Source organism: Neorhizobium sp. DAR64862/K0K3, from assembly GCF_050500185.1.
Lineage (GTDB): Bacteria > Pseudomonadota > Alphaproteobacteria > Rhizobiales > Rhizobiaceae > Neorhizobium > Neorhizobium soli.
In genome coordinates, this window is record NZ_CP191450.1 from 984,772 (window position 1) to 1,042,442 (window position 57,671).

Below are 57,671 nucleotides of genomic sequence, written 5' to 3' on the forward strand. Positions count from 1 at the left end.
TTCAGCCAGACGCGTGACGAGTTCGTCCGTCGAGCTGCCTGAGCGGATATATTCCTGCACCTGCTGCATCATGAACATATCCCATTCAGGGAACCAGATGGCCTTGCCGATGGCACGCGACGTCGCCATGCCTAGCTGCTGTGACGACACATTCAGATCACGCCATTTGGAAAAGCTCTCGACGATGTCGGGATCAGCCATGACTTCCTTGTAGCCAGAGCCGAGGCCGAACTCGAGCGCCCAGCGCTTGATGACGTGATACTGGCCATCGCTTGCTTTGCCGCCAAAAAACTTCAGCAGGTTCCAAACACGTTCTTCATCTACGGGTTGTGCGCCCATCAGATAGGAGGCGGTCCAGGCCATGGTGGAGCGTGTGGCACCGGGCATCAGTGAATTGCGCACCTTGCCGGCGATCTTGGAAACAGCCGGGTCGTTGGCAACCTTGTGGTTATAGTCATGGACAACCATGAAAGTGTGTCTGCCCGAAGCATAGGATGGCACGCCTTCACCTGGCAGCGTCATGATATCAGCGGTAACGAGGCCTTCCTTGTAAAGGGTCTGGTGCACTTCGAGGATTTTTCGCAATGCCGGCTCGTCGATGAAATTGCCGTCCGCGTCAAAGACCTTCGCGCCCTCCGAATACCAGCAGGCAAACATGTTCCATGACATGTTCGGCCAGTTTTGCTGCCACATGCCGTGGAACGGCGCATCGGAAATGCCGTCGGCCTTGAGTTTGCGACAGGTTTCAAGCACCGCATCCCAAGTGGCAGGCGCTTCGACTCCAGCTTTCTGAAGATGCTCCTCGTTGTACAGGAAGGTGTTGTAACCGGCATAGTACGGCAGGCCGCACAGTTCGCCCGTCGGCAGCGACAGGGATTGGACACTGACCGGGAACATGCCGGCCTTGATCTCATCCACGCCCGGAAGCTCTTCGATGCTGCGGATCCATTCGGCCGTATGCCAACGCGCGATATAGTTCTCTTCGGCATAAAGCATGTCGAGATGCTGGCCGCCGGTCAGCTTAGTTTCAGCCAGCGGATGGTAGTCACCGGAAATGAGTTCGTAAGCGACGTTCTCGTCGTATAGTTTCATGAAAGTTTTGACGTTTTCCTCGACGATCGAAGGCTGATACTGCCAGCCTGCAAAAGTCAGGGCCGTCGATGGTGCAGCAAAGGCGCGTCCGCCAAGCATGGAAGCAGCTGCGAGGCCTCCCATCCCTTTCATTACGTGGCGTCTGGACATGAGTATTCGTTCTAGCGAAGAAGTCATGCTAGTTCCCCTTAGCGATGGCTTGTTGGAGCGGTATTCCGGTTCCCTCGGAATATGCAGAAACTAAATTTTCCCGTGTCGTGTCGACTTACAGGCGTCTCAATGCGCTACAGCCATAACTATGAGCCATTTTTTCAGGCTGTCTATAGAAATTTTACTTCCAGATCATTTTATTGCATTTCTTTGCCTCAATCTCAAATTATGCGATTTTTTTGATCAGAAAATGCAAAAAATAGCCGCTGATATTTAGTCACATAGCGGCTGCACGTCTGGCTTATCTCTGGACGTCGCCAGCTGCTGCTTCAAGCGCCGTAGCTTTTCGCGTCCGGTGTCATTTCGAGCGATCGCGACACTGTAGGCGATGATATCGATCGCGATGAGGTAGGCATATCGCATGGATGATGGGCTTAGGATGTCGTCGTCTGGAGGGCTATCTACGGCCAGGACTGCATCAACGGCTGTCGCCAAGCTGGAATTGCTGGGAGCAAGCGCCACGGTCGTTGCACCGTATTCGCGTGCAACTGAGACCGCACGTTCCAAACCGCTGTTTTCTCCGGTAAGAGAGCAGCAGACAACGAGATCCTGCTTGTCGACGGTCGAGGCAAGCATGAACTGCATCTGATGATCACAGCAGGGTATAACGCGAATACCGAGGCGAAAGAAGCGGTTCTGAATCTCTTCGATCAACCATGAGGATACACCGCCACCGCCAAAAGCGTAGAGCGTCGTACAATGGCTTACCAGATCGACTACGCGACTGGCCTGAGAAAGATCAATCCCGTGGCTTACGTCATCGATGGTCTTCTGTGCACGCTTGCTGACCCGCTCAGCGACCTCTTCGATCGAGGCAGGAGGCGTCATTGGTTCGAGATAGTGAATCCCGACCCGCACGGAGCCCATGATCTTCAGCTTCAAGTCCTTCAAACCGTCACAACCGATCGTACGCGCAAAGCGCGTAATCGTGGGCGCAGAGACATTGAGCCATGTCGTCAACTCCTCGATTGGAAGTTCGACAAAGCGATGAGGTTCGGAGAGTATTGCATCGGTGATCCGACGGTTCGATTTCGACAATGCCTCACGCGTATCGACCAGCTTCGCAAGAATGTCCTGGGCTCTCGCTTTATCATTGGTGCGAGTGGCAGCGCGTGTGACGGTTATAGTGCTTGATCGTTTCAACGTCATCGGATCTCCAATTTCTGGAGAAAATCCAACCAAAGCACTGGCCTGTCAACAAACCTGCCCCATGGAACCCATGACGTAAGGTTCACCGAAAGCTTTCGCCGGCGATCGAACGCAGCTCATTTCTCCTCGAAAGCCATATCTACTCGGATAGACGCTTGATGTGGCTGAGAATAAAAAACTTGCCTCGGCGATGTATCGGGTGGAGCGATCCGGCTCATGCTGCCTCAAACTTGAGTATATCCGCGATCTTTTCGGCCATCATGATCGTCGGAAGATTGGTGTTTGCACAAGGAATGGTCGGCATGATCGAGGCATCGCAGACATAGAGGCCCTCCATGCCCCGCACCTTGCCCGATGCACCGGTGACCGCCATCCGATCGCCTTCGGCTCCCATGCGGCACGTGCCGGACGGGTGCCAGACACCGCCGACGACTTCTGAAATATAGGCTTCGAGCTCGGCACGGTTGCCGGCAAGTCGCTTCGGATCGTCGTAATTGGCGAGCATATAGGGGAAGGCCTTTTCGCGCAGATTGCCAATCGCATCGAGACCGACCGCGCCGATAGCCGTGACGGCAGCGCCAAGGCGCGACGGTTTCGAGAACAGCTTGCCTATCTCGGACATGCCGCCGGCATAGACACCGGATACGACGGAGCCGAGGCTAGGATCGGATGTCAGGCGCACCGCGCGTTCGAAGGCATCGGCGAGACGTACAAGGTCACGGCGATCCGAAAGCATGCGGAAATCGATACGCGGCGATGCATCCGGCGCCGACGGATCGAGCAGAAGCTGACCGCGCGAATAGGACTTGTTGACCCAGAAGAATACCGAGCCGAGCTGACGGCCGACCGAATGCCAGGCGGCACGTGTGACGAAATTCATATGCATGTCTCCCTCCGGGCAGCCTTCGAGGCCGGAGGAGAAGCGGTAGCCGATAGGGATATGATAGTCCGGCACGCCCTTCTGACGCGCGCCAGGTTTCAGGAACGGCACGAGGCCTGCCGAGGGATGTTCCATCAGGTTCTGGCCGATGCCGGGCAGGTCCCGCAGCACCTCTATGCCGCAATCGACCAGATGGGTAGCCGGACCGATGCCGGATCGCATCAGCATGGCGGGCGAGGCGAGCGCGCCGGCGGAGAGTACGACGCGAGCCGCACGAAGGTCTTCCCGGACACCGGCACGAAGCGCGGTGACACCGGTCGCCCTGCCCTCTTCGATCAGCAGGCGCGAGACGGTCGTTTCCGTGCGGATCTCGAGATTGGGGCGGCGGCGGACGTCCGGCGTCAGATAGGCCCAGGCAGTGCTGACGCGACGGGCCTTTTCGTCCATGTTGACCGCCATTTCGAACAGGCCCTCCTGCCACACACCGTTCTGGTCGGGCAGAAAGGAAATGCCCTTCTTTTCGCAGATCGCCAGCATGGCGCGGGTGAAGGGCGTCCACAGGACCTCCCCACGGCGACGGATCGGAAACGGACCGGTCTGGCCGTGCAGTTCGTTATCGAAATCGAGGTCGCGCTCAAGCTTCCTGAAATACGGCAGGCATTCCTCCCAGGACCAGCCGGCAACCCCCATCTCACCCCATTCGTCATAGTCGTGAGGAGCGCCGCGATTGGCGCCGATGCCGTTGATGGCCGAGCCGCCGCCCAGAACGCGAGCCTGCTCATAGCGGGCTGCCTGTGTCTCCGGTCGGTTGGAACCGCTATGTCGATAGGAGGCCTTGAGGCTCCATGTATAGCGGGGGTTGGAATAGGCTACACCCGGATAGGGATTGGCGAGATCGGGAAAGTCTTCCGGGCGCGCAGCGTCCATGCCAGCCTCCAGCAGGATGACGCGAATACCGGGATTTTCAGTCAGCCGGGATGCGAGGACACAGCCCGCAGATCCTCCTCCGACGATAATATAGTCCGCATGAATGGTGTCCGCAGTGCTCATGTCAGTCCTCGAAGCGCCGATTGGTGTCTGGAAGAAATGCGCCGGTCAGGGCGCCTTGTAGGCGATGCAGTCGACCTCGACCTTGCAGTCGACGACCATGCGCGACTCCACGCAGCAGCGTGCCGGCGGGTTGTCGCCGAAATACTGCTCGAACACGCCGTTGAAGCTCCAGAAGTCACGTGCATCGTCAACCCAAACGCCGACGCGGACGATGTCGGAAGGCTGGTATCCAGCATCCTTGACGATGGTCAGCATATTCTCGATGGCGATTTTGGCCTGTTCGACGATGCCGCTGCCAACGACTTCGCCGTCACGCATGGGAGTCTGGCCGGAAACATACAGCCAGCCGCCGGCTTCCACCGCCTTTGCAAAAGGAAGCTTGCGGCCGCCCGAACCACGGCCCTCGCCCAGTCCGTGCCTGATGATGGTCATGATATTTTCCTCTCAATGCTTCACCGTGCCTTGGCGCCGGCTACGGGCTAGTGTCAGCGGGTGATGTCGATCGTCATGGTCTTGAGATCGCACATCTCCATCAACGTGTGTCGACCGCCGGTTCTGCCGAGCCCGCTATTGGTGCCGGCAGCTCCGCCGGCCGGGATATGCGGCTCCCAGTAGCAGCTCTTCTCGTTGACGTTGACGATGCCGCAACGAAGGCTTTCCGTGTAGAAGAAAGCCCGTTTGATGGAATTGGTGAAGACTGCTGCGTTGAGACCATAGGGGCTGGAAGCCGCAAGTTCGAGCGCCTCCTCATCGGTCTCGAAGGTGAGAACCGGTGCTACGGGTCCGAAGGACTCTTCCTTGTTGAGCAGGCTGTCGCGGGTCAGGCCTGTCACGACGGTCGGCTCGAAATAGAGATTGGTCGGCATGCCCGCAGCGATCCTGCCGCCCTTCACCACATCGGCCTTTCGCGCAAAGGCGTCGTTCATGTGCTCCAGCATCTTGTCCAGAGCAGAGGCGTTGTTGACAGGCCCCATGGTCGTCGATGGGTCGAAGGGGTCGCCCATGCGCACCTTCTCGGCGGCCTTGATCAGCCCCTCGACGAAGCGGTCGTGGATTGACTTGTGCACCAGGATGCGTTCGGTCGCGGTGCAGATCTGGCCGGCATTGGCAAAGCAACCCGCGCCGACGAGTTCGGCGGCGAGATCGATATCGGCATCCGGCAGCACGATGGTCGGGCCGTTGCCCCCCATTTCGAGCAATAGCGGCTTTCCGGCACCACGGCGGGCAATGATGCCACCAGTGACGGAGCTGCCGGTGAAGCCGATCGCGTGCGTACCTGGATGAATGACAGCCTCGTCCCCCACTTCCGCACCGTCGCCGAGCACGAGGTTGATGACGCCATCGGGAAGGCCTGCCTCGATGAGGCACTCCATCAATGCGACGGCGATCAACGAGGTGGTCGGCGCCGGAATCCAGACGACCGTGTTGCCTGTCGCGACCGCCGGGCCGAGATAATAGAGGCATGGCAGGCCGAGCGGGAAATTCCACGGCGTGATGATGGCGAGTACGCCCTTCGGCTGCAGGAAGGAGAATGCTCGCTTGTTGGCATCGGCGACCGGAAAAGCGGCCGTTTCCAGCCACTTCATCTGCTCGGCAGCATTGCGGAAACCGAGCGAGGCGGCGCCCACCTCGGCTTTTGCTTCGCTGTGAAACGGCTTGCCCTGTTCGAGGCAGAGAAGACGGGCAAGCTCGTCGGTACGACGGTCGATCTCGTCGGCGATCTTCATGCAGAGCGCCGCCCGCTGGAAAACGCCCATCTTGGAGATCAGCGGACGCGCGGCATTAGCCGCTTCGACAGCACGGCCGACATCGGCGCGGGTGGAAAGCGCGAGATAGCCGAGCTCCTCGCCCGTCGAGGGACTGTCGATCTTCAGGAATTTGCCGGAACTGCCGGGCAGCCATTGCGAACCGATACGGTTGATGCCGACACGAAGCCCCGTGGACGGCTCAGCTACGATAGGCATCCCGCGCAGGTTGGGGCCGTCGAGAGAGGATTTGAACTGGACCGTCATGGGATGCTCCTTTGACCGTATTCCGATTGAATCTTGAGTATGGTTTCGCGGCTGCGCCGCACCGCTTCGACAAACAGACGTTCGCCGGCCTCGCGTGAGGCTTCCGAAGGCGTGCCTATGACGCCATTGTCCCGGATCTGTTCGAATGGCCGCCAGACGGTGACTGCCGGCCCGGCATAGAGATGCGGATCGGGCCACGAAGGTGGCGTTCCTCCTTCGGGGATCAGGTTTTCGCGCACGCTTTCGGGGATGACATGCATCATCAGCGAGGTTTCAAGCGCGCAGGCATGTCCCGTTCCGCCGGCATGATCCGGCAGGACCTCGGACGCGACGTCCGCAATCAGATCGAAATAGGAAAAACCTGCCGAAACCACGCCTTGACGGCCGAGCGTCGTGATAGCCACCTGGATCGCCGCGCGGTTGCCGCCATGCCCGTTGATGATCACCGGCAGGAAGCCATCCTCCCACAGGCAAGTGCAGAGATCGACCAAGACGGCGATGAAGGTCTGCGGGCTGAGGCTCATCGTACCGGCAAAGGCGCGATGATGCTGCGACGATCCATAAGCAAAGGGTTCGCAAACCCGGATGCCGCGCTCTCCCTCGGCCGCGGCGTTGGCGACGGCCGAGACAAGCCAGATATCAAGCCCCATCGGCAGGTGCGGGCCGTGTTGCTCCACGGCGCCGGTCGGCAAAAGCGCCACCGGCCGGTTGGTCCCTTCACCGACGAGATATGCTGCGTCCGGTGAAGTCATCCACCCGAAAGACGACGGACCTTGCGCAAAAAAATCGTACAGAGGCTGGCTCATCGCGCCGGCTCCAGCAGACGGGTTTTGGCATAGGTCATGCCGGTATCCGCCAGAAGTGCCGCCATGATGATCGCGCCCTTGTAGAGTTCGAGGCTCGACGGATCGGTACCGAAGATGCGCAGCGCCGTGGTCAGCAGACTGACGATAAGGGCACCGACCACCGTGCCCCAGACGGTGCCACGACCACCGAAAATGCTTGTGCCGCCCAGCACGGTCGCAGCGATCGCATCGAGCAGCAGCGAGGTGCCGCCGATATTCGGTGTCACCACCGGCACTCGGCTGATCATCACCACCGCCGTCAAAAAGACGAACAGGCCTGACGCGGTGTAGATCAGGATCGTGTGACGGGTCACCGGGATGCCCGCGAGTGCTGCCGCTCCAGCATCCGAACCCAGTGCATAAGTGCGCAAACCGAAGCGGGTCAGACGCATCAGGACGGCCGCGGCGATCACGATCGCGAGCGTGGCGAAGATCACATGGGGAATTCCGAAACTGCGCTCGATTCCGATGAAGCGCAGCGTCGGATCCTTCAGCATCAACACGCCCTTGGAGGCGACGGCAAGGGTTGCTCCCTGCAGCACAACCATGGCCGCCAGCGTGGTGACGAAAGGCGGAATTTTCAGCAATGAAATGACAAGGCCGTTGACGAGGCCGACTATCAGCATCGCAGCAAGACCGATCGCAAGCGAGCCCGGCAGGCCGAAACCCGCATCGATCAGGCTTGCGATCAACACGGCGCAGAAGGCCACGCCGACGCCGGCGGCCAGATCGATACCGCCAGTCAAAAGGACGATCAGCGCTCCGATCGCCAGGACTGCGATCGGCGTCGCCTGCGATACGATGTTGATCAGGCTCTGGCTGGAAACCACGCGCGGATCGACGACGGCGAAGATCGCCATAAGGGCCACAAGAAGGATCAGCGGCGAAAGGTCGAGAACCTTCTTCAAGGCGAGATTGCGGGAGGAAATCATGTCAGTTCATCCTTCTACCCAGTCGAGATATGCAGGAATGAGAGGGAGACGCAGCTCTAATCACGTTGTGGCCTCCATGGAGAACTGACCGACGGAGGGTGCCGCACTGCGTTCTGCCCGAGGCGTGCCGACGCGGCGGTGATTTTCACCGAAGGCAAGCGCCATGACGTCCTCCTCGGTGGCGCCGCGCTTCAGTTCGCCGATCGAGCGGCCCTCGCACATGACGACGATGCGATCTGCGACACCCAGAACTTCGGGTAGCTCGGACGAGACCATGATGATCGCCGCGCCCTGTTGCTTGAGTTTGGCAATCAGGTGATGCAGGTCGGACTTGGCGCCGACATCGACCCCGCGGGTTGGCTCGTCGAGGAGAATGACGCGCGGCCTGGTGGCCAGCCACTTGCCGATCACGACTTTCTGCTGGTTTCCGCCGGAGAGTTCGATCGTCATTTTGTCGGCCTGCGCCGGGCGCACGCCAAGCGATGCGATCAATTCTCGCGCCAGCCGCCCGATGCCGGCCATGGGCAGGATGCCGAACCGACTGTGCTCACGCATCCAGGCGAGCGAAAGGTTGTCGCGGATCGACATGGTGCCGACAAAACCTTCGAGATGGCGATCTTCGGGGATGTAGACGATGCCGGCGCGATTAGCGGCTTTCAGATTGCCACCGGCCTGGCGCTCGCCAAACACGTCGAGCGTACCTTCCTGGATGGTATCAAGCCCGGCAATCAGGCGCAGTACCTCGGAACGGCCGCTGCCCATCAGACCGGCCAGTGCGACGATCTCGCCGCAGCGGACGTGCAGCGAGGCGGAATGCAACAGCTTGCCATTGGAGATGTTGTTGACCTTGACCGCGACCTCGCCGATCTCGGCCTCAAGATGCGGGAAGATGTCTCCGACCTCACGTCCAACCATCATCGAGACGATCTCGGCCTCGTCCGTCTCGGCGGTCTTGCGCTCGCCAATGAACTTGCCGTCGCGCAGCACGACGACGCGGTCGCACTGGTTGAAGATCTCCTCCATCTTGTGGGAGATGTAGAGGATGCCGGCACCCCGCGCCTTCAGCCGATCGATCAGCGTATAGAGCTGATCCCTTTCACGGTTGGAAAGCGCACTTGTCGGCTCGTCCATGACCATGAACCAGGCGTCGGCCAGCACGGCGCGGGCAATTTCCACCATCTGCTGGCGACCGACCGAAAGCGTGCGCAGTTCTGCATCGACGTCGATATCAAGCGAAAGTTCCGACATGATCGCACGTGCCTCGCGTCGCATGCGGCGACGGTCGAGAAGGCCGAAAGCGGTGCGAGGTTCGCGACCGACGAACATGTTTTCGGCCACCGTCAAGTCCGGTGACAGGCTGAAATGCTGATGGATAACGCTGATACCCTTGGCATCGTTGGGAGACGCGAACGTCACGGGCTTTCCATCGACAAGCAGCCGGCCTTCGTCCGGGCGGTAGACGCCGGAGATGCACTTGACCAGCGTCGATTTGCCGGCACCGTTCTCACCGGCAAGCGCCACCACTTCGCCGGCAGTGACAGTGAAGGAAACACCGTCGAGTGCCTTGACGCCGGGGAAGATCTTGCCGATGCCGCTGAGCGTGATCGAATGCTTTTCGCCATCGGTTTCCGCCGCGACTGCCGCTGCTGCTGATCCGGCGGCTTTCGCACGGCGCCGCATTGAGCCAACGAGCCGCGTGATGGTCTCGGGCTGGCTGGTCAGCACGGCGACGACGATCAGCGCGCCGGTAATGTAGTAGATGATAATCTGCGGCACCTGCAGGAACGAAAGGCCGGTGTTGATCACACCCAGCAGCAGCGCACCGATGGCCGTGCCCCAGATGGAGCCTCTGCCACCAGAAAGTTTGGTACCGCCGATGATGGCAGCGGTGATAGCGGTGAATTCAAGGCCGGTTCCGGCGAGCGGCTGGGCCGAACCAAGACGTCCAATGGTCAGGATAGCACCGAGGCCTGCAGTGGCGCCGGCGATCAGGTAGACCGAGATGCGCACGAGTTCGACCGGCACCATAGAGACGCGTGCGGCCTCGGCATTGCCACCGATCGCGTAGATCCAGCGACCATAGACGGTGCGGCGGAGTACGAACCACCAGACACAGAGAACAATACCGGCGATCACCACCGAGACCGGCAGCAGACCGACCGTGGCACTTCCCGCATAAAGCACGGCGGGGTCGGCTATTGGCAAGCTCGATGCGCCTGACAGGCTAAGCGAAAGCCCGCGGGCGAAAGCCATTGTCGCCAGTGTGGCGATAAAGGGAGAGATGCCGGCGAAACCGATGAGCAAACCATTGAGCAGTCCGATCAGCGCACCGCTGGCAATGGCTGCGATCAGGGTCAGCGTCGCCGAACCTGTCGACGCGAAAACTATGCCTGCCGCAACACATGCGAAGGCAAGCGTGCTGCCAACGGAAATGTCGATTCCTCGGGCGATGATGACCGCAGTCATGGCGAAGGCAACAAGTGCGATCACAGCACTTTGCTGAGCGATACTGACGAAATTGCCAGCTGAAAGGAACCGAGGGTCGATCCAGCCGAAAACGGAGATCGCGACCACGAGCACGACGACCAGAACCGGTTCGTTGTGGCGCAATAGGGATATGATCCGGGAGTGTGACACGTGCGACCTCCATCAAAAGGTGTGCACCGATCGCCGCGGTAGAAGCGATGTGCAAGCAACTATGGATTGAAGTGACCGGTGCAGGTTGGGAAGCACCGGTCATTCCATGACGGCTTTACTTGCCGACAGTCATGGCCGATGCCGGCACTTTCGGGCCGAGCTGTTCGGTATAGTTCTTGGCCTCGACGGCCTGCTTTTCGGTGTTGATATAGTCGACGGTCAGGCCGGAGGACTTCAGCTTTGCGGCCGTTTCGTCGGAGGTGACGAAATAGGTCGGCATGTAGAGATCCTTGGGAAGGTCCTCACCCTTGGCGAGGCGGGCGGCGACTGCGACGTTCCAGTAGCCGACACGGTAGGCGCCGGTCATGACGTCCATCACCATCTTGCCGCTGTCGATCAGGTCCTTCATCTCGGCGTCGCCGTCATAACCGCCATAGATGAGCTCGCTACCCATCGCGGCAGCGACGGAATCGGCTGCCAGGCAAAGGCTGTCGGAAATGCAGGCAACCGCCTTCAGGTCTGGATAGGTGGTCAGCCAGGTCTGGGCGGCGTTGGTCGCCTTGGCAGCGTCCCAGCCGGTGGGTTCGACACCGACGATCTTGATGTTGGGGAATTCCTTCTGCATCGTCTCGACAAAGCCCTTTTCGCGGGTGTCGGAGACGAAATTGCCGCGCGAGCCGACGAGAAGGGCAATTTCACCCTCGCCGCCAAGCGAGGTTCCGATGGCGCGTGCCACCATGGCCATGTTGTTATAGTCGGGATAGAGCGTCGAATAGTTTGCGCCGGCCTCGACCTTGTTGCCCATGGTGATGACCGGAATGCCGGCGGCGGTTGCCTTTTCGATGGCGGGAACGACGGCGTTCTTGTCTATTGGATCGATCAGGATAGCGCTGACGCCCTGATTGATGAAGTTCTCTATGATGCCCACCTGCTTTTCCAGGCTGCCTTCGGCACTTTGCCAGGTGGATTTGACACCGTAATCGGAGGCCGCGACGTCGCCGGCTTCCTTCATCCGGACGTAGAAGGAATTCTGCAGATCGATTGCCGCAAGGCCCAAAACCTTTTCCTGTGCCATGGACGGGGTTGCCATTGCGAGCGCGACCAGCGCGACGGATGCTTTAAGAATGCTACGCATGTTTTCGTTCTCCTCTGCCATCAGCAGTTCATTGGATGGTGGCATTTCGGGCGTTTTCCGCCTCTTGTCGGTATTGACCGATCAGGTCCGCTGCCTCAGGCAGCGGTGTCGGCGATCGCGTTCCGCATCATCGCGGTGCGCATCGTCATTTGGCCTTGACGCTCCTCAGGCGCCGAGGCCGTCCACGCCGGCGCCACAAACCAGGCCGGCAATTCTTTCTCCTTTTTGCGCTTTCACAGCACCCGACATCAGCGCGGCAAGCGAGGCCGCCCCACTCAGGTCGGCGGCAATGCCGAATTCGAACCACAGGAGTTCGGCAGCACGCTGCATGTCTTCGTCTTCAATAAGAACGATGTCATCGACATGTTGGCGGGCGATCTCGTAGATGCTTTCGTCGGTACGGCCGCAGGCCATGGTGGCGACACGGGTGGTGATCTGCGGCAGGCGCACCACCTTGCCGGCAGCAAAAGAGGCATGCAGCGTCGGCGAGCCGACCGGCTCCACACCGATGATGCGGGCTTTCGGGTTTGTCGCCTTGATGATCTGCGACATGCCGGTGATCAGTCCGCCACCGCCGATCGCAACGATATAGAGATCGACATCCGGCACCTGTTCCAGCATCTCGACCGCCACAGTCCCCTGCCCCGAAACGATCGCATCGTCGGCAAATGGGTGCATGTAGAAGGCGCCGCAATCTTTGGCGAAGGCCTGTGCCGCCTCATGCGCTTCGTCCCAGACGGAGCCTGAATAGCGGACGTCGGCCCCCCATTTCCTGAGCTTCTGCTCCTTGATCGGGCTGGCATTGGTCGGCAGGAAAATCGTCGCCGACACGCCTGACTGGCGTGCCATATAGGCGGTTGCCAGTCCATGGTTACCGCCCGAGGCGGCCACGAGCCCGTTGGCGAGCTGTTCGGGCGCAAGTGTTTTCACCCGGTTGACGGCGCCCCGGATCTTGAATGAGCCGCTGATCTGGAGGCACTCAAGCTTCAGGTGGAATTCCTGCGGAAGCTCCGCCCCGGCGCAATGGGAAAGCCGCAACATGGGTGTCTTGCGGATGAAAGGCTTGATGCGCTCTGCGGCGGCTTTGATGCTCTCAACGCTCATGGCCGACCTCCTCTTCAGCCAGTGCTTCGGGATATTCGTTGGCAAGGACGAAACAGCAATTACCGGGGCGAACGCGGCCGGGGTGACGCTTGGCGAAGACTACGCCGTCGATCGGGTGGTACAGCACCAACGGCTCGCGTTGCGGCGTACGCAGGAAGTGGATCCGGCCGGCGATATCGCCCTTGTTCACCACGGTTCCCAGTTCGGTGATCGGCTCGAATACGCCATCCTCATCCGAGATGATGTAACCTTCGGCCCCCGGAACCTTGAGGACGCGCGCATTGGCACTCGCCGGGATCTCGACCTTGCCCTGCAGGACGCCGGCATGTTTGAGGACATTGCGGATGCCGCGGCGGCATATGGCCAGCGCATCCTGGCTGACGAGACCGCCGCCGGCCATTTCGCTGCCGATAACGATCAGGCCCTGAAGGTTGGCTGCGGCAGTCGAGGTGCGGGTCTCGCCGAGATTGTCGACCATCACCACCGTAGGCGCCCCAAACGCAAGCGTCGCCCTGATGTTGCGGCGATGGCCGTCAGGCGTCGGTGACGGCTCGATAATGGCGCTTGGGAGGATCATCAGCGAGGAGCCGCCGGAATGCAGGTCGAGGAAGTAGTCGGCGATAGGAAACAGGCAGTCGTTTACATAAGCAGCGATCTGGTTCGTCAGCGTTCCGTTGAAATCTCCCGGAAAACTGCGGTTGAAGTTGAGCCCGTCGACCGGGGAAGTCCGCGTTCCAGCCTCGACGGCGCGCACATTGATGGCGGGAATGGCGATGATGCGACCACGGATGTCGGCGGGATCGATCTCGCGCAACAATTCGCCAAGCGCGATCGGGCCTTCGTATTCATCGCCGTGATTGCCAGCCTCGATCAGCACCGTCGGGCCTTCTCCATTCTTGACGACGGCGAGCGGCACCTGAACCGAACCCCAGGCATCATCGTGGGGTGACTGCGGCACATTGAAATAGCCGATCTGCTTCCCGTCGCGGTCGAGATCGATTGAGGTGAAGACGCTGTTGCGCCGAGGTGTCGCCACCTTGCGAACGGCCTGACCGGCCTTCATCGCTGTCAGATTTGTCATCGCGCCCACTCGTCTTTTTTCTCGTTGAGGTGAGTGTGACAGTTTTATATATGGAGTCAAGTTTGCATATGAAACAAATGACAATATGGTCGGAACTTTAATATGGTTGCCGTGATGACAAGGATTCGACTGATGAACGAAACCGCAATCGAGGCGGGAAAACCTGCATATTCGGCCCCTGCACTGACAAAGGGGCTGGAGGTTCTGGAGCTTCTGGCGGAAGCGCGCAACCCGTTGACCATGAAGGAAATTGCCGATGGTCTCGGCCGCTCGAAGAGCGAGATTTTCCGGATGCTGGTTGCCTTGCAGGAACGGGGATACATTACCCGCGATCCGGAGACGGATGCCTATTGCCTGACCGACCGGCTGTTCAAGCTCGGCCTGCATACGCCGAGCGCGCAGGACCTGATTACGGCGGTCATGCCTGAACTTTCCAGGATTGCCCATGACACAAGACAGTCGCCGCACCTTGTCGTGATCAATCATGGCCTGACAGTCGTGACGGCGGCCGTGCCGGGAGGCGAGGACATGTCGTTTACCCTGCGGCTCGGCTATGGCCGCCTCGCCTCGGATTCGACTTCCGGCCAGGTCATGCTCGCCTTCCAGGCGCCCGACATGGCTGAGCGTATCCTCGGCGAATGCGATGCCCATGCGACGTCGCCGGTCGACAGGGCTGCGTTGTCGGCCCATCTGACGCGCATACGCGACCGGGGCTACGAATTGCGCGAAAGCCGCGATTTCGTTGGCATTACCGACATCTGCTGCCCGATCCTTGGCACAGACGGCAACGCCGTGGCCGCGGTCATCATCGCCTACGTCAATCGTCACACCCGGGAAAGTCGACATGAGCACACCGTCCACGTATTGAAGGCGGCCTGCGATCGCATATCCGCCAAGCTTTCTAACCGTGTTCGACCGCCGGGTGAGCTGTTACCCGATTGAGAGTAGACGAAGTCGGCGCCTGCGCAGTTCTTGCCGTGAGAGCGTCAGCGCAACGCCTTGCCCTCGCGATCGAACCTGTAAGTAAACCCCTCTGCCGGGGAGAGATTGATCTTGTCGCCGACTTTTACCGACGGCGCACCGGCCATGCGCACAACGAGAGAACCTGCCTCGCCGCAAAGCACATGAACGTGGCTTTCGGCGCCAAGATTTTCGGTGAGCTCGACCGAGCCCTTCCATGTCCCTACGCCCTCGACGATCCTCAGATGTTCCGGCCGGATACCAATGGTCTCAGCCCCCATCGCAGCCGCGATCCTGCCTCCGATGCGGTTCATCTTCGGAGCGCCGATAAATTCGGCGACGAACAGGTTTGCAGGACGCTCGTAGAGTTCCTGCGGAGTTCCCACCTGTTCGATCACCCCGTGATTGAGCACCACGATCCGGTCCGCCATCGTCATCGCCTCGACCTGGTCGTGGGTGACGTAGATCATCGTGCTTTCGAGCTGCTGGTGCAGCTTCATGATTTCGAGGCGCATGCTTCCGCGAAGCGCCGCGTCGAGATTGGACAGTGGCTCGTCGAAAAGAAAGGCGGTCGGATTGCGCACGATCGCGCGACCGATTGCGACGCGCTGGCGCTGGCCGCCCGAAAGCTGTGATGGGCGACGTTCGAGAAAGCGGGTGAGATCGAGAACGCGGGCCGCATCTTCAACTTTAGCCGCCGTCGAAACCTTGCTCTCGCCGACCATTTCCAGCGGAAAGGCCATGTTCTGACGTACGGTCATGTGCGGATAAAGCGCATAGGACTGGAACACCATGGCCAGACCGCGCTCGCCGCAGGGTGTCATGGTGACATCCTTGCCCTCGATGCTGATCCTGCCACCGCTGGTCTCCTCCAGTCCGGCGATCAGGCGCAGTAGCGTCGACTTTCCACTGCCCGAAGGACCGACGAAAACGACGAATTCGCCCTTGCCGATCTCCAGATCGAGAGAGGGAATGACGGTATTCTTGCCGAACGCCTTTTTGACACCGTCGAGTGTGATCTGAGCCATGGTCAATCCGTTTCCCTGTCCGTCCGGCTCAGCCCTTGACCGCGCCTGCGGTCATGGATCCGGTCAATTGTCGATAGATGAGCATGCCGAGTACCGCAGGCGGCAGCGCACCGAGGATCATCACCGCTGACGCTACGCCCCATTGCACGCCCCCGCCGCTGGCGGAAAAGAAGAACGAGGCCCCAACGGTGACGGGCACGGCATTGCGCGTCGTCAGCATCAGGCCGAACAGATATTCGTTCCAGGCGGTGATGAAGCCGAAGATGAAAGCGGTGACGACCGCCGGGCGGATCACCGGGCGCACGATACGCCTCAGGATCACAAACGCGCTGGCACGGTCCATGCGGGCGGCCTCGTCGATCTCCGTCGGCATGTCGGAAATGGCATTGACCATCATCATCAGGCTGAGCGGCAGATTGACGATGGTGAGGATCAGCCCGAGGCCAAGACGGGTATCGAGCAGCCCGACGAACTGGAACATCATGTAGAGCGGGATGGCGAAGACCACCAGCGGCACTGCGCGCAGGTTTGCCACCAGCGGCAGGAGATGGCGACGGCCGGTGCCGGTGCGCACGATGGCATAAGCTGCCGGAAGCGTCAGAAGCAGTGCCAGCAGCGAACCTATGAGTGCCGCGACAGTGCTGTTGAGAAGATAGGCGTAGATATTGAAGCGGCTGGTATCTGTCAGCACTCTGGCGTAATTGGCAAGCGTCGGCGCCTGAATGATCAGGCCGGGATTCATCGCGATTTCCCTGGCACTCTTGAAGGAGGTGATCAGCGTCACGATCACCGGAAAATTCATGGCGAAGGCGGCGACCGCGAAAACGATCCAGCGAAGCGCGTTCATGCGGCCATCCTCCTACGGTCCAGTCGGGCTTTGAGCACGGCGGCGCCATAAAGCACGACCAGCGAGGCCAGGAACATCAATACGGAGGCGGCAACCGCCTGGCCGATCTGTCCGCCCTTGAAGAAGGATTGGTAGATATAGATCGACAGCGACATGGTGGAGCCACCTGCACCTGCTCCGGTGAGCGCAAAGACATTGTCGAACACGCGAAAACCGTCGATGAAGCGGATGCCGAGCGCGATGGCGATCGTCGCCTTCATCATCGGCAGCTCGATGCGCCACAGGATCTTCCATGCAGTGGCCCGGTCCATCGCTGCAGCCTCGCGAATTTCCGCAGGTATCGAGATGTAGGCGACATGAAACAGCAAAAAGGCGAACGGCGTCCATTGCAGCACTTCGACCACGACCAGTGTCCAGAAGGCATTGTTGGCATCGAGAAAGGCGGGGCTGTTGCCGAACCAGAGCGTCAGGTAATGGGGCAGCGGCCCGGCAAATTCATGCAACACGAGGCGATACATGAGGCCGACCATCGATGGCGCCACCATCATCGGAAGCATGATGAGAGCCAGCGTCCAGCCATGACGGCTGACAATCGGTGAAAGAAATATGGCGAGTGCCAGGCCAAGCCCGCACTCGATGATGGCGGTCAATACGCCGAAGCGAAGTGAAAACCAGCAGGCAGCCCAGAATTCGGGATCGGCAAGCACCACGCCGAAGTTTCTGAAACCCACGATTTGGGGTGCCCGCATGGTCTGGAAAGTGACGTCGGACAATGCGTAGACGATGTCGACCAGGGCCGGGAAGCTCAGGAAAACGATTAGGAAAGCAACCAGAGGCGCCAGAAGAAGCCGCCCTTCGCGTTGCTGTGGAGTGCTGTGCATGATGCCGTCCGCAAAGGTTTGCCCAGGCGGCAAGACGCCTGGGCGTTGACGCTTACTTCTTGAGCAGATCGGTCATGGTCCGGGTGGCTGCAGCTAGCGCCTCATCGAGGCTTTTCTGGCCTGCCCAATAAGCGGTGAATTCCTTGGCCTGGGCTTCATAGACCGACAGCGCACCGGCAGACGTGGCCCCGTTCATGACATAGCCATAGGCGCCGGCGAACTCACCGAGCTTGACCAGATCGGGGCGGTCCGCTGCGATTTTAGCAACGACATCCGGTGCGAGAGCCGGAGAACCACCAGCCTTGGCGTAGGCAAGGGCGGCATTTTCCGATGCCAGCCACTTCAGGAAGCGAACCGCGCCTTCCTTGTGCTTGGAGCTCTTGTTGAGGCCCAGTCCAAGACCGTGGATGTGGTCCTTGCGGCCTTCGGGACCGGATGGCGGTGCGACGACGGCGGTGTCTTCCGCAACGGCGGGAGCCGTGTCCGGGTTCATCAACTCACCCGCTGCGGCATTCCATTGCAGTGCGGTGGCAACCTGACCCGAAGTCCAGGCGGCGTTGGTCTCGGGATATTCGTAGCTGAGCGAATCCTTGGGCGTAGCGCCCGCGTCATAGAGCTTCTTGTAGAGCTCGAGGCCGGTGCGGTAAGCCTCAGAATCGACTGTTACCTTTCCGGAAGAATCCGTCCAGTCCGCACCGTAGGAGCGCGGCAGGGACTGGAATACCATCATGTTGAACAGCAGGTTCTTCATCTGCAGCACGGTGCCATAACGCACCGGGCTGTCCGGATTGATTGCCTTGGTGAAATAGAGCGCCGTCGCTGCCCAGTCGTCCCAGCTCCACTGGTCGGGATCCTTGGGGGCGAGTTCCTTGCCGAGGTATTTCTTGGCGATTTCCGCATATCTGGCCTTGGCCGCGTCGTCGGCCATCAGGGCGTCGATCAGATCCTTACGGTAATACATGAAGTGCAGCGACAGGTCGGTCGGAACGCCGTATTGCTTGCCTTCGAACTGCATGGTTTCAAGAATTGGTTTGCCGAACACCTTCTCGGCGTCGGCGCCAAGATCGACCGGCTCCATGAAGGGCGCGTAGCGGCCGATCGAATAGGTTGCGATCAGGTTGATGTCGAAAGCATCGGAACCGGCAGCGAGATCCGCCTGCAGCTTGTCGTAAAAGCCATCACGGTTGAAGAACAGCAGCTCGACCTTGTCGGCATTGGCCGTACCCGGAAGCGCGTTATAGGTTTCAACCGCGGCACGCAGAGCGGTTTCTTCAGAACCGCCGGGCCAGCCGAGCACGGTTACTTCTGCCGATGCCAGGCCAGGCATTGCTACGGTGGTAAGGAAAGCCGCCACGCTGGAGGCCACGAGGCTGCGAAATATTGTCATGATGGTTCTACCCTTCCGGAGATTGTTCGGTTTTTCTTCAAGTCTTCTTATGCGTCAGTACGAGGTCTGCAATTCCGATAATGCCGGCGCTGGCGCCGAGCTTGGCTTGCCGCAGTTCGGGCATGGAGGACGGTGCAAGAGCGATGATCTCGGCCTTGACCCTGTCGATGAAGCCCGTGGCTAGGCCGATGCCTCCACCGACGACGATCCGCGCCGGATCGATCGCCAACTGAATATCGCAGCAGAGCCGTGCAAATCGGCGGGCAACGCCGTCGATAATCACGCCTGCCCATTCCTCACTGCTCGCCGCCGCGTCAAAGACTGCCCGGGGTTCGCTGGAATGGCCCAAACGTCCAGCTTCGGCCGCAATCCACGGCCCGCAGATGCGGCTTTCGAGCGGCAGGTTGCCGCCGTCAGGATCGCGCATCTGTCCGAAATGGCCGGCAATGCCGCCGAGCAGCGTTCCGTTTGAAACGATGCCGCCGCCAAGTCCGGTCGACACGGTGATGAAAACAAGATCCGAGCGATCTTCGGAAGCCTTGTATTCGCCCCAGGCCGCAGCCTGGGCATCATTGGCGGCGATCACCGGGACATCGAAGATTTCTGCGGCGCGCGCTTCGAGTGGAAAATCATCCTCGATGCGGAGCGTCGCCTTGTTCATCGCGCTCCAGCGGCCTTGCCGCACTGCGCCGGTCACAGCTATGCCAACCGCGCTATAGCGGCCTTTCCAGTCGCGGGTAGCCGCCGCAATTGAATCGAGCCAGCCTTCGGGAGAGCCGGTACGATCGGTCGGGATTGATACGGTTTCGACCACTTCACCTGCCTGCACCAGCGAGGCCATGGTCTTCGTACCACCGAGATCGATTGCAAGCACAACCGGGGCTGCAGCGGGCTCGTAAACCTCGCGCAACGCATCGCGAAACCAGGTGGTCACATGTTCGGTACGTGTGATCGCGGATCCGACGACCACACAGCTTGCGCCGGCACGAGCAGCGGCCTGTGCCTGTTCGGGCGTACGGATACGCCCCTCTGCAATCACGTTCGGCGTCAGTTCTCTAAGGGCTGCGACAAGCGCAATGTCCGGATCAACGGGTTCCAGCCCACCCGTATAGCCAGACATTGTCGAACCAACAAAATCGACACCGACCGATAGCGCATGGCGGGCATCCTCGATGCAACTGCAATCTGCCATGGACAGTTTCCCGGCGTCGCGCACCGACTTGGCAAGCGCTGCAACGCTTTCCGGGCGTACCCTGTCGGTCGCATCGAAGGCGATGATGTCGGCGCCAGAATCGGCAAGCGACTTGACGTCGTCGAGGAAGGGAGTGATGCGCACTGGACTGTCATCGAGATCACGCTTGATAAGGCCGATGATCGGGGCATCGGTGGCTGCGCGGACGGCTGCGACGTAACGCGCCGATTCGATACGCAGTCCGGCAGCGCCTGCGGAAAGAGCCGCAAGCGCGAAAGCAACGACATAGGGACTGTCGTCCATCGCACCGCCGGGCACGGGCTGGCAGGAAACGATAAGGCCGTTCTTGAGAGTTTCAGTAAGCACGTTCACCATACCTCATATCAGCGAGGCTCACGCTAGGTGAAATAATACCAGATGACAACCAGTATCGTTCATCTACGGGCAAACTGGACTGGGTGTGGCCATACGGGGCTTGCAACTTCATCAGATTTTTTAGAGAACTAAGCGATATGCCAGCCGCAACCAGCCCTGGATTCCAACGAGGTTATCCTTCTTGAACTCGAAACTGCAGCAGGACATCGGAGAGGCCTCAACCCAGGGGGATGCGCTGCTGGACCGCTTGGCCATGAGCCTCGAAGGATCCAACGATCATTCGCCTATCTACATGCGGCTCGCGATGGCGCTCGCCGATGCGATCGATGATGGCCATCTGGGTCGCGGGCGCAGCCTGCCCAGCGAACGGCTGCTGGCAGAACGCCTCAATATCTCGCGCGTCTCCGTCCGCCGCGCCATAGCCGAACTTGAGGGCGAAGGGCGGGTCAATCGCCGCCACGGAGCCCGAACGGTGGTCCAGACACGCGTCCGCAAGGACCTTCCCAACCTGACCGGCTTTTCCGACGAGATTCGTGCGCGGGGCATGGAGCCGAGCTTCTCCTGGATTTCGCGTGGCAGCGTCATCGGTACGCTTCATGAGACGATGGCTCTCGGCCTGCCAGTACAGACCGAGGTAATCCGGCTTGTGCGCGTGCGCCAGGCCGATAGCATTCCGATTGCGCTGGAGCGCGCAGTCGTGCCGAAGTCGATCCTGCCGGACGCCATGCTGGTCATCCACTCCCTTTACGAGACACTGGCTTCGCTCAACGCTCGTCCACACCACGGCTTCCAGCGCATTCGCGCCGATGTGATGTCGATTGCCGAGGCAGAACTGCTACAAGCAGCACCGCAGACGCCGATGCTGGTGGCTGAACGCCGCTGCTTCCTCGAGGACGGCCGCGCCGTGGAGTTTACCGAGACGCGCTATAACGGCAAGGTCTACGACTTCATCTCCGATCTTCATCTCTAACGTGTTCATGAGATTGTTCAAACCAGTTTCATACCACTTTGCACTCTGGTTTATTGCTGCCGACGCATGCCGTCCGTGACGCACGATTTCATTTCCGCAGTCTTAGAATGGGGTGTTTAGGCAGCATATTCAGCGCCTATACCCACAGCCCGATTTGGACTTAATCGTTCTTGATGTATTTCGTATCGAAGATTTAGCGCGATTAATCGCAGCGCTATGGCGTATTGGATCGCAGTTTTAGGCTGCTGTAGGATATTGTGGCGTAGGAATTGGTTGCGGGGGCCCACAACCAACGGTTCCTGCGATTGGTTGAGTGTGTGGTACCAAGACTGGCAGCATAAACAGGTATGGCGATGAACCATCTCGAACGGATTCAAACCAAGAGCCCGCTTTCCTTCCCCGCAGCCACCATCGGACACGCGTCACAAAACCTTTCTGCAAACGGACTGAACTATAGGAAGGCCCGAAGCCACTTGCAGTCATCGTCTCGAATTAGCCTCACCTAGAACGCTGCGCTGCAACGCGCTCGACAGTTCCACCAAAATCGAAAATTACGGGACCAAAGCTCCGATTTGTCCTCCGCGGCGGAAAGGCAATTTTCATCGCGAGTTGCTCTGAGATTGTCGACGTTACTATCGTGAAGTCCAAGGCCCTCCAGTCAAGTCGTACAGCAAGTCGAGGACGCGCAACCAAGAGCACGGCCCCGGTGCCGACACCGTCAGGAAGATCGGCCGCATCTTGAAGCGCTATGACACGCCAATTGAGACCAGCACGTTGCAATCGATAACCGATGTCATGGGCAGTGTCCTCAACGTTCTCTTCCTCTGAAATAATGCAGACACCATATGCGTCGAGGCTTTGATCCTTGACGATTTCCACAACATCGCCTTCGGCGCGTAGTACCTTCGAGACCTCAAGCAGGCCGTCAGAAGCCGCATGCTCGTAGGTGTAGTGGAAATCGAGATCAAACTCATCATCTGAAGGTCGCTGTCCGAAGATCGGCAGGTAGTCCAACGAGATCACACTGCAGTCAGGAAAGGCTTCTCTGAGACTCCGCGAAAGCCGCTCTTTGGGTGACTTCTCTGTGATCGCAAGAATACAGTTGATCGACTTGTTGATGCGTAGTGCCGATTTTTCGTTGTCTCTAAGCCACATCATAAGAGCGGACCGGGTGATTATCTCTATACGCCTAGGCTTGTCTTTGCTGGTCCGACGAACCTCGCCTACGGCGCCATGGCCGAATGTGTCTGCGAGCCTCGCGATGGTCTCTTGGCTACCAGACGCGTTGTCAGTGACGACGAGGACGTCCTTGAGGCGGCCAAGCTGGTCCAGTTCCTCGAGGAGTAGTTCCATCAAGATGTGTCGACCGGAGCCGGGAGGCATCGACAACAACACGGACGGTATTCGTCCCTCCTTTTTCGAGAATCGAGTGACGTCTTTTATTACCGCTTCATGGAAAGGCCATGGTTCGATACGCTGTCGTCTGATCAACTGTCGTCTTGAGACAGGCATCTTTGCCTGATTTAGCCCTGTTCGGTAGAAGATTGCATTGCGTATGTTGGCGCGGCTCAAGTTCGCTCCGCTCAAATCGGCATCTGTGAAATCAAATCCAGATAGATCGGCGTCACCGAAATCTACGTCTCTTAAATCGATGCCTCGGAAATCAGTTTCCGGGGCCATGCCTGATATGCGGACAAGTTCGGCAAACTTGGTGGTACGCGTGCTCTGAAGCTGGCGGAGAACGTCTAAATCGCGATGATTAATCATTCTCTGGTTCCTCGCTCATAGTGGCGGTGCTGAAGATCACTTGACCAGACATACCTTCGAACAAGGCATTCTTCAGAAAGGCGCTCATGATTTTTTCTTTAGCAAGACCGCGCTCCTCCGGGGCGAGATCGAAGACGCAGGTGATGTCCTTTTTGCTCGCCAACACCTCCACTTCAACATTCGCCGAATTATTTGGTAGGTTTTCGATTTGACAAAGTGGCTCGTCGCCAAGCGCCCGATGCGTCATGGAATCTCCTCCACCTGGATCGGTAATGATCCAGACCCCGCCCGCCTGAGGTCTAAGTCCTGGCAGCGTGGGGTTATCGCCCAAGCGATGCGCTGATATCTTCCCAGTTGTGGATGACACGTTCACGTGTGCACGAGAGAGTGAAATCTCAGCATCAATGCCATCAGATGCCATCAGAAACGTTCCAAAACGCAGCTCCGCCAACACATCAAACTTTTCGGCGTTGCTGCCCTGCCCCACTGAAAGACTGAGCTCTACACATTTGGGATAATGATCCTGCTTCTTAGACTTGAAGTTGTCGCTTCCATATCCTTGCCGTGGACCCGATCTCAGTGCTCTTGAAGACGCCAGGGAAGAACTGCTTCTTCCTCCGATGACCTTCAAGAACTCATTGGCGGTATGCCCCCAAGTGCAGCCGTGCTCATTCTTCAGTCGATCTCGCAGACCCTTCGCGTCCAGCTTGGCTAATTCCGGATTAAGCGCGACCTCCCCAATAGCTTTAGCGACGGCAGCCACATCAGTCTTTCTCTGGGGCCCGCCCATAAAGTCGATAACTTTGATGCCAGTAGTGCCAACCGCCGATTCCACGAATCTACAGAGTCCCGTGTCCCTTCCCATTATCAGTGGGACCTCGCAGCCAATAGCTTCCCACCCCACCAGCCCAAAACCCTCATGAAACGACGGAACAATTGCCAAGTTGGCGCTCTGCAAATGCCTACGAATACGGCGCGGATCGCTCTCAAATGGCATCGGTACTACGTTCACGCGCCGAAGCGCGTTACGTTCGGCAAGTCGTTCGAGCTTCCCGTTTTTTATTCGTTGCGGATCCACTCCCAAAACTAACATCGTCGAATTCTGTAAGCGGGGAACATATGGGCCAGCGCTTTTGATGGCTTGACCAAATGCCTCGACAGCGAGTTCCACCTGTTTCAGCGATTCCGTTTCCGTGGTGAACCTACCGGCCGCAACAACGCAAAAATCTTCGTCGATTGAAGCATTCGAACTAAATTCGTCGGGAAAACCTGGGATCAAACAACGAGCGTCACCCCCACAAAGCGCTTTCGCTTTCGAGGTGAGGTAGGTTCCAACTCCAAAAATCAAGGCTCCGGGTGTCGCGAATAGATCGGCTTGCTCTTGGTAGCTGGCGCCCGTTTTCTCACCTTGGCCACCGCCGGCGTTTTGGTATTTTTCATACGCCATATGGTGGATGAGCGCGACACGGCAACGCAGTCGCCTAGCAGTTTCGACCGCCGTCCAGCCTGTAATACAATCATGACCGACAACCACGCCGTCAGGTGATTTCCAGCCGTTACGATCCAAGTATCCTTCGATCTCCCGCGAACTGTCTTTAACCGGTCTACCACTGCTGTCGGCTGAAACCTTAATCAGCTCAATATTGGCTCGACGAGCGCTTTCCTCATCACCGTCTCGTATCGCGGTCACAGCGCAAACGACGCGATCGCCGCTTTGGCAAAGCTTTGCAAGAGCGACCGCAAAAGAATAATTGAAGGAATTGATCCCACCTTCCCGCGTGCTCCACTCTGTCGCTAAAAGCACGATCAGCATTCGGACCCCCTGCTCCTGATTACTCGGATACAACTATCAGGGATTGCAATACTAGCGGGTTAACATGCAAGCTTGGGCGAATGCAATTTATCTAGCCTCCCGCGCTTGCGTAGAATGTATGGACTTCTTATGTGCCCACAGGCTGTTAAAATTTGAAAGCAAACAGCCTATAATATTTAGTTAGCCCTCCCAGTGTGCTCACCGATTTCGCCCCATGGGACGAATACTCGACGGTAGGCAAGCCAAGCCGCTCATTTGCCTCGGCCCGCGGCTGCAACTGCATGAGGCATCAGGAATGCTCCGATATCCGTGATCACATCCATCAATTCACCCGGATTATGGGCAACGTCTTCAACAAACGCTCGCCATTGCCGTTGCTTTTGCTGATCCTTGGCAAATGCTTCCGTCAAAGCATCTGGTAGGACCGTTGGGATCGGCGTCTCACGCCGTTCGAAAGTGGCGGTAATTGCCCGCCCCAACCTGTCATTGTTGAAATCGAACGACCTGCTGAGAATCCAGATGTCGTAGAAATCTTTCATCCTCGTGTTGGCACGCCCCAGCGCCACCATCGCCTGAAACTTCTCGGCAATGACGGTTTCCCGCGCGTAGCCCCGTAGTCGGGGTATTGGGAAGTCGAGCATTGAAGGATAGTCCAGCTCTTCGGCACCAGGCTCCAGTGCATCGCCAAAACCGATGTCGATCGTCAGACTGATCCGGGCGCCGCTGATCGAGGCCGTCGTCCTCAGCCTAAGCCCGCCATACTCCAGCTCCTCGCGAATACGGTCGACGCGAAGTGCATCAGCGTCGAATTCTACACCGTCACCGGCATCCTGCACTAGGATCTCACGAAACGTCGCCAGCATCGGCTCCGGGCTCGGATCGCCGAAGCCCAGCAGATCAAGATCGCGCGTGCCGCGGTACGGATCATCGAACCAGCTCATCATCAGCATCGCGCCCTTCAGCACGAAGCGGTCCGTGTGTGGTGACTGGCTGAGCCGGAAAAGCAAGCGCTCAAGAGCGAAGCGGGTCAGAACCAAGTCGAAGCTCTGGCCACTTGCCTTGGCAAGTTGCAACAGGCGCGCGCGAACCGAAGCGCCGATGTTCCTGATCTCCTTAACCATTGGCCGTCAGCGCCTCAAGGTAAGGCCGGATCACGGTAGTAACCCCGCCGTGCTCGGCCTGTCTTGCAATTTCGCCGGGAGTGGCCTTGCGCTGCCGAAGCGCTTCCTGGAGGCCCTCGATCGCCACCGACAGGCCGATCTTATTGCGATATCGGAAACAGTCCGCGATCGTTTTGACGATCCCGAAGACCTTTACGGGCACACCCTCGACGACATGGCTCTCTACGCTTTCATTGAGCAGTCTTTCGGTGAAACGCACGATACGGATCGGCGTGCCGTCGGGTTTCGGAGTCCAGTCCTTTTGGCCGATGGCCAGCCATACCTGTCTTGGAAGCTGGTCACTCAGGCCGTGAAACGCGAGGGCCGACACAAGGCAGACAACGCCCTTGGGTACCCGTTTGGCGGCCTCAGCCAGGCTATGATTGGAGTCAAGCGGCGCGTCGGAGAGCTGATAAAGGCCCCGTGCAAGCCGGAGCACCTCCCCATCCCGCTCCATGCGGCTCATCGTAGCGGCCGTTACGCCGGCGTCGCGCAGCTCTACAAGACGCGCAATTCCACGCGCCGTCAGAAGGGCTTGGGCGATTTCGCGCTGGGAGATAGATGCGGGCATTGATACGATAGCTCGGAATTGAGGTGGCATTATCCGAGGATTCGTATCAAATTCTCACGATCAAAGGAAGCTCTGGCAATCGGCAACTTTTCAATCGAGAGCTCTGCCATACATCCAATGCGGCGCCTGGACGCCAGCCGGCCAGTCGAAACGTCAAAGATCAACGCTCTCACTTTTCGTCGATGAAAGACAGATGCAGCGTCTCCTGCAATTTGCCCAATGTGCCATCCTTTCGGAAGCGAATTCCGGAAACTACAAAGCTAACACTTCCTTCGCTTGAATAAAGATAGACACTCGTCACCGAAAGCCGCTGAAGCCGACCCTTGCTCTCGGAGGTGACAATATCTCCAGGAGCAATTCCAAGAATTGACTGAGCGAGAGCGGATCGCTCTCCTTCAAGCTCCGTCTCCCAACGTTCGAGTTCAGCTTCGACATGCTGGAATGCCTCACGGGCAGCGTGGAAGGGACGCTTCTCTCCAAACCATAGACGATCAACTATAGAAAGGATGTCTGCCGGAACTTCCTTCTGCATCGAGTAGGCTGCACCGCTTATCATCTCGTAGACACGTTCGGCCTCCTGCAGGGCCCGAAGGCGGTCACTATAGGGCTTGATTGTCGCGGCAGAGATGACGGGTGAAAGGGCTCTCTGCGCAGTGGGAAAAAAGTCAATCGGCATGACGTCGCGCAATTTGATCCGATTCGTAGCATGCCGCTCAGGCGGTTCTTCTTCGCGCCAAGACTTGCGGTTCCACTCAACCCAAATCTCGCGGGCCGAAACGCAAATCCAGCTGTCCAAAAACAGGTGTGCCCCTGGCGAATAAAGATGATGGGCGGACCAGGCATGATCGGTTGCCGAGAGAGGCATGACCACGTGCTGCAATTCTTGATCTCGGACCAAACCGGCCAGTCCGGCGACCCTCTGCTGCAATGACCCCGTCAAGCGTATAAAAATCACCGGCCCGTCCGCCGTATAGGAGGTGCGTTTGCTTTCAGTTTCGAACGCCAGGAGTTGTGTTCGTGCAACGGGCAACAACCGCTCAATAAGACGGCCAACACTATTCCGGACGGATGGCCCCCACCGGGTGGGGACACGCCCATCTTCCACCCACTTTTCAGCACCACCTTGAATCAGAAGTAAGATTTGAGCAACCACATCACGATCGATCTCAGGTAGTCTTCCGCCACCCTGAGGTTTTGCAGAATCGACATCAATTCCTCGGCCGCTCAACTCGGACAGGGCTGCATCATAGAATTGGCGCTGCAATTTCGAAAGCGACTTTGCGGCACGCGCACGGGCCTGATCGCGCTGCTTGACTTCTACTTCTTCACGGAAAGCTGCCAGGGCGGGACGACGCGGTCTTTGTCCGGCCTGCATACGAGCCCAATAGCCCCGCGGCGGCTTCGGCACCTGCAATTTTGTACAGAGCTTCCCGATGGCCACGTCGGAGAGGCCAAACTCTTTCGCAATCTCACTGGTCGGTTTCTCCCAAACGAGCGCGAACAATTCTTCTCTGGAGGGCTTTTTCTGCATATTGAAGCGTTTATTTCAAGCGAAGATGTTTTTCAAATAGCTACCATTCGCTTCCGGAAAATCAGCACCGAAGGCAACTCTTCATCCTTTGCGCTTAAGCAGCCATCAGTGATAACTTCGAGACACCGGTATGCACGATCTTGTATTCAAAGCCCTGATCCGCACCAGGAACTTGCCGTTCCTGCGCCTTGCGACCCGGGGTGTATTGCGCCGCCAGACGACTGCCCGTCTGCAGGTACGGCGCAAGCAATTCTGGGCATGCATGGCCGCCATCCCGGCCGTGCCGCTCGATTTCGCCTGGTCCTGGGACGCGCCATATGAATGGCCTGAAAACACGCGGTCGCAATTCGGCATGCCACCACTTTCGATTCGTATCCCGGGGATATTCCGCCAGCAGAAGACCTTGGCCAATGTCGAAACTTGGCGCATAGAAGACACACCCCGCGACGAAAATATCGGGCGCGTGGCGGTAATCGGACATATCGCCACCCGCAAAGACAACATGCGCCAGCATGTTGGGTCGGCCCTGGCGCGCTCGATTTTCGTCAAGCTGCACGAGGGGTACGGTGTAATGAGGATAGAGTTTCGCGAGACCGCAGTTTCGACCGCGCATCTTTATCCTCATTTTTTCGAAGCGCTCGGCGCCCGCGCGGTGATCCCAAATCAGCCAAGCGACAAGATCTATTGGGTATGGGAGTGGGACGACATCGACTTCTATGAACAGCGGATTGCGGCACCACCGCACCGACGGAGGCAATAGAAAGTCATTCAGAAGGCTCAGCTTACCTCTCCGCGCAAGCATTTAATACAGGCGTCATCACCGTCACATGCTCGTAAAGCCGCTCGAATACCTTTGCGGCACGGCGCGCGCAGGAGAGAGAGCAGCAGTTTTTGCCAAGTTAGCGGCGCCTGCAGACTCTAACTATTTGCTGACAATATTCGAAGAGTGCGGCTTGCTTTTGTATACTTCCGTCCTACGACATACTGAGTGTCCGCGAGTTCCGGAGCAATCTTGGACGTTGAAAAGATGATTTGATTTTTTACCGTTGCATCATTGCTGGCTTCCACGATTAATCGCTGGAAGTTCCAGGATCGCTCCTGCACCATTCCTTTATCTTCGATGTTATCCATAAGCATGAAGCGAGGCAGGTTGAATTTTTCGTCGCTCAGCGAGGCCATGAACATGCTGAGCAAGAAGCTATTTTTCAAAACCACCATGCCGCTGGCGCTGCCGACACGGTTTTTATCACCGTTGATCGCTATCCAGTCGCCAGCGAAATCAAACGTAATCGCATCAACCTCCCCGAAGTCACTGTGTTCCGCGAGGTCGCGTGATAAAAGGTATTTCATCTTGTCGGCTATTGCGGTGAAGGCAATAGCCTTTCGGCGTTTCTGAGAGGTTTCTGTCGCTGAAATTCGGTCTTTCATTTCGCTGATGCGTGCGTTCAGAACCGACTTTTCTTCGGCAAGCCGACCAATCTGCTCGGCAAGGGCGCCGCGTTGCTGGAGTTGTTCTATCTCTCGGTCGAGATATCCAATCTTCCGGCTAACGTCCGCCAACACATTTTCAAACCTCGAGGCGGCACTGCGGCGACCAAGCTCGCTTGAGGCTAAGGCGGTCTTCAGTGTTGCATTGGCTGTCCGAAGTTGTGCTTTGAGATTTGCAACCAGCCGTTCCCTTTCTGTCTGGAGATGAACGGATTCATTTATTTGCATTTCGAGGTCGAGCTTTACCGCAAGTGCCCGTGTTTCATCGTGTCCTGCTGCGGTGGTCGTGCCGCATAGATGACAGTTCTCCTCATCATGGACATGGGCACTTGCCAGTGGCGCGAAGCATGAGGGGCAAAATTCAAATCGGACAGCACCCAGTGCAAAGAAGGTCGATGAAGCATCGTCAAATTCATCAACAGCCTCTCGGAGGTGATCGATGAATTGCTCGGCGTCGGTAATCTCGAACTCAAGAGTTTCGATCTGATCATATAGAGCTGCCGCCCGTGACTTCGCCTCGGCTAAATCCCGCCGTTGACGCTTTACTAACTGATCGGCTTCGGAGCTAAAAACGGCGTCATTTGCACGCTCTAAAAGCTGCAACATTTCTCCATGTAAGGTGTTACGACGCGCCACAGTATTGGTCACTGCAGCAGATATGTTCTCAATGAGCACACCATCACCATGGCTGCTAGCCACCGCGATTAAACTCTTCAAACGTGTCGAGACGTCATTATATTCTTTCTCGAGGTCCCGAACGAAAAGCTGCAACGCATACAAATCGTAGCCGCCAAGCCCACAAAGCAAATCGCCGACCGCCTGGCGAGTTTGCCACGTGTCAAAACTTTCGACGCGGAATATACGCTGAATAGGTGTCAGCTGATCCGAGTAAAGCACGCGAAGCAGCTGATGCATGGTAATGTTGCTAACACCATCGCTGATCGCTTCCGGAATACCTATGGCGTTGAAAAGCACCTGACTGAAGCTGTAGCCCGTCTCTGGACGACGATATGGAAATGTTTCCCAGGTCCGCAAATCAGCAGTGACCGCATTTTCATAGGTGCCGAAAAATATTTGTACCGGTCGACCGCCGGTGTCCGAAATTTCTCGCTTTAGAGTGAGGACTGCCTTACCTGCTGTTACCTCAGCCAGAACATAGTCCGCAAGCGCCGCCTCCTTGCGCCATTCACGCAAATCGCCACCCAGAGCGAAATAGATAAAATCGGCAATGGTGCTCTTTCCGGAGCCGTTATCGCCATGGATAATATTTACGCCGTCGTGAAACAGCTCGTCGTAAAGGATGTGCCTTCCACGATGCACGCTAAGCCGGTTAAGCTTTAAGTGCGCCGTCATGCGGCAATTGCCCGAACCGGAAGCCCAGCTTTACGATACATGCTGTCAGCCCCTCGAAGGGGAATCGTTGAAAATGGGCCAGTTAGAAAGGCTGTCAGGCCTCCGTCTTCAAGGTTTTTCTGAATAATCTGCTTGTTGAGGGCTTCAGGCAGCTCGCCAATCGACCTAGCGAGAAGACCCTGTTGAAGGCCGGATGATGTTACAATGCCCCTGGCGACTAACTGCGCGATGGCCGAGTTTTGATAAATCCGAAGATCCTGAAAAACAGACGATGGGCTGGGAAGCCTAATAAATATCTTCTCTGGCTTTGGAATATCCAGTTCGCGAAACAAGGTTTTCACGGGTTGGGGCATCGATGAACGGTGTAAGAGAGAGGGGTACAGCAAAAACATATCGAGGATGCGTACTCGCTCAAGTTCAACCGCATTATTTTTCGCGACGAGAAGGCGTAAAACTCTAAACGCACAATGGTATGGATCTCTCGAGGCGTGCCATACGCGTAGATTAGCCATTGTCCCATCCCACATGACAATTGCCAGCTAGGTAGTAGAACGCGCTATCGACCATCGCAGGCGTACCGTCAACGCCGTCCTCATCATGAGCTTTCAAGCAGGGATCAAGGACATTCTCCTGCAACAGCGCATCAACGACGGTCGCGTTTTGGCCCGCAGCGATGGCGGGGTGGACATATCGGTGAAACCGGGTCTCGATGTTAGACATCAAGCGAGTATAACGCCTAACAGCGGCAGGCTGGGCGATATTACGCTGGAGCGTCATACTGAACCGTTCTTTTTGGCTCTCAGCTCGTGGAATTTCATGCGCACGGTCCGCGTCCCGCAACTTCACTGCCAGCGTGCGACGGTCTACTCGGGCGTGTGAGGTGTAGGCTGTGAATTCACCCTGTATCTCGTCGCTCTGCGCTCCATTACCATCCGTCCCGCCAGCACTCCCGCATGTGATGAGGAGATCATCCATCACCATTTTGAGCGATTGGTACAGTTGAGAACTACGGTTTTCTAGCTTCGTAATACTTACATGATCAGCCTGGATTGCAACGGGATCGCAACCAAATACGTTCGGATTTGCCGTCATCTGGTCGACGACCAGCACCCCCTTGTGGCTCTCAATTTCGTAGTAGCACTCAACTTGTAACTTGATAGAATTGGCCCAATTGCTGAACCACGAACTTAGATCCAGAAGGGCATCTGAACCATGCTCCAATTCTTTCAGCGTTTTTGAGGAAATCACCCGCAAAATTGCGGTCACGGATTTGGCGAACTGCGCGCCCTGATGCGGCGTAGCAATAAAAACAACACCCAGTGCATTTTTACACAACCGCTTGCGGCGTTCATTCGATGCGTCGAGCGATTTACGAAGCATCTGCTTGACGATTAGGCCGCCCAAGCTGTGTGTAATAAAGACGATAGGCCGGTCCGGCGTGGGTCGGCTGCCAAGTCTATCGAGCAAAATACTAGCCCTATCCCCTAGGCTCGCACCGCCGCCTTTCATAATACTGACGAAGACCGACGAGTCATAGCCTGCTGAATAGACGTTTATCGATGGAAAATCTTCGGCAAGCCATCTGGGCCAAAATTCACCATTTGCGTGAGTCCAGGTTGCCTGATGATCCCCTGTAAACCCATGCACAAACACGATATCAAACGGTGCTTTGCCGCACGGCTTTGCGCGTTCACCAAAAATGTAGTCAAAACTTGAATCAGACATACTTACTCCCCGCACCGAATTGAGGGCTTGGCTATGCCGGTGTCAAGTTCAACATCAGTTTTAAGTTGTATTAAAGTGAAAACAACCCGCGGAACGACACTTGCCCAAAGGATCTTGGAAACGGTCCGCCTCGGACGTGACGTGCAGAAGGGTTTTCAGTTTCGAGAGCAGTCACAATGCAAGTGCAGCCTGAAATTTTTGCGCTTCACAACAATTCGCGAGGCGCGGACGAGTCACCGTACGTCCCTTTCCACTGGCGCCGAATTCGAGGCAGCCGGAAATTCAAAACCAGCCTGCTGCATCTTTTCCAGCATGTACTTAAGGGCATTGCGTTCGGTTCCAGCCAGCCGGATGTCGCCCCGGGTCAGTCGCCGCAGAGCAGCGTCGGACTTTGGCGTCAGAAGACGCTTTGCCCTTGCGAATGTCAGGTATGGCTCAGTGTCTTCCAGCATCGCGACAATTACCCGGTCGAAATCGATGTCGGTATCAATTTTCTTCGCCGCAATGGCCTGCTTCCGCGCTCGCTCCGCTTCGGTGCGGTCAATGACAAAGCCATCGAGCGAGCTTGAAAAGCTGTACTTGGCTCCCGAAACAGCCGCCCAGCAAGCCTGCAGCTTGCAGTAGCTGTCGATATTTCGAACCTGAGGCGGTGCGTCCTTCAAAGTAGCAGCGACTTGCGGTGCAAGTTCGCGCACGGCGGCCCCGATCTCTTCAGGAAGTTCCTGTCGCTGCCAAACGATATCGAGGTCTAGTTCGAGGTCCTGGCTCTGGAGATGGTGAACTAGCCAAGCGATTGTGTAGGTCACAATCTGGACCTTGTAGCCTCGATCTTCCTTGTACCAAGCGGAAGTTCCAACCATCTTGTCGGTCCAGTGGAATGTAATAGCCTTGGCGACAGCTCGACGAAACCAAAGTTCGTTAAAGGTCGCCTCTGAGGCCGTCCACACCTTGCCCATTGTCTCAGCAAACTCAAGAAAGCACTTCTGACCATGGCGGCTGACAATATGGGGCCGGCAGTCGAATGTAACCTCAACTTTGGCAAGCTCCGTCTTATCAATGAACTGGTCGCGCGGAAACTCGAGTTCGAACCGACTGCGCTCTGCGGGCGTACCATACGCCAGCCGGTCACGGTATTGGCCCCTGGCACGTTCATAGAACCACTTGGATCCTGAAAGCGATCCTGGTTTTGCAGGCGCGGTCTGGCGGCGGGAGATCTGTTCGAGCACAAGATGAACCGGGTGGCTGGCGAAGAAGTCGGCCTCGCTGACCTTGTTCTGAGTGTTTGCAAACCGGGAGATCTTTGGAACGATCTCCTCCAGCCGTTGGGGATTCACGACGGACAGCTTCATCTGGACGAAGACGCCCGTCAAATCTGCCTTTCGCTGGTCGCTTGCGTAGAGAATCGAAGCCGTCGTCTGCCCGCCATTCACGATCTGGAGGTTCTCGATCTCAGCGATCCCCAATGTGCCATCCGGCAGCCTCGACGTGCTGATACCCGAGGCGGTCGCCGTCAGTCCGTTGTTGTAGGCGAAGAACATCTCTGGGGCCGTCTCGAGGGTTTTGATTATCCCTGCATTCACCTTCGTCTTCGCCTGAAGAAACGTCCGGACGTTCTGCTCAAGAAGGCGTGCGCCGTAGAGTCCGTAGATGTCAGCGAGAAGCCGGCCCGGAACGGCCACCAAGTAGGAGGCATGGTCGCCACCAATGTCATGAGCGGGCAGACACGGGAGGGGCTCGCCATTCAGCTCGGTCACGTTGATCTCGATGGGCTCGGCGCCTCCGTGCGCCGCCGAAATATCGACGTATCGCGCGAAATCGAGAACATTACAGACGAATGGTACGCCAAGCACTTCCCCGGTCATTTCCGGCTTCCGCCGTGTCGACAGGCGGGCGTTGGATAGAGCGATCACCCGGATTCTCCGGATCGCCGAACGGTGCGAATGGACTATCCACGCGGCCTCGAAGGTCGGACTTGTCTCCTCTAGCGCGTTGATGAAGGTTGGCTGTACCGCCAGCTGGCAGAAGCGGCGCACCCGCTCGAACAGCGCATCGATCTGGGCGGCATTGAGGGTTTCAAGCTGCCGGTCCGATCGGAAGTCGGAAATAGCGAGGAAGAGGTCGCCGCGTTCAGCGTCGAGTGCATAACCATCGATCCAATATCCGCCTCGGCCCTCCCGATGGGCCGGCGCGTAGGCGAGATCGAGACAGTCCCCATTCTGCGTGGCGAGGTTCGAGTACAGTTGGAAGAACGCTCGTCCCAGGGGCTCTGCGGATGCCTCCGCCTCGAAGAGAAGGTCATCCCAGAATGCGGAAAACGCCTCATCGAGATCGGGGCTCATGCGAATGCCTGGCCCATGGCAAGGTCAAAATTCACGGCGAAGGGTTCGCACTCCCTTAGGGCGATGTCATAGCGCACGTTCTGGACGCCTGACGGTAGCATCGCAGGAACGATACGAGGAAACCGCTCAGTAACTTCAAAAGCTCGGCAGGAGGTGGCGACCCAGCACATCTCATCGTATTCGGCGCGATTGACGTAGCCCATAGCTTCGAGCGCCGTTTCGAAAGCGTCCCGGCCGACGTCGCCAATATCCTCCATCTGCGCCGTGATCTCATTAACGAGCGAATTCAGCGTGAAGCTACCCGGTGCGGCGACGGGCGCGGGCGCCAGAGTCTGATGACAGATCAACAACCGGGCTGATCCAGCATCAAGCTGGGCCTCCGACGAGACTTGCAGCCGTTGATCAGATGTCGAAAGCTGGGTCTTGATCTCGATCTGCCAGTGGCCCAGGGCGAAATCCTGTTCATCGCGATGCGCTCCCCTCCAGGACAGAGCCGCCTCGGTCGGTGTTCGCCGAGCGAGGACCTGATCGCGGAGAAACACCAGTTCCCCGGCCAATCCAATTGCCTCGGAATCGGAAAGCAGGTCGTCACGCCGGCGGCGAAGCAGATCATGCCATGACCGCAGCCTACGCAGGACGAGTTTCAGGCCTGCGGAATTGTCGCCCCTCGCCACACCGGCTGTCGCCTTGAGCAGATGATCTGCAAGATCCCGGAACAGGTCGAACTGATTCCGGTCCAGAAGTGTCAGTACGAGCCGCACCCTGCCCGGTGAGATCTTCTCAAGCCGCACCTCGATTCCATTGAGACGTGGCAGGTTAGGCAAACCTTCCGCCGTGGTCTCCGCCGCTAGTGATAGCAGATAGCGGCCTGCGAAATCTCTGCCGCGGAAGAACTCAAGAGGATGTCCGGCGTCGGCACGGCGCACGTTGTCCGACGTTGGCCCCGCTGCTGCGGCGATGTCTTTCCATTCATCGACTGTCACGTCAGCCTTCCTCCAGCATGGCTTCGTCGTCCTCGGCCTCGCTGTCTGCTTCCATCTGAATCTGTCGGCGATAGACAGCATTGACCTGATAGGTGCGCGCCACAGCTTCTCGCCGGGTAGCCGGCAGGCAGAAGCTTAGCGAGACCACGGGGCCACTCAACTTCAGATCTACGGTCCCTTCACCCGTTGTGAAGATATGGATGAGGAGCAGAGGCCGGGTTCTCTGGATGCAGTAGGCCTTATCTCCGCGCAGACCTCCCTCCCGCGCCTTTTCAGCTCGTCCATCGACCAGCTGGTCTTCAGTCAGAGCAATCTGGGCATCGTCGGGGTCGGCGACCCTGTTCTTGCCGCCGGTTACGCGGAAGCCACCATCGACGACCGTGCCGGAGAGTCGCTGCCGCAATGGAAAACTATGGCCAGTCACGATCACGTCGTTGGGGACAGTTCCGGACTTGGGATGCGGAATGGCGACATCCCACTCCGCAAGTTCGTCCCGGAGCCGGTCCGCAAAGTAGTCGATGAACAGGCTGCTGCCACCGCTGATCAGGCCAAGGTCCCCGTGGGCGGATGAGAAGGTGAACCCCTTCAGGAGTGCCAGAACGCGCGCGCCCGTAACGCCGCGCCAGATGACTGTCTTGTCGTCTGTGAACGCGGCCGATGGTTCACCCACTCCGCCGAGAAATGTCTTCACTTCCTCGAGATTGGCGGCGTTGATCTTCTGATCGTTGGGCAGGATGTAACCTTCGAGGTGGCGTGTCGAATAGTCCTGCGCGACCGTCATCTGGGTTGCCGAACGCATCTTGTTCGCCGCCGTGATGCGGATGGCGGTGGGGCTTTGGCGCACCTTGAGACCGAAATGCTCGGGTGTCAGTCCAAGCGCCTGCATTCGACCGACTTCATCACGTAGCTCCTCGATCGCCTCATTGATCTCCTCATAGTGGTCGAGTGAGGCCTGGGGCAGGTAGACCCGGCACAGATCATCATAGTCGGGGCGATAGCCGAACCATCGGGCCATCTGCATGAGGGTGTCGGAGGCTGCTGTGTTCCGCAGGATATAGGAGACAGTCAGGCCCTCCAGCGTCAGTCCTCGCGACAGGGCCAGACCTCCGATCGCGATGACATGCAGCCCCTTGGCCTTGTTGCGGCTGTACTCCAGTGCGCCACCCTTCATGTTCACGGTCACAGGGATAATGCTGCCGGCGGCTTCGTTCAGAACCCCGAGCACTTCCTGGAATGAAGCACCCGCCGACGCGAACTCCCTGTCAAAGTCTGCCTTAAGAAGGGCAATGACCGGATCGCCAAACGCGTTTGCGCTCAGCCCGGCGCTGACTGCCGCAGCGTCCTTGAGCGCGTCCAGGTAAGCATAGACCAGACCGTAGACCTTCTCCTGAATCGCATTGAATCGGCTCACATTGATCATCATGGAGCAATGGCTGTCGCCCTGACCGCGAAGCCCACGCACTGCACGGGTGAGGACAAAAACACGGATCGCAGTCAGCAACGATCCCGGAAGCGCAGTGACCGGATGCTCGGCCTTGTGCCGCAGGGGCAGGAGCTGGCCGTAGTCGTTGATGACGATGGTCATTGTTCGCCGCAGATCACCATCGGCGGCAAACACGCGTGATGCGCCGACATAGTTTGAGGGGGGATCGAGCGCCTTGATGAAGTGCTTGGGAAAGAGATCATCGTGGAGCATCGCGTCTTCGTTGTCAGGATCAATGAAGATATTCGCGAAAGGCGTAGCGGTGTAGCCAACGTAGGACCGGCGTTCGAAGAGCGCAAGAATCTCCCGGATCACCCCATTTATGGCGGTGGTCGCTGCGGGGTTTTTGGCAGTGTTGATGGAGGCGTTGTCCGCTTCATCGTCGATCAGCAGGAGCGGCGACGCGATCGGAGCGCCATGGCCCTGTTCGATGAGCCAGTCCCTGAGCCGGGTCAGCGGCGCTTTGTTTTTCTTGCTGACGAAGATGATAGGCTCGCTGTGCGCATCAAGACTGAAGAACATGCCGGCGGCATCACGGGTGAAGTCCCGGTCGCGTGACGTGCCGTATGCGGGAAACCTCTTCACGGTCGAGTAGGTCTGAATCGGCAGCGGTTCCTGCGCCAGGGCATGAAACACCGACTTCTTACCAATAAAAGTCTCGTCCAGGCGCTCCTGCGTCTGAGCTCTGAGGCTGTTTGTGATGCCCGCAAGAAGGATGATCGTCTTGTAACCAGCATCCGCCGCCTTACAGATCAGGGCGGAGTAGTTGGTCGTCTTGCCCGACTGAACGTGCCCCATGACCATACCACGGCGACCGCCTGTGCCGGGATCGAGGGGATCGCCGGAGAAGTCGAGAATCTCGTCCGTGACGATATCCAGCGTAGCGACTACCTGGGGCGGAATGACATTGCCCTCCAGGTAATACCGCCGCAGCCGGTTCCAGTAGTAGAAGTCTATATCACCGCGCTCCCGCCGCGCGCGCAGCCATGGCCTGAAGTCGTTGGTGACTGACGCGCCGCGCTTCTGACTTGTGGTAAAGCTCTGCTCCAGCTCGCGGATCAACCATTCCAGCTCTTCTTCGGAAAGGTCGAAGGGTCCCGCGGTGACGAACGCAGCGATGGCGCCATCGGGCAGCGATGCGCCCTGCGAAACTTCAGTCGCATACTTCTGGCCGAGCTTGCGAATATAATATGCGAGCTCGCTGTCAAGATTCTGCACGGAGCCACCCTTTTTCTTGAAGTACCGTCTCGGTCGTCTTCCACGCCTCGCACCACGGCTCGGTTACCCGGAGGAGCGCAACCAGGGCTTCCATGTCGCCATCCACCTGGTCTAACAGCAGGGGGAGTGCGCTCATCAGGTCGGCGCGGAACACTTCGGGATCGGACAGAGTTTGATGGATAGAGTCGATCTGCACAACAGCGTCGCGCCCGAAAGCCGAAACGGGAAACGCCTGTTCAATCACCTTGATTGCTGCCGAGGCCGCGCGCTTCTGCTCATCGCTTCCGGCCTGAAGTAGAGCCTCGATGATCGGGTGCTCACGATTGATCGAGTAGTGAATCTCGCCGGCCCGGGCGTGTCGGCTCCATACTGACGTAGTTCCGGAACGGTCAAGACGTCCGCCCCGGGAGCGATAGACGCGTGAGGAGCGCCGGCGCAGGCCCTCAACAATCTGATGCAGGCGGGAACGCAGGGCGGCCGGCAGCTGCGCATCCGATTTATCGATTGTGATCTTCCAGACGTGATCAAGCGCATTCGGAATATCCACGCGCACGCGGACCAGCTGGGAAAGCTCTCCGTGGCGCAAAAGCCGGAACCAGGTGCCGCTGATAATCAGGCGATGGTTCCGATAAACGTAGAAGCCCTGGTTCCGGAGAAAACCTTCTTCACCGCCAAGTCGATCATACTGGTTGGAGATCAGTTTTGAGTAGTGCGGTAGGATGAATGGCTGGATATCGATGGTTCGCCCTGCGATCCTTAGCGACTCGGGCTCAAGCTCCTGGGTCGCCTCATGATCTCGGTAGAAAGGGTCCCAAGGATCAATTTTCTGGCCGTTTAGCCGGATGACGAGACGACGCCCGCGGACTTCGCCGGCCAGATATCGATGGAAGATCAGGGCCAGTCGATTGCGGGCGTGAACGACCAGCGCGTTGAATTCGGTAACAGTCAGCGTACCGTTCTCGGATAGTCTGTCGCAGTTCGACCAGACAATCTCGACACCGTCCTTCACCAGCAGCTTAGCCGAAGCCAGATTTTCTATGTCGTCGGCCTCAAAAATACCCATCCGCCAGCCGTCGACATCATCGAGATCCCAGACACAGCCACTTATCTCGTCATTCCGGCGGGAAAGCACGGTCAGCCGCGTACATTGCGAGAACGAGGCCGATTTCATGCCCCAGCCAAAGCGGCCAAGATCATCCGGCGATCGCTCCGTCAGCGGGTTCGCACTTGCTGGCCGCATTGCCTGCCTGAGTTCCGCACCCGACATGCCATGACCATCGTCCCGTATCCGGATACTGGGTGAGCCTCCGGCAAAGTCGCAGGTCAGAGCGACCTCTCGGGCGCCAGCCTGGATGCTGTTGTCAATAAGATCGGCCATTGCGCCGGGAAGGTCATAGTTCCCAAAACTGCGAGCAGACATCATGAGAGACAGCGCATCTGGAGGGTTCGCTTCGAATTTCATTCTCCCCCCATGCCTTTGAAGCTTCGATACTCGAATCTAACGTATGGGCGACGCTATCGGCACGTGCACCGACATTCAACTGTGAATAAACAATCGAAACGCGAACACACCCTATTTTCGCTGCTGCCGTCGCTCGAATGGACATCCGCAGTTTAGTTTTCTGGTGAAACCTACATATAACTGGTGCAAACTTCATCACTCCGCATTACTGCTTGTGACGGAGATTTTAATGGCAAGATTCGCGACCGAAAAAACCAAATCAGTACGCACATCTGTGATGCTGCCATCAGATTGCTATGAGCAGATTCAGGCTATGGCCGACGCAAATCAGGTCTCCGCGGCGTGGGTCATCCGTCACGCGGTGCTGAGGTTACTGCGCGAGCAGACGGGGCAGCTAAGGCTTCCTCTGGTAAAGGAGGACCGCTAATTGGAAGCGCGCCTCGCTCGCCATAAGCTGCAGAGGATCCGTGCGGGCGGAAAACCGCCACGCGTACTTGATCTATTCTCAGGTTGCGGAGGCCTTTCGCTCGGCTTCAAGCGCGCAGGCTTTGACATCGTTGGCTCTGTAGAGTTTGATGCCCATGCAGCTGAATCTCATGGCCAGAATTTTCATCCTGGCGATCCGCGGCACTCCGTTGCACGAGATATCACAGATACGCCACCCGCAAAGCTTGCTCAGGCGCTGGGCCTGGGGGATGTGTCACTTGCCGTAGACGTTCTGGTCGGCGGCCCCCCATGCCAAGCTTTTGCCCGCGTCGGCCGTTCAAAGCTTCGTGAGGTTGCCGACCATCCCGAAGCGTTCCTCCATGATGCGAGGGCTCGGCTTTATATTGAGTATCTACGGTACGTGGAAGCGTGTGCTCCGCTTGCTGTCGTTATGGAAAACGTACCGGACATGCTCAATCATGGCGGGCATAATCTGGCGGAGGAAATCGCGGAGGTCCTGGCATCCAAGGACTACGTCTGCCAGTATTCTCTGATGAACGCCGCATTCTATGGCGTACCGCAGATGCGTGAACGCATGATCCTGATCGCGGTGCATCGGGAAGTAGCTGACACCATCTTCCTGCCTCAGCCAACTCACTGGGTAGATCTCCCAACCGGGTATACCGGAACTCGTGCCGTCGCGTTGAAGCTTTTAGGCGTCATGGAAAATGCCGGTGACGTGCATCACTATCGCGAAGCGCCTCTGGCAAGCGCTGACATGGCGCCAGCCGTCACATCTCAGGATGCCATTGGCGATCTGCCGACGATGAACGCTCGCCAGATGCTCGCCGCAGGAACGTTACGGAGAGGCCGACGGGCTTTTGATATTGCCATCCCCTATCACCAGGGCGACGCACACACAGACTACGCACGGGCCATGCGCAGCTGGCCCGGTTTTGAGGGTAAGTCCGCTGTTTACGATCACGTGATACGATATTTGCCACGGGATTATCAGATTTTCGCCGGCCTGCAGGCCGGTGATCAATACCCAGAGGCTCATCGCTACGCTCTCTCACTGTTCGAAGCGCGTCTGGAAGAGCTCAAAACATCGGGTCGGGATCCTGGCGAGGGCTCTCATGAATGGCAGGCTCTTTTAGCCAGCATCGTTCCACCATATGACGCGAGCAAGTTTCCCAATAAATGGCGGAAGATGGAACCTGACCGTCCGGCACGCACTCTCCTCGCGCATCTCGGAAAGGACGGGTACAGTCACATTCATTATGATAGTGAACAGGCGCGCCCCATCTCGGTGCGCGAAGCGGCACGCTTGCAGTCCTTTCCGGATGGCTTCACGTTCAGCGGAACTATGAACCCTGCTTTCCGGCAGATTGGTAATGCCGTCCCTCCCCTTCTGGCATGGCATATCGGGACAGCTCTGAACGCTCAGTTGAACAAGGCGGAAGGCGTCATAGAAACAGCACGCGCAACGTCCGGAGTATCCCGTTGAGCGGCTCCGAACTTATCATCGTCCGTTCACTGACAGACTCAGATATGGGGCTATTCGCGGCCCATCGGAAAGCAACCGCCAGCCGCCAGCGCGCAATCGCCCTGACAACCCGCGCAGCAAAGCGACTGCTTCATCCTGATGTTTTCGAGGAGAAGGGTGGCGACTTCGACTGTATCTGCTTATTCGGCGCTGCCATGAACAGGGAAATCCGTCGGGTAAATAAGGGCGGCAAGAACTGGCGCCTTGGAGGCAGCCAGCTTGATCACGAGGTTTTCCGCGATCTCGACAGTAGAGACTTCGCGTTGATCAGATCAGTGCCGCATAACGACGGCTCGAGTCCGATCCTGCTCACGTTCGTCGGGCGGCATTCGCATCAGTTGGTCCAGGCAGGCCTCGTGGCGATGTTAGCCAATGGCGAGCTGCAGCATAGTGTGGCCATTTTCGACGAAGGCAAAAGCGGCTTCTCCGCACTGTCGGATCTTTTCCCGGCGATCCCAGCGCGCGTTGCGGTCAGACCGCCAGCGCAACAGTCAGCGTTCGTAACATGAAGCCTGCTGTGCCGAAACCGAGATCCGATGTGCACACGCCGCAGGTGCGAAGTTATAACATGAGTAGGATCCGCGGGCGCGACACTCGCCCGGAGTTGCTGATCCGCCGTGGTTTGCACGCTCGCGGATATCGATACCGCCTGCACGATAAAGGCCTGCCTGGCCGCCCGGATATGGTTTTCTCGAAGCGCCGCGCGGTGTTGTTTGTTCACGGTTGCTTTTGGCATGGCCACGATTGCCCGCTGTTTCGCATGCCGGCAACCCGTACGGATTTCTGGGCAACAAAGATCGCTACAAACAGATCAAGGGACGCGAAGGTCCGCGCAGCTTTATCCGGCGCTGGTTGGCGAGTTCTCACCATATGGGAGTGCTCTTTGCGAGGTGCTGATCGCTGGCCACAAGAACAGATCCTGGATTTTTGTGAGGTATTTCTGAAGGGCGCGATATCTGTAGGAGAAATCGCAAACCGCAGTAAATCGACGGGCCAAATAGATGGCTAGTCGCATCTACAACGAGCGCCGCGGGTTCATTTACCGACCGGATCACCTGTTGGCGAGCGAGGTACCGTGACGAAAACCCCTCAGAAGATGCGTCGGCGCAAAGGCCTTACACCGCAACGCCAGCTGCGCGCGCGTGCCAACCGCGGCACTCTCCCCGAGAAGCTTCCGCTCGTGCATGTCACCGCTACGGGGTTTGCTCGCGAGATCGTCGAGAGCGGGCAGTTTGAGGTGCGCCGCTGTAAGGTTTTCGACAGGGATCTCGTCTATTTTTTCGTTCTCCGGCCGGCCTATCGCCGCAAAGATGGCGACGCGAAATCAGAGCGGATCAATCGATTTCCGTTCGTCTTCATAGTGTCACCCGATGCCGTGACCCCATTCCACGTTTACCCGTTCGATACCGGTGGGGCAGACGCGGGCATATTTGCAGCTCAGGCTGACGAGTTCGTCTGCCTCGAAGATTTCGAGCTGGAGCCCTCCCATGCCGCGGCAACCGGACAAATCGGATGGGCGTTCGAATCCCTTGAAGACTATTTCAACGGGGAATTGCGCAGCGGCCTTGTTGCCGACGTGCCTGCGCATGAAACCGTGACGCTTGGGTATCACGCGATCGCTGGCATGGCCCGCACTGGTAGCAACCAGCCAGACAAGCGAGCATCGGCCATTGAGATGGCAACCTCCCACAACGTACCACTCAAGGGCAACGTACTTCTGGCGGTAATTCCACGGCAGTATCTGGACGATGATGGACAGGAGAACACTTCCTTCATCAACCAGCTGAAAGCACTGTCAATCGAATGGCGGACATATGACTGGCAGCCGAACACAGCGCCTAACGAGCTCCAGGAAGAGATTTCACGGATCGTCCGTCGCTACTTCTCCGATACAAAGCTGCTTTCATGATAGGCGAGGGCATCACGGACCTGCTGCTTGCTGGGTATGTGCCACTACGCTCACACGGGTTAGCGCTGCCTTGCTATGCATCCGGCCCGCAATCAAATACATGGTACTGTGCGGTTTGCTCCATTGATGGCGACCACTCCGGAGACATCCTCGCGTTTGAGCCTTTCGAAGCGGATGACATCATCCGATTGCCGGCAGGCGCAGCGCGCGCGGTATCAATTGGGGATTCCTGGCATGATGTGCTGCTATGGAAAAGTGACGTCTACGTCGGTACGCCGGCGATCATAGTAGCGCAGCTCGGAGACCGCGTTGCAGAAATTGCTTCGAACGCGCCGCTAATCCTTCTTGACCTCGCGATGGCGTCGGATGATGTGGACCGCGCAGCCCTCGTACAAGCGGCGTATGTGCATGTCCAGGCACAGTGGGGCACCGGTGAAGCCGATCGCTGGCAGTCCGACATCTTCGTGCGTCAGCGCCTGATGGTGGAAGCGCGCAGGCTGCTGGCGGCCGCTGGCGAACACAATGCTGCCGACGTCATCCGTGGGCTGGAGGTTGGCCGCACGGCCGGTTCGCTGACGGTCGAATTTCCCGAGGCGCTGCGCGAACTGTTCCTTGCGCACCAAATTTTTCAGGCATACGCCGAGCGCGTCGCGGCCCTGTCGGCCGAAATCGGCACTATTCTGACGCCGATCTTCGCCGAAGACGATGCCACAGCTCAAGTAGAGGCCAGCCCTCTCGCAGTGACCGTCGATCCTATCGAGCGAAACCAGCGTTTGCGTATCGACCAAACCCTAGCTCGCGTGCTCGTCATTGCCTCCAGCGGTCGAGCACGGCTGCTCCTCCGCCATATACGGGCGCCCGACTGGAGGCCGGATTGGGGCGAGACACTCCATTCAGACGGGCGCGGAACACCTGGCGTGATGTCACCGCCAGCGGAACAACTCCTCCGAACCAGGCTGGACGTAGTCGCTGATGGGACGCATTTTCCGAAGCTCGATCAGTACGCAGTTATCATCTATGTAGCCGATGACGAATCTTTCGCCGGAGATAGGGGACGCGTCACTCTCGCGCAGATTCAGGCAGCCTTCGCTCATCGTGACGCACCACTGTGCATCCTGGCACCGACACTGCCCCCACAGATGCCGGCATCGGCCCTGGCGAATCGATCGGTAGCAACCGAGCCACCGCTGTTCAACACGATCCTCGACACCTCGACCGTGCGATCGCCGTTCTGGGTCGGTAATTCAAAGCGATCGATCGATCGCCGGTTTGCCGATCTGGTTTCGGCCACCGCACAGCTAGTCGGAGAAGGATCGCCGCTTCATGCTTGGTTGACCGAAGACCGGCCGCGCTATGAGCCGCTTCTGCTTTCCATTGCATCGGGCATCCGACGCGACCGAAATGAAGCAGTGCTCTCGTCGGAGGTATCCTCCGCCGGCCTGGTTTCTGGGGGTCTGAAAGACCGCGAATCTGAGTTGTTCTCCTGGGCGGAGGTGCCTCTCGGCGGCGAACGAACCCAGGTTCTACATGGCGAGGCCACGGTTCGCCGACATGATCCAGATTTCCGTGGCTTCGTCGAAGCTGTAGTTCGACGTGAGCTTCCAGGAAAGCTCCTAGCGCCGGACAACAGAATCGTAGGCGAGGTACCCGTCTCAATCGCCGACGCACTGCAATACCCGCACCTGAGTGCAGCGTTCAGAGCGGAAAACGAGCGCAGCGACGCCATCTGCGTAGTCGCCGCAGAAGCGCCGAATTTGAAGGCGCTGCGGGCGGCGGCCAAAGCCGGATGGAGTATCGTGCGCTACTCCGACGGAGAGGGTCTGCAAAGCATCGCGACGAGCAAGGGGAAGCGACCGCCGCCTCTTCCGTCAGACATATCATTGCCGAAACTGAACCGGTTAGGACGTAATCGAGGGCTTGCTATCCGGGGCGTTGATCCACGCGACGTCATCCGAATACCTGCTGACGTGTACGAAGAGCTCCGGGAACGGTTTGCTAATTCCGAACTTTTACAAGCGGTACGCTGGTATCGCAGCAGCATCAATCGCTTCCACGACCTTCCCGCTTCGGCCGGCGTCGCCGCTATCCCAACCGCTCTCTTTATGAAAGCCGAAGAACGGCACGATGAATGGGCTCGTTTTCTGCGGGAGCACGATCACGTGGAAACACGGTCGGTAGGGTTGCTTGCTAAGCGGACCTCTGACCTCAGAGCATCGTGGGCCGCGCCGGTAGACGGCGCTTGGCGGCTTATGTTCGAGGATGGTAAGCTTCCTATCCGCTTTGGCCCCGTCGACCGCGAAGAGGTTGCCGCTCAGACATTCTTCACGATCGATGGCGATGCGACCGTGGCACTGCTGTTCTCGTCACGGCTTTTTCAGGTGTGGGCGCGGGCCACCCTCTCCCGTTCTCCGAGCTGGTCGTCGCGCTTCTCCATCACCCGTACTTTCGAAACTTTTCCCCTGCCGGACGATTTCCTCGTCATCAGCAACGCCGACGGCGGCCGGGCAAGCCTTCGTGCGAATCCCACATCGCGAGTGCTGGAAACTCTGCTCGACGGCTTCGATAAGGATCTGCTTATTTCGAACAATGATTTTCTTGAATCCAGAAAGCAGAGGGCAGGCAGCGACGTTCGCCGTGACTATCTCAAGACGACGGAGGAAGTGCTGCTGAAGATGATCGGTCTCTCGGCCGAGGCGACGGATCTCGATCTTCTTGAACGCTTAGTCGAAATGAACAGGAATGCTGGCAACTACCCAGCAGCTGATGTCGAAGCTCCCGATCAGTGGTGGCCAAACTCGCTCCCTCCCCATGTCAGCAGACCGACGCTCTCGAATGGGATGGACACACAGACCCGACTAACCGGAACGGTTAAGTGGTTTGACTCGAAGAAGGGATACGGCTTCCTTAAACCCGATGATCAAGACCGAGATATCTTCGTTCATATATCGGCGTTGCAAGAAGCTGGACTGGATCGCCTCAAAGACAACCAGCGCATCTCGTTCGAGTTAATCAACGATCGCAACGGCAAAAAATCGGCTGGCCGTCTTCAGCTCATCGATTCTGAAGGGTCTGAGGATGAGGAAGTGTCGCAGGATACTGGGCTACGAACTTGATCCCATATGGCAGATTTCGATTCTTTCGGCCGACTTGTAAACAGCGCCCAGTCGAGGACGCGAGATGGCTTGGCCGGGATTGTAGATGTGGCGGGCGTGAAAGAATCCATCTCGCGTTAAATCACATGGTTCCAATACCAGTGGATGAGCCGGCGCGCTTCGCTTTGTTGAACGCTTTGTCCGTTGCCATGAACCTTTGGAGCATCGGGGCGATGAGCTTTGCCGGATCGGGCGGAGCGGGTTCACCAGCGTTGCGGGCAAGAATCGCCGCATAGGCCTGCAAATCTCGGAACACCTGCGCCGGCAGTTCGATGGTGATCTTGACCGGCCGGTCGTCAAGAATGGTGGAGAGTTTGAGTTTCGTCATGTCGGCTCCCTCGCCGCGCCATAGGGCTTCATCAGAAGGTCTCGGTTGACGATCACACGGACTGGAAAACCCGGCCGAACCGTCAATGTCGGCTGGATGTTCAGCTGGCGACCAACGATCTGCTGGCCGATGTCGGATGCACTGTCCTGGGTGCTCTCCCGGATGGCGCGGGCGATATCGCTTTCGTCGCCGGTCGAGAGTTCCGTGCCGATACCGAGCAGTGTCGAGAGTGCAGCAGCCTTGAACAGTTGTCCCCAGTGATAGTCCACCTCGTCCTCAAGTCCGGAGAACCCTCGTGTATCTGCGCCTTGCAGACGCTCCAATACGATGGATGAGCCGTCCGGCATGATGAGGCGGTTCCAGACCAGCAGTACGCGTGACTGCCCGAATGCGACCTGGCTGTCGTATTCACCGATCAGCCGCGCGCCCTGCGGAATGAGGAGATGCGAGCCGGTCGGGCTGTCATAGACATGCTCCGTCACCTGCGCGGTAATCTGCCCGGGCAGATCGGATTTGATGCCGGTAATCAGGGCGGCCGGAATAACGGTGCCCGCCTGTACGACATAGGGAGACGCCTTCTCCTGCACGCGATCGGCGCTGACCGTGCGCCGATCGACGTCGCCATTGACGAAAGCAAGCTTGCGATCCTGCATGTTCTGGGCGGAGCCGGCGTCAAGCGCCGGCGTCTCAGAGGGAAACGGCAGGCCGCTAGCGGGATCTATGCCGGAACCGGGTGCTGTCGCGGATGCGATTGTCTGGCCTCCCATGGTTCGCTCACCACGACTGTCCGTGAACAGCTTTGCCAGACGGGCGGCCTCAATCTCTGCAAGGCGTCGTTGTTCCTCTGGATCGACACGCGGCGTCTGGATGCTGGGTGTTACGACCGGCTTGCCCGCCTCCTGCGCGCGAAGGATCGGCCGACCGAGATCTCCCGGAAGGGCCGGACCCAGTTTCGGAATGTTGGTGTAATCTCTCGGCAGACCGGCCAGGCCGTCGGCCGGCGTCGCGTTGTCGACATTATAGAGTTCCGTCGCGGACTGGTTGCCGCGCCGGTTCGTATCGAGCGCCCAAAATAGTGCCGCCGCAATGGCGATACTGGCCACCCCGCCGAGCCCGATCAGCACCTTGCGCGACAGCCGCGTAACGCGCCGCGGCTCGGGCCGGAGGCGCAGTTCCGCCTGAAGGCCCATGTCCGATGATTTTGCAGCCCCTGTCATCGGCTGCGCTCCGACGAGAACAGCGTGGTCCGCTTTGCCGTCGACCGACCATCAGTGCGGACGATGCGAACACGCTTTGCGCTGTCCTTGTCACCAAGCCGCAATTCGGCCGCAGCAAACAGCCGGTCAACGACGTAATAATTCTGCCTCGCACGGTAATTGACCAATTCGGAATTACCGGACGGGCCTATGACGAAGAGCGGCGGCATTTCCCCCTGTCCGATGCCGGAGGGAAATTCGATGTAGACTTTCGTGCCATCGTCGAAGGCGCGCATTGGCCGCCATGGTGCTGCGTCACCTTCAACGCGGTAACGGAAGTTCAGCTTCGAGATGTCGATGCCGGTGGCGACTGCTTGCGTCTCCGCCGCCCTCGCATTCTGCCGTCGCAGCGCGATCAACTGGTCCTGCGGATATTGCCATGAGACCGATGCCATGTAGGTCGAAGGCGTGGACCGCAGTTCCAGATGGTAGGTGCGCCGGTCGGTGTTGATGACCAGATTGGTCTGAAGATCGGGGCGCGTCGGCTTGACCAGAATATGCACCTGCTTTGACGACGCCGTGCCGCTTTCAGTATCGCCGATGATCCAACGCACGGTGTCGCCGGCCGCCACAGGGCCTGAGCCGACCAATTGCTCGCCAGCCTGAAGGGCGATATCCGTAACCTGTCCCGGAGCGGCATAAACCTGATAGAGCGCACCGCCCGAGAAGGGATAGACCTGCACGGCGTTGATGAAGCCGTCCCGAACCGGCTGGATGCGGGCGGCTTCATTGGCCTGCGTAATCCGTACTTTCGGATCGTCAGCCTCCGCCTTCGCCTTCTCCCCATTGATCGGCTTCAACTGACCGGGCAGCGGCAGAGGTTTCGGCAACTCGACAACCTTCACCGGACCGACCGGATCGGCAGTCAGTACGGCGGGTGCCGCATCGTCGTAGTCGATCTCCGGCGGGATGTATTTCTTCGCGCAGCCGGCAAGCGCTGATGCAGATAATAGCGTTGCCAGCAGCAGTGATGCACTTTTCCGGTATGCCCCCTTCATTGCGAAAGCTCCTTCGACCAGTTGATTGCGTTGACGTAGACGCCGAGTGGATTGGCGCGCAGTTTGTCAGTGGTGCGCGGCGGTTGGACCACGACGGTCAGAATTGCGGTCCAGCGTTCGGTGGCCGAAAGCTGGCCGTTCTCGAACTGCCGTTCGGTCCAGGCGATGCGGAAACTTTCCGGCGAGGCACGGATGACGCTGGAGATCTCGACGGCGATCTGGTTCTTGCCGACCTTCGTGAACGGGTCATTTACACGCGCGTAATCGTTGAGCGCGATCGCCCCGCGATCGGTGGTGTATTCGTAGGCGCGAAGCCAGTTTTGCCGCACGATAACCGGATCGGCCGGAATGCTGCGAACCTGCTCGATGAAACGGGCGAGATGCCAGGCGATCTGCGGATCGGTCGGCCGATAGTCGGTCACGGCAGAGGCAACGGCCTGCGCCTCGCCGAACTTGTCGATCTGCACCACCCATGGCACCACAGTCCCACGCGTCGATTGCCAGACCAGCGCCGATGCAAAACCGCCAGCCAGAAACAGAGAACCGAAAGCCATCAGCCGCCAGTTTTTCGCCTGCACACGGGCAGACCCTATGCGCTCGTCCCAGACCTGCGCTGCCTTCTGATAGGGCGTTTCGGGTTCCGGGGTCCGTGCGTAGCGCACGGAAGGTCGTCTGAAGATGTTCATCATCGGGCATCCTGATTGAGAGAGACGGACATGGAGCCACCGCCGTGATCTGCGGAGCGGACCGTATGGGCGGCGGTGCTGACACCGTGACTGACGGCGCTGCTTCGCTTCATGCGCTGCGCCCATTCGGGCGGCGTCGAGGGCGATATGTCAGAGCCGCACACGGCGGCGGAACTTGCGGACTGCGAACCGGCAAACGAAGGATCGTTGGCGGCTTCGGGCATGCCGACGCCAACGTCGTTCTTGCCGCCTGTCGCCTTCCATGCGCCCGCCTGTCCGGAGCGATAGCTGGAGCTCATGGATTGGGATGCGCCGGCCCCCATGGCCCTGCCCTTGTTCACGGCAAAACCCGCGGCTGCTTTTGCGACACCGGCAAAACCGGCAGCACCACCGCCAGTCCCTGTCGATCCAGCGGTTGCATCACCAAGACCGTATGCGGTCCTGGCGCCGCCCGCGAGCGTCGCCCCTCCCCTTGCCACGCCGCTGACAGCACTTACGGCAGCACCCAGTCCAGCCCTGGCACCCATATACCCGGCGGCTCCCAAACCGGCCGCTGCAAGACCGGTTCCGACGGCAGCGCCTGCTCCAAGTTGCGGGGCGCCGGATACCAGGCCACTCGCGATACCGGGACCGAAGATCGACAGGCCCATCAGTGAAAGCGCCCCGAGAACGAGCGACAGCGCCTCGGTGATGGTCGGCTGTTCGGAGAAACCGGATGTGAACTCGTCGAACAGGCCGGAGCCAATGCCGACGATCACGGCCAGCACCAATATCTTGACGCCGGAAGCGACGATGTTGCCGAGCACCTTTTCGGCAAGGAAGGATGTCTTGTTGAACAACGCGAACGGGATCAGGACGAAGCCCGCAAGCGTCGTCAGCTTGAACTCGATCAGCGTGACAAAGATCTGGATGGCGAGAATGAAGAAGGCAACGAGAACGATGACCCAGGCGACCATCAGCACGAAGATCTGCACGAAATTCTCGAAGAAAGAGATGTAGCCCATCAGCTCGCCAGCGGCCTCAAGGATGGGATTGCCGGCATCGATGCCGACCTGCGCGACGCGGCCGGGCTGCAACAGTTCCGAGTCAGAGAGGCTGGAGCCACCGGCTTTGAGACCGAGCCCGGAAAAGCTCTCGAAGACGATGCTCGCGAGCCGGTTGAAGTTACCGATGATGAAGGCAAAGAAGCCGATATAGAGGGTCTTCTTCACCAACCGCTGCAGCACGTCCTCATCCGCGCCCCATGCCCAGAACAGACCGGCCAGCACGATATCGATGACGATCAGCGTCGAGGTGAGAAAGGCGACTTCGCCGCCGAGCAGGCCGAAGCCGCTATCAATATAGGCGGTGAAGGTTTCGAGGAAACGGTCAATGATACCGGTATTGTTCATGGCGACGGCGCCTCGCCGGTCTTCGGCGCGACCGGCCGATCGGTTGCGAAGAACCGGCGGCGATTTTCCGCCCAGGCCTTGCGGCAGGCAGCGTCATCGGCAGCGGCCACGCCAAGGTCGCGGCATCGGGAAAGCCCGGTGTTGACCGGCTCGCCGCCCGGACGCCCGATACTGGGGGCTTTTGTGTCGGTTGCGTCTTCATCTTGCAGGGCCACGATTGCGGCGGTCAGCCCTGCGCCAAGTGCGAAGACGGCAAGTATCCGGGCGGCGATCTTCAGGTCCATTTGTCTCCGTGCTCCTCAATCGTGGAACATGCGGACGCTGGACGGGCTGTAGGCCGAGCCAGTCATGAAGCGGCTGAACTGCTCACGGGCCTGTTCCTGTGCTGCCGCAGCCCTCGCCTGTTCCAGCGCACTGGCCCTGCCCTGCGCGGCGAGCATGGCCGTCAGATCAGAGATCTGTTTTGCCTGCACGGCCATGAGCTGGTTGCCGGCCTGGGTCGCCTGCAACACCCCAACCGCGGACTGGCTGGCGCCGACCAGTTCGCTGGTCTGCTGTTGCGTGCCCTCGATATTGTCGACTGCCACGGCTCCCGCCTTCAGCGAATGCTCGAAAGCGGAAACCGATTGCTGCCAGCGCTGTTGCGCGGCCGAGACCAGCTGCGTTGCCGTCCGGTCACCAGCGGCAAAATCACGATAGGTGGCGTTGAATTGCTCGTCGATATTCTGGACGTCGTAGGCAAGCTGGTCCGCTTCCCCGAGCAGGTTCTTCATCTCGGAAAAATTGTCCTCGATCTGCGACAGCATCGAGGTCGGCAGGCTGGTGAGGTTCTTCGCCTGATTGATGAGCATCTGGGCTTCGTTTTGAAGCGATGTGACCTGGTTTTTGATCTGTTCCAGTGCCCGGGCGGCCGAAAGCAGGTTCTGGCTGTAGTTGGTCGGGTCGTAGACAATCCGCCATGCAAAAGCCGGCGTCCCCAGGAATGGAACAGCGGCGCATGGCAGGGCCAGAATGGCTGCGGCGCAGGCGAGTGAGCGGACGCGGCCTTTGAGGCCGGCACGGACAACGGTAGTCTTCATGGGGCAATCTCCTCTTCGGGTAACAGCGGGATGGAGTCCGAGCCAGTCGTCTTTTCCATCGACTGGTCGATGACGTTGGTGAGATCGGGAACAAGATCGGCGGCCCAGCTCAGGCCGTTGGCCTCGAGCCAGGCTTCGAGGAAGTATGGGCGCGCGCCGTCGCGGATCAGTTCGTCGATCAGCGCATGGTCGGCCTTGGTGGATGCAGCACATAGCGTCAGCGCAACGGAGCCAAGGCCAAGCTCGAACAGCCGGTTGCCTCTGCGGCTCTGGCAGTAATAGTCCCGTTTCGGAGTCGCCCTTGCGATGATCTCAATCTGGCGCGCATTCAGACCGAAGCGTTCGTAGATCGAGGTGATCTGCGGCTCGATGGCCCGCTCGTTGGCGAGGAAGATGCGCGTCGGGCAGCTTTCGACGATGACGGGTGCGATCGGCGAGGCCTCGATGTCGGCAAGCGACTGCGAGGAGAAGACGACGCTGACATTCTTCTTGCGCAGCGTCTTCAGCCATTCCTTGATTTTCTGGGCAAAGCCGCCGTCGTCCAGTGCCCGCCAGCCTTCGTCGATGATCAGCAGGCTCGGCCGACCGTCGAAGCGGGATTCGATCCGGTGGAACAGATAGGAAAGAACGGCGGGGGCCGCTCCCGTGCCGATCAGCCCTTCGGTCTCGAAGGCCTGTACCTGCGCGTCCCCAAGCCATTCCATTTCCGCATCGAGGAGGCGACCATATGGGCCGCCGATGCAGTAGGGCCGCAGAGCCTGCTTGAGCGCAGATGATTGCAGCAGTACCGTCAGGCCGGTGATGGTCCGCTCCACGACCGGCGCGGAAGCCAGGGACGTCAACGCCGTCCAGAGATATTCCTTGATATCAGGCGTGATGGTGACACCCTCACGGATGAGGATATCGACAAGCCAGTCGGCAGCCCATGCCCGTTCCGGAGTGTCCTCGATCCCGGCGAGCGGCTGGAGTGACACGGTATTGAGGAGCGATGTATCGTCGGAGAGCGAACCGCCCAAATCCTGCCAGTCGCCATTCATGGCGAGCGTTGCGGCGCGTATGCTTCCGCCGAAGTCGAAGGCGAAGACCTGGGAACGGAGATAGCGGCGGAACTGCAGGGCCATCATCGCCAACAGCACAGACTTTCCGGCACCGGTCGGGCCGACGATCATAGCGTGGCCGACGTCGCCGACATGAAGAGAAAACCGGAACGGCGTCGATCCTTCGGTGCGTGCATAGAATAATGGTGGCGCATCGAAATGTTCGTCCTTCGCCGGACCCGCCCAGACTGCGGACAGCGGGATCATATGGGCGAGGTTTTGCGTCGAGATCGGCGGCTGGCGGACATTGGCATAGGTCTGGCCGGGAATGCTGCCGAGCCATGCCTCGATGGCATTGACGCTTTCGACGATCGCCGTGAAGTCGCGGGACTGAATGACTTTTTCGGTCAATCGCAGTTTCTCGTCGGCGATGGCCGGATCGGTGTCCCAGACGGTGACGGTGGCGGTAACGTAGACTTCCCCGACCTGATCGGAGCCGAGATCCTGTAGGGCTGCATCGGCATCGGCCGCCTTGTTGGCGGCATCGCTGTCGACCAACACCGATTGCTCGTTGGTGAGCACTTCTTTCAGGATCGCCGCAATGGATTTACGCTTGGCGAACCACTGCCGCCTGATCTTCGTCACCAGCCGCGTCGCGTCGGTCTTGTCGAGCATGATCGCCCGGGTGCTCCACCGGTAGGGAAAGGCCAGCCGGTTGAGATCGTCGAGGATGCCGGGAAAGGTGACCGTCGGAAACCCGATCACCGTCAGCGTACGCAGATGGAAGTCCCCAAGCCTAGGCTCCAAGCCGCCTGCCAAAGGCTGATCGGCCAGCAACGCGTCGAGGTGCATTGGTGTCTCCGGAATACGGACACGATGGCGTTTGGTGGAAATGGTCGAGTGCAGATAGGTGAGCGTCTCAGCGTCATCCAGCCATCCGGCTTCCGGCACGAAGCCTTCCACGAGATGAAGGACACGGTCTGTGCGATCGACAAAGCTGTTCAGAAGTTCCCACGGATCGACGCCGCTTTTCTCCCGGCCCTCGTAGAGCCAGCTTTCGATGCGCGAGGCTTCTTCCGCAGGCGGCAGCCACACGAAGGTCAGGAAATAGCTGCTCTCGTAAAGAAGGCCGGATTCATCGAATTGTTCGCACCGCTCTATATCGAGAAGCGCAGATGCCGAATCCGGAAACAGGCTTTCCGGATAGTCGGTAGCCGGATTGCGCTGTGCTTCGACGAAGATCGCCCAGCCTGAGCCGAGACGACGCAGCGCGTTGTTGAGCCGCGCCGTGGTGCCGACCAGCTCAGCCGGCGTGGCGCTGTCGAGATCGGGACCCCGAAACTGAGCGGTGCGCTGGAACGAACCGTCCTTGTTCAGGACGACGCCCGGTGCGACCAGAGCCGCCCATGGCAGGAAGTCGGAGAGGTGGGAAGCGCGTTTGCGGTATTCGGCAAGGTTCATCATCGGCAATCTCCCTCACACGCCCATATGCGCCGGATAGCGCAGGTGCCTGCGCCCGACATCGACGAATTGCGCATCGCGTTTCGCTGCCCAGACGGCCGCGAAATGGCCGATGGCCCAGATCATCAGCCCGGCGATCCAGAGGCGAAGGCCGAGACTGACGGCAGCGGCAAGCGTGCCGTTGGCGATGGCCACGGCACGGGGAGCGCCGCCGAGCAGGATCGGCTCGGCCAGCGAACGATGGACGGTTGCGTAAAAACCACGCACCTCGTCTTCCTGTTGAAAACCGCCCGCCATCAGACCAGCGCTCCGCCGCCGAAGGAGAAGAACGACAGGAAGAAGGAACTGGCCGCAAACGCGATGCTCAACCCGAAGACGATCTGGATCAGCTTGCGGAAGCCGCCGGACGTGTCGCCGAAGGCGAGCGCCAGGCCGGTGGCGATGATGATGATCACCGCGACGATCTTGGCGACCGGTCCTTCGATGGATTCCAGGATCTGCTGCAGCGGCTCCTCCCACGGCATGGACGAACCGGAGGCATGGGCGGGTGCCGTCGTTAGCAGCGCGATCGAGGCAAGTGCCGTCGCATGGACAAGGCGATTGCGCGCACGACGAAGGACAGACGAATTCATTGCTGGTCTCCTTTCGGGAGAGGTTGGTGAGCGGGAGAAAGGTGAGCATTGAGGGTGCGGTAATCGCCGGAGACGGGATCGAGCCCGTCGACCAGGGCGATTTCCACAAGGCGGCGGGCGGCACCGCGGCCTGACAGAACGGCGATGATGTCGATGGTTTCGGCGATAAGCGCGCGGGGAACCGTGACGACGGCTTCCTGCACGAGTTGTTCAAGCCGTCGTAAGGCGCCGATCGCCGTATTGGCGTGGATCGTGCCGATGCCACCCGGATGGCCAGTGCCCCAGGCCTTGAGGAGGTCGAGGGCTTCCGCGCCGCGCACCTCTCCCACTGGAATGCGATCCGGACGAAGGCGCAGGGATGACTTCACCAGATCGGAGAGCGAGGCCACGCCATCTTTGGTGCGCAGCGCCACGAGATTAGGGGCGGCGCATTGCAACTCTCTGGTATCTTCGATCAGCACCACGCGATCGGACGTCTTGGCGACTTCCGCCAGCAGCGCGTTGGTGAGTGTCGTCTTGCCGGTGGATGTGCCGCCGGCGACAAGTATGTTCTTGCGCTTCTCCACCGCCAGCCGCAGCACCTCGGCCTGGTCCTGGGTCATGATGCCGGCGGCGACATAATCGGAGAGGGTGAAGACAGCAACGGCAGGCTTTCGAATGGCAAATGTCGCGGCGGCAACGACCGGCGGCAACAATCCCTCGAAGCGTTCGCCGGTTTCCGGCAGTTCGGCCGAGACGCGTGGTGCACCGGCATGAACCTCGGCGCCAACGTGATGCGCGACCAGGCGCACGATGCGCTCGCCATCGGCCGGGATCAGTATATCGGCCGTTGCGACAAGACCTTCCTTCAGACGATCGACCCAAAGGCGTCCGTCCGGGTTCAGCATCACTTCAACGATGGCGGGATCTTCGAGATAGGCGGCGATGGCCGGCCCCAGTGCCGTGCGGAGCATTCGCGCGCCTCGCGTCAAACTCTCCGAATTCTGGTGCGATACCGCCATCCGATCCCCGATCTCGTCGGGGACGACACAGACGCGCCCCGGACGGGGATGATTAAAAGAGCCATAAGTTTGGCTGATTCAACAAGTATCTAACCGCGTGCGGCCATGG

47 protein-coding genes and 1 pseudogene (1 of these 48 running past the window's edge) are annotated in these 57,671 nt (G+C 58.7%); 9 read left to right on the forward strand and 39 right to left on the reverse strand.

What is annotated here, in order from left to right; translation table 11 throughout:
* From ACQY1L_RS21385 to ACQY1L_RS21435, 11 genes are all read right to left on the reverse strand, one after another.
* On the reverse strand, positions 1-1,224 hold the 5' portion of the coding sequence (locus tag ACQY1L_RS21385) for an ABC transporter substrate-binding protein (RefSeq protein ID WP_430244329.1). 33 nt of this gene lie to the left of the window's left edge; only the first 1,224 of its 1,257 coding nucleotides appear in the window; it begins with the start codon at positions 1,222-1,224; its stop codon lies off the left edge, out of view.
* A 291-nt stretch (positions 1,225-1,515) separates the two neighbouring features.
* Positions 1,516-2,451, reverse strand: coding sequence for a MurR/RpiR family transcriptional regulator (locus ACQY1L_RS21390; protein WP_430244331.1), 936 nt, complete (start codon positions 2,449-2,451; stop codon positions 1,516-1,518).
* Positions 2,452-2,665: 214 nt separating this feature from the next.
* On the reverse strand, positions 2,666-4,381 hold the full coding sequence (locus tag ACQY1L_RS21395) for a GMC family oxidoreductase (RefSeq protein ID WP_430244333.1): 1,716 nt from the start codon (positions 4,379-4,381) through the stop codon (positions 2,666-2,668).
* Between the two features lie 45 nt (positions 4,382-4,426).
* Positions 4,427-4,813, reverse strand: coding sequence for a RidA family protein (locus ACQY1L_RS21400; RefSeq protein ID WP_430244335.1), 387 nt, complete (start codon positions 4,811-4,813; stop codon positions 4,427-4,429).
* Positions 4,814-4,866: 53 nt separating this feature from the next.
* Positions 4,867-6,393 carry an aldehyde dehydrogenase family protein gene (locus ACQY1L_RS21405; RefSeq protein WP_430244337.1) on the reverse strand — a complete coding sequence of 509 codons (1,527 nt, stop codon included), beginning with the start codon at positions 6,391-6,393 and terminating at the stop codon, positions 4,867-4,869.
* A complete protein-coding gene (locus tag ACQY1L_RS21410) occupies positions 6,390-7,199 on the reverse strand; it encodes a creatininase family protein (protein WP_430244339.1) in 810 nt (269 codons plus the stop codon). Before ACQY1L_RS21410 ends, ACQY1L_RS21405 begins: the two co-directional genes overlap by 4 nt.
* Positions 7,196-8,170, reverse strand: a complete 975-nt coding sequence (locus ACQY1L_RS21415; RefSeq protein ID WP_430244341.1) for an ABC transporter permease — start codon at positions 8,168-8,170, stop codon at positions 7,196-7,198. The genes ACQY1L_RS21410 and ACQY1L_RS21415 overlap by 4 nt, the downstream gene beginning before the upstream one ends.
* Before the next feature lie 60 nt (positions 8,171-8,230).
* Positions 8,231-10,807 carry an ATP-binding cassette domain-containing protein gene (locus ACQY1L_RS21420; protein WP_430244343.1) on the reverse strand — a complete coding sequence of 859 codons (2,577 nt, stop codon included), beginning with the start codon at positions 10,805-10,807 and terminating at the stop codon, positions 8,231-8,233.
* A 115-nt stretch (positions 10,808-10,922) separates the two neighbouring features.
* The gene (locus ACQY1L_RS21425) at positions 10,923-11,942 is read right to left on the reverse strand and encodes a sugar ABC transporter substrate-binding protein (RefSeq protein WP_430244345.1); all 1,020 of its coding nucleotides are present in this window, start codon (positions 11,940-11,942) and stop codon (positions 10,923-10,925) included.
* Between the two features lie 165 nt (positions 11,943-12,107).
* Positions 12,108-13,046, reverse strand: coding sequence for a threonine ammonia-lyase (locus tag ACQY1L_RS21430; RefSeq protein WP_430244347.1), 939 nt, complete (start codon positions 13,044-13,046; stop codon positions 12,108-12,110).
* Positions 13,036-14,127 (reverse strand): succinylglutamate desuccinylase/aspartoacylase family protein, encoded by a 1,092-nt coding sequence (locus ACQY1L_RS21435; RefSeq protein WP_430244349.1) that lies wholly within the window; start codon positions 14,125-14,127, stop codon positions 13,036-13,038. Before ACQY1L_RS21435 ends, ACQY1L_RS21430 begins: the two co-directional genes overlap by 11 nt.
* A gap of 132 nt (positions 14,128-14,259) precedes the next feature.
* On the opposite strand from ACQY1L_RS21435, the gene ACQY1L_RS21440 reads away from it, so the two are divergent.
* The gene (locus ACQY1L_RS21440) at positions 14,260-15,069 is read left to right on the forward strand and encodes an IclR family transcriptional regulator (RefSeq protein WP_430244351.1); all 810 of its coding nucleotides are present in this window, start codon (positions 14,260-14,262) and stop codon (positions 15,067-15,069) included.
* A gap of 44 nt (positions 15,070-15,113) precedes the next feature.
* Here ACQY1L_RS21440 and ACQY1L_RS21445 read toward each other — a convergent pair whose 3' ends face one another.
* The 5 genes from ACQY1L_RS21445 to ACQY1L_RS21465 are packed head-to-tail and all read right to left on the reverse strand — an operon-like array spanning position 15,114 to position 20,797.
* A complete protein-coding gene (locus ACQY1L_RS21445) occupies positions 15,114-16,115 on the reverse strand; it encodes an ABC transporter ATP-binding protein (RefSeq protein WP_430244353.1) in 1,002 nt (333 codons plus the stop codon).
* A gap of 28 nt (positions 16,116-16,143) precedes the next feature.
* Positions 16,144-16,962: a carbohydrate ABC transporter permease gene (locus ACQY1L_RS21450; protein ID WP_430244355.1), complete on the reverse strand. Its 819-nt coding sequence runs from the start codon at positions 16,960-16,962 to the stop codon at positions 16,144-16,146.
* Complete coding sequence (locus tag ACQY1L_RS21455; RefSeq protein WP_430244357.1) at positions 16,959-17,843, reverse strand: carbohydrate ABC transporter permease; 885 nt, start codon at positions 17,841-17,843, stop codon at positions 16,959-16,961. The genes ACQY1L_RS21450 and ACQY1L_RS21455 overlap by 4 nt, the downstream gene beginning before the upstream one ends.
* A gap of 52 nt (positions 17,844-17,895) precedes the next feature.
* The gene (locus tag ACQY1L_RS21460) at positions 17,896-19,230 is read right to left on the reverse strand and encodes an extracellular solute-binding protein (protein ID WP_430244359.1); all 1,335 of its coding nucleotides are present in this window, start codon (positions 19,228-19,230) and stop codon (positions 17,896-17,898) included.
* Between the two features lie 37 nt (positions 19,231-19,267).
* Entirely contained in the window at positions 19,268-20,797 is a 1,530-nt protein-coding gene (locus ACQY1L_RS21465) for a putative N-acetylmannosamine-6-phosphate 2-epimerase (protein WP_430244360.1), read from the reverse strand.
* Positions 20,798-20,978: 181 nt separating this feature from the next.
* Between ACQY1L_RS21465 and ACQY1L_RS21470 the strand changes: the two genes are divergently transcribed.
* A complete protein-coding gene (locus ACQY1L_RS21470) occupies positions 20,979-21,767 on the forward strand; it encodes a GntR family transcriptional regulator (protein WP_430244362.1) in 789 nt (262 codons plus the stop codon).
* A 498-nt stretch (positions 21,768-22,265) separates the two neighbouring features.
* Here the strand turns inward: ACQY1L_RS21470 and ACQY1L_RS21475 are convergent, their stop codons facing one another.
* The 5 genes from ACQY1L_RS21475 to ACQY1L_RS21495 all read right to left on the reverse strand — a co-directional run bounded on the left by ACQY1L_RS21475 (position 22,266) and on the right by ACQY1L_RS21495 (position 28,609).
* Positions 22,266-23,534 carry a pentapeptide repeat-containing protein gene (locus ACQY1L_RS21475; RefSeq protein WP_430244364.1) on the reverse strand — a complete coding sequence of 423 codons (1,269 nt, stop codon included), beginning with the start codon at positions 23,532-23,534 and terminating at the stop codon, positions 22,266-22,268.
* On the reverse strand, positions 23,527-25,347 hold the full coding sequence (locus ACQY1L_RS21480; RefSeq protein ID WP_430244367.1) for a glycosyltransferase family 4 protein: 1,821 nt from the start codon (positions 25,345-25,347) through the stop codon (positions 23,527-23,529). Before ACQY1L_RS21480 ends, ACQY1L_RS21475 begins: the two co-directional genes overlap by 8 nt.
* 251 nt (positions 25,348-25,598) lie before the next feature.
* Positions 25,599-26,468, reverse strand: a complete 870-nt coding sequence (locus tag ACQY1L_RS21485; protein WP_430244369.1) for a nucleotidyl transferase AbiEii/AbiGii toxin family protein — start codon at positions 26,466-26,468, stop codon at positions 25,599-25,601.
* Positions 26,461-27,078, reverse strand: coding sequence for a type IV toxin-antitoxin system AbiEi family antitoxin domain-containing protein (locus ACQY1L_RS21490; protein ID WP_430244371.1), 618 nt, complete (start codon positions 27,076-27,078; stop codon positions 26,461-26,463). Before ACQY1L_RS21490 ends, ACQY1L_RS21485 begins: the two co-directional genes overlap by 8 nt.
* Before the next feature lie 169 nt (positions 27,079-27,247).
* Complete coding sequence (locus ACQY1L_RS21495) at positions 27,248-28,609, reverse strand: hypothetical protein (protein ID WP_430244373.1); 1,362 nt, start codon at positions 28,607-28,609, stop codon at positions 27,248-27,250.
* 130 nt (positions 28,610-28,739) lie between these two features.
* On the opposite strand from ACQY1L_RS21495, the gene ACQY1L_RS21500 reads away from it, so the two are divergent.
* A complete protein-coding gene (locus tag ACQY1L_RS21500) occupies positions 28,740-29,369 on the forward strand; it encodes a hypothetical protein (RefSeq protein WP_430244376.1) in 630 nt (209 codons plus the stop codon).
* A 158-nt stretch (positions 29,370-29,527) separates the two neighbouring features.
* On the opposite strand, the gene ACQY1L_RS21505 is transcribed toward ACQY1L_RS21500, so the two are convergent.
* From ACQY1L_RS21505 to ACQY1L_RS21535, 7 genes are all read right to left on the reverse strand, one after another.
* Positions 29,528-31,450, reverse strand: a complete 1,923-nt coding sequence (locus ACQY1L_RS21505; RefSeq protein ID WP_430262046.1) for an AAA family ATPase — start codon at positions 31,448-31,450, stop codon at positions 29,528-29,530.
* Positions 31,447-31,962, reverse strand: a complete 516-nt coding sequence (locus tag ACQY1L_RS21510; RefSeq protein WP_430244381.1) for an ABC-three component system middle component 5 — start codon at positions 31,960-31,962, stop codon at positions 31,447-31,449. Before ACQY1L_RS21510 ends, ACQY1L_RS21505 begins: the two co-directional genes overlap by 4 nt.
* A complete protein-coding gene (locus ACQY1L_RS21515; RefSeq protein WP_430244383.1) occupies positions 31,955-33,175 on the reverse strand; it encodes an ABC-three component system protein in 1,221 nt (406 codons plus the stop codon). Before ACQY1L_RS21515 ends, ACQY1L_RS21510 begins: the two co-directional genes overlap by 8 nt.
* A gap of 233 nt (positions 33,176-33,408) precedes the next feature.
* Positions 33,409-35,514 (reverse strand): AIPR family protein, encoded by a 2,106-nt coding sequence (locus tag ACQY1L_RS21520; RefSeq protein ID WP_430244385.1) that lies wholly within the window; start codon positions 35,512-35,514, stop codon positions 33,409-33,411.
* Positions 35,511-36,497, reverse strand: coding sequence for a PD-(D/E)XK motif protein (locus ACQY1L_RS21525; RefSeq protein ID WP_430244387.1), 987 nt, complete (start codon positions 36,495-36,497; stop codon positions 35,511-35,513). Before ACQY1L_RS21525 ends, ACQY1L_RS21520 begins: the two co-directional genes overlap by 4 nt.
* A gap of 1 nt (position 36,498) precedes the next feature.
* Positions 36,499-39,198 carry a Z1 domain-containing protein gene (locus ACQY1L_RS21530; RefSeq protein WP_430244389.1) on the reverse strand — a complete coding sequence of 900 codons (2,700 nt, stop codon included), beginning with the start codon at positions 39,196-39,198 and terminating at the stop codon, positions 36,499-36,501.
* Positions 39,185-40,660, reverse strand: a complete 1,476-nt coding sequence (locus ACQY1L_RS21535) for an ATP-binding protein (protein WP_430244391.1) — start codon at positions 40,658-40,660, stop codon at positions 39,185-39,187. Before ACQY1L_RS21535 ends, ACQY1L_RS21530 begins: the two co-directional genes overlap by 14 nt.
* Before the next feature lie 277 nt (positions 40,661-40,937).
* Here ACQY1L_RS21535 and ACQY1L_RS21540 point away from each other — a divergent pair, with 277 nt between their 5' ends.
* The 6 genes and pseudogenes from ACQY1L_RS21540 to ACQY1L_RS21565 form a co-directional block, all read left to right on the forward strand.
* Entirely contained in the window at positions 40,938-41,087 is a 150-nt protein-coding gene (locus ACQY1L_RS21540; RefSeq protein ID WP_430262131.1) for a ribbon-helix-helix protein, CopG family, read from the forward strand.
* Positions 41,088-42,593 (forward strand): DNA cytosine methyltransferase, encoded by a 1,506-nt coding sequence (locus ACQY1L_RS21545; RefSeq protein WP_430244393.1) that lies wholly within the window; start codon positions 41,088-41,090, stop codon positions 42,591-42,593. It begins immediately after the preceding gene.
* Positions 42,590-43,141, forward strand: a complete 552-nt coding sequence (locus ACQY1L_RS21550) for a hypothetical protein (protein ID WP_430244396.1) — start codon at positions 42,590-42,592, stop codon at positions 43,139-43,141. The genes ACQY1L_RS21545 and ACQY1L_RS21550 overlap by 4 nt, the downstream gene beginning before the upstream one ends.
* Positions 43,138-43,641, forward strand: coding sequence for a very short patch repair endonuclease (locus ACQY1L_RS21555; RefSeq protein WP_430262048.1), 504 nt, complete (start codon positions 43,138-43,140; stop codon positions 43,639-43,641). Before ACQY1L_RS21550 ends, ACQY1L_RS21555 begins: the two co-directional genes overlap by 4 nt.
* 87 nt (positions 43,642-43,728) lie before the next feature.
* Positions 43,729-44,541, forward strand: a complete 813-nt coding sequence (locus tag ACQY1L_RS21560) for a hypothetical protein (protein ID WP_430244401.1) — start codon at positions 43,729-43,731, stop codon at positions 44,539-44,541.
* Between the two features lie 2,837 nt (positions 44,542-47,378).
* A pseudogene (locus tag ACQY1L_RS21565) lies at positions 47,379-47,591 on the forward strand (cold-shock protein); the annotation flags it as partial.
* A gap of 184 nt (positions 47,592-47,775) precedes the next feature.
* Here the strand turns inward: ACQY1L_RS21565 and ACQY1L_RS21570 are convergent.
* From ACQY1L_RS21570 to trbB, 11 genes are read right to left on the reverse strand one after another with little or no spacing between them, the layout of a single operon-like run.
* On the reverse strand, positions 47,776-48,021 hold the full coding sequence (locus tag ACQY1L_RS21570) for a DUF2274 domain-containing protein (protein ID WP_430244403.1): 246 nt from the start codon (positions 48,019-48,021) through the stop codon (positions 47,776-47,778).
* Positions 48,018-49,238, reverse strand: coding sequence for a TrbI/VirB10 family protein (locus ACQY1L_RS21575; protein ID WP_430244405.1), 1,221 nt, complete (start codon positions 49,236-49,238; stop codon positions 48,018-48,020). The genes ACQY1L_RS21570 and ACQY1L_RS21575 overlap by 4 nt, the downstream gene beginning before the upstream one ends.
* A complete protein-coding gene (gene trbG / locus ACQY1L_RS21580) occupies positions 49,235-50,275 on the reverse strand; it encodes a P-type conjugative transfer protein TrbG (RefSeq protein ID WP_430244407.1) in 1,041 nt (346 codons plus the stop codon). Before trbG ends, ACQY1L_RS21575 begins: the two co-directional genes overlap by 4 nt.
* Positions 50,272-50,961 (reverse strand): conjugal transfer protein TrbF, encoded by a 690-nt coding sequence (gene trbF / locus ACQY1L_RS21585; protein ID WP_430246021.1) that lies wholly within the window; start codon positions 50,959-50,961, stop codon positions 50,272-50,274. Before trbF ends, trbG begins: the two co-directional genes overlap by 4 nt.
* A complete protein-coding gene (trbL, locus tag ACQY1L_RS21590) occupies positions 50,961-52,352 on the reverse strand; it encodes a P-type conjugative transfer protein TrbL (RefSeq protein WP_430244409.1) in 1,392 nt (463 codons plus the stop codon). Before trbL ends, trbF begins: the two co-directional genes overlap by 1 nt.
* A complete protein-coding gene (gene trbK-alt, locus ACQY1L_RS21595; protein ID WP_430244412.1) occupies positions 52,349-52,636 on the reverse strand; it encodes a putative entry exclusion protein TrbK-alt in 288 nt (95 codons plus the stop codon). Before trbK-alt ends, trbL begins: the two co-directional genes overlap by 4 nt.
* A gap of 15 nt (positions 52,637-52,651) precedes the next feature.
* On the reverse strand, positions 52,652-53,431 hold the full coding sequence (trbJ, locus tag ACQY1L_RS21600) for a P-type conjugative transfer protein TrbJ (protein WP_430244414.1): 780 nt from the start codon (positions 53,429-53,431) through the stop codon (positions 52,652-52,654).
* The gene (gene trbE / locus ACQY1L_RS21605) at positions 53,428-55,932 is read right to left on the reverse strand and encodes a conjugal transfer protein TrbE (protein WP_430244416.1); all 2,505 of its coding nucleotides are present in this window, start codon (positions 55,930-55,932) and stop codon (positions 53,428-53,430) included. Before trbE ends, trbJ begins: the two co-directional genes overlap by 4 nt.
* Before the next feature lie 12 nt (positions 55,933-55,944).
* Positions 55,945-56,226, reverse strand: coding sequence for a VirB3 family type IV secretion system protein (locus ACQY1L_RS21610; RefSeq protein WP_430244418.1), 282 nt, complete (start codon positions 56,224-56,226; stop codon positions 55,945-55,947).
* Entirely contained in the window at positions 56,226-56,561 is a 336-nt protein-coding gene (locus ACQY1L_RS21615) for a TrbC/VirB2 family protein (RefSeq protein WP_430244420.1), read from the reverse strand. Before ACQY1L_RS21615 ends, ACQY1L_RS21610 begins: the two co-directional genes overlap by 1 nt.
* The gene (gene trbB, locus ACQY1L_RS21620; protein WP_430244423.1) at positions 56,558-57,562 is read right to left on the reverse strand and encodes a P-type conjugative transfer ATPase TrbB; all 1,005 of its coding nucleotides are present in this window, start codon (positions 57,560-57,562) and stop codon (positions 56,558-56,560) included. Before trbB ends, ACQY1L_RS21615 begins: the two co-directional genes overlap by 4 nt.
* Between the last annotated feature and the right edge of the window lie 109 nt (positions 57,563-57,671).

Bases quoted from the DNA above. Each gene is read 5' to 3' on its own strand.
- ACQY1L_RS21390 (WP_430244331.1), bottom strand. From the start codon at position 2,451: ATGACGTTGAAACGATCAAGCACTATAACCGTCACACGCGCTGCCACT.
- ACQY1L_RS21395 (WP_430244333.1), bottom strand. From the start codon at position 4,381: ATGAGCACTGCGGACACCATTCATGCGGACTATATTATCGTCGGAGGA.
- ACQY1L_RS21400 (WP_430244335.1), bottom strand. From the start codon at position 4,813: ATGACCATCATCAGGCACGGACTGGGCGAGGGCCGTGGTTCGGGCGGC.
- ACQY1L_RS21405 (WP_430244337.1), bottom strand. From the start codon at position 6,393: ATGACGGTCCAGTTCAAATCCTCTCTCGACGGCCCCAACCTGCGCGGG.
- ACQY1L_RS21410 (WP_430244339.1), bottom strand. From the start codon at position 7,199: ATGAGCCAGCCTCTGTACGATTTTTTTGCGCAAGGTCCGTCGTCTTTC.
- ACQY1L_RS21415 (WP_430244341.1), bottom strand. From the start codon at position 8,170: ATGATTTCCTCCCGCAATCTCGCCTTGAAGAAGGTTCTCGACCTTTCG.
- ACQY1L_RS21425 (WP_430244345.1), bottom strand. From the start codon at position 11,942: ATGCGTAGCATTCTTAAAGCATCCGTCGCGCTGGTCGCGCTCGCAATG.
- ACQY1L_RS21430 (WP_430244347.1), bottom strand. From the start codon at position 13,046: ATGAGCGTTGAGAGCATCAAAGCCGCCGCAGAGCGCATCAAGCCTTTC.
- ACQY1L_RS21435 (WP_430244349.1), bottom strand. From the start codon at position 14,127: ATGACAAATCTGACAGCGATGAAGGCCGGTCAGGCCGTTCGCAAGGTG.
- ACQY1L_RS21440 (WP_430244351.1), top strand. From the start codon at position 14,260: ATGAACGAAACCGCAATCGAGGCGGGAAAACCTGCATATTCGGCCCCT.
- ACQY1L_RS21445 (WP_430244353.1), bottom strand. From the start codon at position 16,115: ATGGCTCAGATCACACTCGACGGTGTCAAAAAGGCGTTCGGCAAGAAT.
- ACQY1L_RS21450 (WP_430244355.1), bottom strand. From the start codon at position 16,962: ATGAACGCGCTTCGCTGGATCGTTTTCGCGGTCGCCGCCTTCGCCATG.
- ACQY1L_RS21455 (WP_430244357.1), bottom strand. From the start codon at position 17,843: ATGCACAGCACTCCACAGCAACGCGAAGGGCGGCTTCTTCTGGCGCCT.
- ACQY1L_RS21460 (WP_430244359.1), bottom strand. From the start codon at position 19,230: ATGACAATATTTCGCAGCCTCGTGGCCTCCAGCGTGGCGGCTTTCCTT.
- ACQY1L_RS21465 (WP_430244360.1), bottom strand. From the start codon at position 20,797: ATGGTGAACGTGCTTACTGAAACTCTCAAGAACGGCCTTATCGTTTCC.
- ACQY1L_RS21475 (WP_430244364.1), bottom strand. From the start codon at position 23,534: ATGATTAATCATCGCGATTTAGACGTTCTCCGCCAGCTTCAGAGCACG.
- ACQY1L_RS21480 (WP_430244367.1), bottom strand. From the start codon at position 25,347: ATGCTGATCGTGCTTTTAGCGACAGAGTGGAGCACGCGGGAAGGTGGG.
- ACQY1L_RS21485 (WP_430244369.1), bottom strand. From the start codon at position 26,468: ATGGTTAAGGAGATCAGGAACATCGGCGCTTCGGTTCGCGCGCGCCTG.
- ACQY1L_RS21490 (WP_430244371.1), bottom strand. From the start codon at position 27,078: ATGCCCGCATCTATCTCCCAGCGCGAAATCGCCCAAGCCCTTCTGACG.
- ACQY1L_RS21495 (WP_430244373.1), bottom strand. From the start codon at position 28,609: ATGCAGAAAAAGCCCTCCAGAGAAGAATTGTTCGCGCTCGTTTGGGAG.
- ACQY1L_RS21500 (WP_430244376.1), top strand. From the start codon at position 28,740: ATGCACGATCTTGTATTCAAAGCCCTGATCCGCACCAGGAACTTGCCG.
- ACQY1L_RS21505 (WP_430262046.1), bottom strand. From the start codon at position 31,450: ATGACGGCGCACTTAAAGCTTAACCGGCTTAGCGTGCATCGTGGAAGG.
- ACQY1L_RS21510 (WP_430244381.1), bottom strand. From the start codon at position 31,962: ATGGCTAATCTACGCGTATGGCACGCCTCGAGAGATCCATACCATTGT.
- ACQY1L_RS21515 (WP_430244383.1), bottom strand. From the start codon at position 33,175: ATGTCTGATTCAAGTTTTGACTACATTTTTGGTGAACGCGCAAAGCCG.
- ACQY1L_RS21520 (WP_430244385.1), bottom strand. From the start codon at position 35,514: ATGAGCCCCGATCTCGATGAGGCGTTTTCCGCATTCTGGGATGACCTT.
- ACQY1L_RS21535 (WP_430244391.1), bottom strand. From the start codon at position 40,660: ATGAAATTCGAAGCGAACCCTCCAGATGCGCTGTCTCTCATGATGTCT.
- ACQY1L_RS21540 (WP_430262131.1), top strand. From the start codon at position 40,938: ATGCTGCCATCAGATTGCTATGAGCAGATTCAGGCTATGGCCGACGCA.
- ACQY1L_RS21555 (WP_430262048.1), top strand. From the start codon at position 43,138: ATGAAGCCTGCTGTGCCGAAACCGAGATCCGATGTGCACACGCCGCAG.
- ACQY1L_RS21560 (WP_430244401.1), top strand. From the start codon at position 43,729: ATGCGTCGGCGCAAAGGCCTTACACCGCAACGCCAGCTGCGCGCGCGT.
- ACQY1L_RS21570 (WP_430244403.1), bottom strand. From the start codon at position 48,021: ATGACGAAACTCAAACTCTCCACCATTCTTGACGACCGGCCGGTCAAG.
- ACQY1L_RS21575 (WP_430244405.1), bottom strand. From the start codon at position 49,238: ATGACAGGGGCTGCAAAATCATCGGACATGGGCCTTCAGGCGGAACTG.
- trbG (WP_430244407.1), bottom strand. From the start codon at position 50,275: ATGAAGGGGGCATACCGGAAAAGTGCATCACTGCTGCTGGCAACGCTA.
- trbF (WP_430246021.1), bottom strand. From the start codon at position 50,961: ATGAACATCTTCAGACGACCTTCCGTGCGCTACGCACGGACCCCGGAA.
- trbL (WP_430244409.1), bottom strand. From the start codon at position 52,352: ATGAACAATACCGGTATCATTGACCGTTTCCTCGAAACCTTCACCGCC.
- trbK-alt (WP_430244412.1), bottom strand. From the start codon at position 52,636: ATGGACCTGAAGATCGCCGCCCGGATACTTGCCGTCTTCGCACTTGGC.
- trbJ (WP_430244414.1), bottom strand. From the start codon at position 53,431: ATGAAGACTACCGTTGTCCGTGCCGGCCTCAAAGGCCGCGTCCGCTCA.
- trbE (WP_430244416.1), bottom strand. From the start codon at position 55,932: ATGATGAACCTTGCCGAATACCGCAAACGCGCTTCCCACCTCTCCGAC.
- ACQY1L_RS21610 (WP_430244418.1), bottom strand. From the start codon at position 56,226: ATGGCGGGCGGTTTTCAACAGGAAGACGAGGTGCGTGGTTTTTACGCA.
- ACQY1L_RS21615 (WP_430244420.1), bottom strand. From the start codon at position 56,561: ATGAATTCGTCTGTCCTTCGTCGTGCGCGCAATCGCCTTGTCCATGCG.
- trbB (WP_430244423.1), bottom strand. From the start codon at position 57,562: ATGGCGGTATCGCACCAGAATTCGGAGAGTTTGACGCGAGGCGCGCGA.